The sequence below is a fragment of the Marinobacter flavimaris genome (assembly GCF_002933295.1).
Taxonomy (GTDB): Bacteria; Pseudomonadota; Gammaproteobacteria; order Pseudomonadales; family Oleiphilaceae; genus Marinobacter; species Marinobacter flavimaris.
In genome coordinates, this window is record NZ_PSSW01000002.1 from 394,668 (window position 1) to 452,338 (window position 57,671).

Annotated in this window: 41 protein-coding genes and 1 tRNA gene (1 of these 42 only partly in view); 28 read left to right on the forward strand and 14 right to left on the reverse strand. The window is 55.3% G+C overall.

Annotated elements, in window-relative coordinates:
* From rpmI to MDHKLMBL_RS05495, 6 genes are all read left to right on the forward strand, one after another.
* Position 1 carries a 1-nt sliver of a 50S ribosomal protein L35 gene (rpmI, locus tag MDHKLMBL_RS05470; RefSeq protein WP_007151842.1) on the forward strand. The gene continues 191 nt to the left of window position 1, outside the view, so just 1 of its 192 coding nucleotides falls inside the window; its start codon lies beyond the left edge, outside the window; the stop codon is cut by the window's left edge — 1 of its three bases falls inside, at position 1.
* A gap of 50 nt (positions 2-51) precedes the next feature.
* Positions 52-405 carry a 50S ribosomal protein L20 gene (rplT, locus tag MDHKLMBL_RS05475; RefSeq protein WP_008170485.1) on the forward strand — a complete coding sequence of 118 codons (354 nt, stop codon included), beginning with the start codon at positions 52-54 and terminating at the stop codon, positions 403-405.
* A 152-nt stretch (positions 406-557) separates the two neighbouring features.
* Complete coding sequence (gene pheS / locus MDHKLMBL_RS05480; RefSeq protein ID WP_014576543.1) at positions 558-1,556, forward strand: phenylalanine--tRNA ligase subunit alpha; 999 nt, start codon at positions 558-560, stop codon at positions 1,554-1,556.
* Positions 1,557-1,616: 60 nt separating this feature from the next.
* The gene (pheT, locus tag MDHKLMBL_RS05485; protein ID WP_104270292.1) at positions 1,617-3,989 is read left to right on the forward strand and encodes a phenylalanine--tRNA ligase subunit beta; all 2,373 of its coding nucleotides are present in this window, start codon (positions 1,617-1,619) and stop codon (positions 3,987-3,989) included.
* Positions 3,990-3,992: 3 nt separating this feature from the next.
* The gene (gene ihfA, locus MDHKLMBL_RS05490; protein WP_007151838.1) at positions 3,993-4,295 is read left to right on the forward strand and encodes an integration host factor subunit alpha; all 303 of its coding nucleotides are present in this window, start codon (positions 3,993-3,995) and stop codon (positions 4,293-4,295) included.
* Positions 4,276-4,641, forward strand: a complete 366-nt coding sequence (locus MDHKLMBL_RS05495) for a MerR family transcriptional regulator (protein WP_008170477.1) — start codon at positions 4,276-4,278, stop codon at positions 4,639-4,641. The genes ihfA and MDHKLMBL_RS05495 overlap by 20 nt, the downstream gene beginning before the upstream one ends.
* Positions 4,642-4,707: 66 nt before the next feature.
* On the opposite strand, the gene MDHKLMBL_RS05500 is transcribed toward MDHKLMBL_RS05495, so the two are convergent.
* Positions 4,708-4,896: a YgaP family membrane protein gene (locus MDHKLMBL_RS05500; protein ID WP_053114790.1), complete on the reverse strand. Its 189-nt coding sequence runs from the start codon at positions 4,894-4,896 to the stop codon at positions 4,708-4,710.
* 115 nt (positions 4,897-5,011) lie between these two features.
* On the opposite strand from MDHKLMBL_RS05500, the gene MDHKLMBL_RS05505 reads away from it, so the two are divergent.
* The 4 genes from MDHKLMBL_RS05505 to MDHKLMBL_RS05520 all read left to right on the forward strand — a co-directional run bounded on the left by MDHKLMBL_RS05505 (position 5,012) and on the right by MDHKLMBL_RS05520 (position 11,637).
* The gene (locus MDHKLMBL_RS05505; RefSeq protein WP_104270293.1) at positions 5,012-5,635 is read left to right on the forward strand and encodes a Crp/Fnr family transcriptional regulator; all 624 of its coding nucleotides are present in this window, start codon (positions 5,012-5,014) and stop codon (positions 5,633-5,635) included.
* 146 nt (positions 5,636-5,781) lie between these two features.
* Entirely contained in the window at positions 5,782-6,804 is a 1,023-nt protein-coding gene (locus MDHKLMBL_RS05510) for an ABC transporter substrate-binding protein (protein ID WP_104270294.1), read from the forward strand.
* Positions 6,801-9,578 carry a hybrid sensor histidine kinase/response regulator gene (locus MDHKLMBL_RS05515; protein ID WP_104270295.1) on the forward strand — a complete coding sequence of 926 codons (2,778 nt, stop codon included), beginning with the start codon at positions 6,801-6,803 and terminating at the stop codon, positions 9,576-9,578. Before MDHKLMBL_RS05510 ends, MDHKLMBL_RS05515 begins: the two co-directional genes overlap by 4 nt.
* A gap of 160 nt (positions 9,579-9,738) precedes the next feature.
* Complete coding sequence (locus MDHKLMBL_RS05520) at positions 9,739-11,637, forward strand: TonB-dependent receptor plug domain-containing protein (RefSeq protein ID WP_274540921.1); 1,899 nt, start codon at positions 9,739-9,741, stop codon at positions 11,635-11,637.
* A gap of 15 nt (positions 11,638-11,652) precedes the next feature.
* Here MDHKLMBL_RS05520 and MDHKLMBL_RS05525 read toward each other — a convergent pair whose 3' ends face one another.
* Positions 11,653-12,309 (reverse strand): response regulator, encoded by a 657-nt coding sequence (locus MDHKLMBL_RS05525; RefSeq protein WP_104270297.1) that lies wholly within the window; start codon positions 12,307-12,309, stop codon positions 11,653-11,655.
* A gap of 134 nt (positions 12,310-12,443) precedes the next feature.
* Here MDHKLMBL_RS05525 and MDHKLMBL_RS05530 point away from each other — a divergent pair, with 134 nt between their 5' ends.
* From MDHKLMBL_RS05530 to rrtA, 5 genes are read left to right on the forward strand one after another with little or no spacing between them, the layout of a single operon-like run.
* On the forward strand, positions 12,444-13,409 hold the full coding sequence (locus MDHKLMBL_RS05530; RefSeq protein ID WP_104270298.1) for a peptidylprolyl isomerase: 966 nt from the start codon (positions 12,444-12,446) through the stop codon (positions 13,407-13,409).
* The gene (locus MDHKLMBL_RS05535; RefSeq protein WP_104270299.1) at positions 13,406-15,235 is read left to right on the forward strand and encodes a hypothetical protein; all 1,830 of its coding nucleotides are present in this window, start codon (positions 13,406-13,408) and stop codon (positions 15,233-15,235) included. Before MDHKLMBL_RS05530 ends, MDHKLMBL_RS05535 begins: the two co-directional genes overlap by 4 nt.
* A gap of 11 nt (positions 15,236-15,246) precedes the next feature.
* Positions 15,247-22,944, forward strand: coding sequence for a hypothetical protein (locus MDHKLMBL_RS05540; RefSeq protein ID WP_104270300.1), 7,698 nt, complete (start codon positions 15,247-15,249; stop codon positions 22,942-22,944).
* Positions 22,945-22,954: 10 nt separating this feature from the next.
* A complete protein-coding gene (locus tag MDHKLMBL_RS05545; protein WP_146083404.1) occupies positions 22,955-25,174 on the forward strand; it encodes a choice-of-anchor U domain-containing protein in 2,220 nt (739 codons plus the stop codon).
* Positions 25,175-25,220: 46 nt separating this feature from the next.
* Positions 25,221-25,817, forward strand: coding sequence for a rhombosortase (gene rrtA, locus MDHKLMBL_RS05550; protein ID WP_104270302.1), 597 nt, complete (start codon positions 25,221-25,223; stop codon positions 25,815-25,817).
* On the opposite strand, the gene MDHKLMBL_RS05555 is transcribed toward rrtA, so the two are convergent.
* Positions 25,796-25,872: transfer RNA gene (locus MDHKLMBL_RS05555), tRNA-Pro, on the reverse strand. The genes rrtA and MDHKLMBL_RS05555 overlap by 22 nt on opposite strands.
* A gap of 114 nt (positions 25,873-25,986) precedes the next feature.
* Positions 25,987-27,630 carry an FMN-binding glutamate synthase family protein gene (locus MDHKLMBL_RS05560; RefSeq protein ID WP_104270303.1) on the reverse strand — a complete coding sequence of 548 codons (1,644 nt, stop codon included), beginning with the start codon at positions 27,628-27,630 and terminating at the stop codon, positions 25,987-25,989.
* 260 nt (positions 27,631-27,890) lie between these two features.
* On the opposite strand from MDHKLMBL_RS05560, the gene MDHKLMBL_RS05565 reads away from it, so the two are divergent.
* On the forward strand, positions 27,891-29,483 hold the full coding sequence (locus MDHKLMBL_RS05565; RefSeq protein WP_014576596.1) for a BCCT family transporter: 1,593 nt from the start codon (positions 27,891-27,893) through the stop codon (positions 29,481-29,483).
* A 60-nt stretch (positions 29,484-29,543) separates the two neighbouring features.
* Here MDHKLMBL_RS05565 and MDHKLMBL_RS05570 read toward each other — a convergent pair whose 3' ends face one another.
* From MDHKLMBL_RS05570 to MDHKLMBL_RS05585, 4 genes are all read right to left on the reverse strand, one after another.
* Positions 29,544-30,491, reverse strand: a complete 948-nt coding sequence (locus tag MDHKLMBL_RS05570; protein WP_041645124.1) for an alpha-L-glutamate ligase-like protein — start codon at positions 30,489-30,491, stop codon at positions 29,544-29,546.
* A 1-nt stretch (position 30,492) separates the two neighbouring features.
* On the reverse strand, positions 30,493-32,010 hold the full coding sequence (locus MDHKLMBL_RS05575) for an inactive transglutaminase family protein (protein ID WP_104270304.1): 1,518 nt from the start codon (positions 32,008-32,010) through the stop codon (positions 30,493-30,495).
* On the reverse strand, positions 32,007-32,705 hold the full coding sequence (locus tag MDHKLMBL_RS05580; protein ID WP_014576599.1) for an ATP-dependent zinc protease family protein: 699 nt from the start codon (positions 32,703-32,705) through the stop codon (positions 32,007-32,009). The genes MDHKLMBL_RS05575 and MDHKLMBL_RS05580 overlap by 4 nt, the downstream gene beginning before the upstream one ends.
* A gap of 245 nt (positions 32,706-32,950) precedes the next feature.
* Positions 32,951-33,340, reverse strand: coding sequence for a hypothetical protein (locus MDHKLMBL_RS05585; RefSeq protein WP_014576600.1), 390 nt, complete (start codon positions 33,338-33,340; stop codon positions 32,951-32,953).
* Positions 33,341-33,626: 286 nt separating this feature from the next.
* On the opposite strand from MDHKLMBL_RS05585, the gene MDHKLMBL_RS05590 reads away from it, so the two are divergent.
* Together MDHKLMBL_RS05590 and MDHKLMBL_RS05595 are read left to right on the forward strand one after the other, a co-directional pair.
* Positions 33,627-35,102, forward strand: a complete 1,476-nt coding sequence (locus tag MDHKLMBL_RS05590) for a DNA recombination protein RmuC (protein WP_104270305.1) — start codon at positions 33,627-33,629, stop codon at positions 35,100-35,102.
* Positions 35,103-35,107: 5 nt separating this feature from the next.
* Positions 35,108-35,962, forward strand: coding sequence for a hypothetical protein (locus MDHKLMBL_RS05595; protein ID WP_053114818.1), 855 nt, complete (start codon positions 35,108-35,110; stop codon positions 35,960-35,962).
* Position 35,963: 1 nt separating this feature from the next.
* Here MDHKLMBL_RS05595 and MDHKLMBL_RS05600 read toward each other — a convergent pair whose 3' ends face one another.
* Entirely contained in the window at positions 35,964-36,983 is a 1,020-nt protein-coding gene (locus MDHKLMBL_RS05600) for an AraC family transcriptional regulator (protein WP_092031574.1), read from the reverse strand.
* Between the two features lie 195 nt (positions 36,984-37,178).
* Between MDHKLMBL_RS05600 and MDHKLMBL_RS05605 the strand changes: the two genes are divergently transcribed.
* Both MDHKLMBL_RS05605 and MDHKLMBL_RS05610 read left to right on the forward strand, forming a co-directional pair.
* The gene (locus tag MDHKLMBL_RS05605; RefSeq protein ID WP_167450391.1) at positions 37,179-38,300 is read left to right on the forward strand and encodes a CaiB/BaiF CoA transferase family protein; all 1,122 of its coding nucleotides are present in this window, start codon (positions 37,179-37,181) and stop codon (positions 38,298-38,300) included.
* Positions 38,301-38,417: 117 nt separating this feature from the next.
* Positions 38,418-41,090 carry a penicillin acylase family protein gene (locus MDHKLMBL_RS05610; RefSeq protein ID WP_041645127.1) on the forward strand — a complete coding sequence of 891 codons (2,673 nt, stop codon included), beginning with the start codon at positions 38,418-38,420 and terminating at the stop codon, positions 41,088-41,090.
* Positions 41,091-41,441: 351 nt separating this feature from the next.
* On the opposite strand, the gene MDHKLMBL_RS05615 is transcribed toward MDHKLMBL_RS05610, so the two are convergent.
* The gene (locus MDHKLMBL_RS05615; protein WP_104270307.1) at positions 41,442-44,306 is read right to left on the reverse strand and encodes an MECDP-synthase; all 2,865 of its coding nucleotides are present in this window, start codon (positions 44,304-44,306) and stop codon (positions 41,442-41,444) included.
* A 306-nt stretch (positions 44,307-44,612) separates the two neighbouring features.
* Complete coding sequence (locus MDHKLMBL_RS05620; protein WP_104270308.1) at positions 44,613-45,386, reverse strand: enoyl-CoA hydratase; 774 nt, start codon at positions 45,384-45,386, stop codon at positions 44,613-44,615.
* Between the two features lie 183 nt (positions 45,387-45,569).
* Between MDHKLMBL_RS05620 and MDHKLMBL_RS05625 the strand changes: the two genes are divergently transcribed.
* Positions 45,570-47,084: a fumarate hydratase gene (locus MDHKLMBL_RS05625; protein WP_014576609.1), complete on the forward strand. Its 1,515-nt coding sequence runs from the start codon at positions 45,570-45,572 to the stop codon at positions 47,082-47,084.
* A 79-nt stretch (positions 47,085-47,163) separates the two neighbouring features.
* Here MDHKLMBL_RS05625 and MDHKLMBL_RS05630 read toward each other — a convergent pair whose 3' ends face one another.
* Positions 47,164-48,618 (reverse strand): protein adenylyltransferase SelO, encoded by a 1,455-nt coding sequence (locus MDHKLMBL_RS05630; protein ID WP_104270309.1) that lies wholly within the window; start codon positions 48,616-48,618, stop codon positions 47,164-47,166.
* A gap of 75 nt (positions 48,619-48,693) precedes the next feature.
* On the opposite strand from MDHKLMBL_RS05630, the gene MDHKLMBL_RS05635 reads away from it, so the two are divergent.
* The 5 genes from MDHKLMBL_RS05635 (at position 48,694) to MDHKLMBL_RS05655 (ending at position 54,506) form a co-directional block, all read left to right on the forward strand.
* On the forward strand, positions 48,694-49,632 hold the full coding sequence (locus MDHKLMBL_RS05635; protein WP_241956180.1) for a hypothetical protein: 939 nt from the start codon (positions 48,694-48,696) through the stop codon (positions 49,630-49,632).
* Positions 49,633-49,644: 12 nt separating this feature from the next.
* Positions 49,645-50,460 (forward strand): HAD-IIB family hydrolase, encoded by an 816-nt coding sequence (locus tag MDHKLMBL_RS05640; protein ID WP_104270311.1) that lies wholly within the window; start codon positions 49,645-49,647, stop codon positions 50,458-50,460.
* A 36-nt stretch (positions 50,461-50,496) separates the two neighbouring features.
* Positions 50,497-51,720, forward strand: coding sequence for a glycosyltransferase family protein (locus tag MDHKLMBL_RS05645; protein ID WP_104270312.1), 1,224 nt, complete (start codon positions 50,497-50,499; stop codon positions 51,718-51,720).
* Positions 51,717-53,456, forward strand: a complete 1,740-nt coding sequence (locus MDHKLMBL_RS05650) for a sugar phosphorylase (protein WP_014576614.1) — start codon at positions 51,717-51,719, stop codon at positions 53,454-53,456. The genes MDHKLMBL_RS05645 and MDHKLMBL_RS05650 overlap by 4 nt, the downstream gene beginning before the upstream one ends.
* Positions 53,457-53,540: 84 nt before the next feature.
* A complete protein-coding gene (locus MDHKLMBL_RS05655; protein WP_404935313.1) occupies positions 53,541-54,506 on the forward strand; it encodes an NAD(P)H-quinone oxidoreductase in 966 nt (321 codons plus the stop codon).
* A gap of 34 nt (positions 54,507-54,540) precedes the next feature.
* On the opposite strand, the gene MDHKLMBL_RS05660 is transcribed toward MDHKLMBL_RS05655, so the two are convergent.
* Positions 54,541-55,566 (reverse strand): NADP-dependent oxidoreductase, encoded by a 1,026-nt coding sequence (locus MDHKLMBL_RS05660; RefSeq protein WP_104270313.1) that lies wholly within the window; start codon positions 55,564-55,566, stop codon positions 54,541-54,543.
* 169 nt (positions 55,567-55,735) lie between these two features.
* Between MDHKLMBL_RS05660 and MDHKLMBL_RS05665 the strand changes: the two genes are divergently transcribed.
* Both MDHKLMBL_RS05665 and MDHKLMBL_RS05670 read left to right on the forward strand, forming a co-directional pair.
* The gene (locus tag MDHKLMBL_RS05665) at positions 55,736-56,149 is read left to right on the forward strand and encodes a TA system antitoxin ParD family protein (RefSeq protein ID WP_104270314.1); all 414 of its coding nucleotides are present in this window, start codon (positions 55,736-55,738) and stop codon (positions 56,147-56,149) included.
* Complete coding sequence (locus MDHKLMBL_RS05670; RefSeq protein ID WP_014576618.1) at positions 56,127-56,711, forward strand: ATPase; 585 nt, start codon at positions 56,127-56,129, stop codon at positions 56,709-56,711. The genes MDHKLMBL_RS05665 and MDHKLMBL_RS05670 overlap by 23 nt, the downstream gene beginning before the upstream one ends.
* Before the next feature lie 7 nt (positions 56,712-56,718).
* On the opposite strand, the gene MDHKLMBL_RS05675 is transcribed toward MDHKLMBL_RS05670, so the two are convergent.
* Entirely contained in the window at positions 56,719-57,615 is an 897-nt protein-coding gene (locus tag MDHKLMBL_RS05675; protein WP_104270315.1) for a DUF1853 family protein, read from the reverse strand.
* Positions 57,616-57,671: the final 56 nt, after the last annotated feature.

Genomic DNA, 57,671 nt, shown 5'->3' on the forward strand with positions numbered 1-57,671 from the left:
ATCCAGCCGCGAGTATCATTCCTTAGAAAGTACAGGTAGAAGGATTAAAGTATGGCTCGTGTAAAACGTGGTGTGGTCGCACGCCGTCGTCACAAAAAGATTCTCAATCAGGCCAAAGGTTACTACGGCGCTCGTAGCCGGGTATTCCGTGTAGCCAAGCAAGCGGTTATCAAGGCCGGTCAGTACGCCTACCGTGACCGTCGTAACCGCAAGCGTGCTTTCCGCGCTCTGTGGATTGCCCGTATCAATGCTGGTGCCCGCGCTAACGGTCTGTCTTACAGCCGTCTGATCGCTGGTCTGAAAAAGGCTAACGTTGAAATCGATCGTAAGGTTCTGGCCGATCTGGCCATGAACGAGCAGCAGGCGTTTGCCGCTGTTGTTGAGAAGGCCAAAGCGTCCCTGTGATCGCTTAGCTCTTTCATCGATTGCTGATCGATATGGGCGTCTCATGATTTCATGACGGCGCCTCCTGATAGGGGAAGGGCACGCTCTTCCCCTATTTTTGTTTTTGAAGTTACGTTTTTAAGCACTTCCATTTCTGGTTTGGAGCAGGGTCAATGGAAAACCTGGAGCAACTGGTTCAGGACGGTTTGTCGGCTGTTGAAAGCGCTGACAGCCTGCAGGCACTCGATCAAATTCGTGTTGAATATCTTGGCAAGAAGGGTGTTATTACCCAGCAGGCGAAAACACTGGGCAAGCTTTCTGCTGAGGAGCGCCCTGCCGCCGGCCAGAAGATCAACGAAGCCAAAGGGCAGGTAGAGCAGGCCATCAATGCCCGCCGAAACGATCTGGAACGTGCCGCCATCGAACAGAAGCTTGCCAGCGAATCCATTGATGTGACCCTTCCGGGCCGAGGCCAGGACCTGGGCGGTTTGCACCCGGTCACCCGCACCCTGCAGCGAATCGAACATTTCTTTGCGCGCGCCGGCTACACCGTGGAGCAGGGGCCCGAGATCGAAGATGACTATCACAACTTCGAGGCCCTGAATATTCCAGGCCACCATCCCGCCCGCGCGATGCACGACACGTTTTATTTCAACCCGGGCACACTGTTGAGGACCCACACCTCACCCGTACAGATTCGTACCATGGAAGCTGGCAAGCCGCCATTCCGAATGATCTGCCCTGGACGCGTGTACCGCTGTGATTCGGATATGACTCACACCCCCATGTTCCATCAGGTGGAAGGGCTTCTGGTCGAGAAAAACGTCAGCTTTGCGGACCTTAAAAGCACGGTTGAGGAATTCCTGCGGGTGTTTTTCGAGCGGGATCTTCAGGTCCGTTTCCGGCCATCGTATTTCCCTTTCACCGAGCCCTCCGCGGAAGTGGACATCGAATGGGGACGGGAAGCCGATGGCAGCATCAAGTGGCTCGAGGTTATGGGTTGCGGAATGGTGCACCCAAAAGTATTTGAATACTGCGGAATCGATGCCGAGGAATACCGTGGCTTTGCATTCGGTCTTGGTGTAGAGCGCCTGGCCATGCTTCGTTATGGCGTTAACGATCTGCGCATGTTCTTTGAGAACGACCTGCGCTTCCTGCGACAGTTCCGTTAACAGGCAAGATCAAGGCATCCAACCAAACAGGCATAACCGCATCAGGACAAGGCAATAACCATGAAATTCAGTGAACAGTGGCTGCGCGAGTGGGTTAATCCGCAAATCGATACCCAGGAATTGATGGATCAGATCACCATGGCGGGGCTGGAAGTGGACGGTTTCGAACCGGTGGCCGGTCAATTCAGTGGCGTGATCGTTGGCGAAGTCCAGTCGGTGCAGCCCCATCCGGACGCAGACAAGCTCCGGGTATGCCAGGTAAGTGATGGTTCCTCAGAGGTTCAGGTGGTCTGCGGTGCCCCGAATGTTCGCGAGGGTATGAAAGTACCTTTTGCCGTGGTTGGCGCTGTCCTGCCGGGCGATTTCAAGATCAAAAAGGCCAAGCTTCGCGGTCAGCCCTCCGAAGGAATGCTTTGCTCCGAGTCCGAGCTCGGGCTTTCTGAGAACCACGATGGCCTGATGGAGCTTCCTGCGGACGCTCCGGTGGGTAAGGACGTGGCGGATTATCTGAAGCTGAACGACGTCACTATTGATGTAGACCTGACTCCGAATCGTGCCGACTGTCTGTCTATCAAAGGCATCGCCCGGGAAGTGGGTGTTCTGAACAGCATGTTGTTCAACAGTCCCGCAATTGAGCCGGTGGATTCTGTGCACTCTGAAGTCCCTGATATCCGGGTGGAAGCGCCGGCAGGGTGCCCGAGGTATCTCGGCCGTATTCTCCGAAACGTGAACCTGCAGGCGGAATCGCCATTGTGGATGCAGGAAAAACTACGTCGCTCCGGTATCCGTTCCATTGATGCCGCCGTGGACGTTACCAACTACGTCATGCTGGAACTTGGCCAGCCGATGCACGCCTTTGACCGTGATGAAATCCACGGCGGGATCGTCGTTCGCATGGCGCGCATTGGTGAAAAGCTTGTTCTGCTGGATGGCCAGGAAGTTGAGCTCACCCAGGGCACGCTGGTGATTGCGGATCACGAAAAGCCGATCGCTATTGCCGGTGTCATGGGCGGCGAGCATTCCGGTGTCAGCCCGAAAACCCGGGATCTGGTACTGGAGTCTGCCTACTTTGATCCGATTACCCTCGCGGGCAAGGCCCGTCACTACGGCCTGCACACTGACGCTTCGCACCGGTTCGAACGAGGTGTTGACTATAAACTGGCACGCGACGCCATGGAGCGGGCCACAAGCTTGCTGATGGATATCGTGGGCGGTGAGCCTGGCGAGATTGTCGAGGTTGCCAGCGATGAAGACATGCCCAGGGATCGGGTTGTCGACCTGCGTGCCGGCCGGCTAAACGATGTTCTGGGTATGGAAATCGACCGGACAACGGTTGAGGAAATCCTGACCCGACTTGGTCTGCGGGTCGAGAAGCTCCTGAAAAACGGTTGGCGGGTCAGTGTGCCCAGCTTCCGCCCGGACATCTCCATTGAAGAAGACCTGATTGAGGAAGTGGGGCGGATCTATGGCTACAACAATCTGCCCGTCACCGAGCCCAACGGGTCACTCGGTCTTCGCCCGGAGGAGGAAGCGGTTCGGCCAGTCTCGGCCATTCGAAACTTCTTTGTGGATCACGGCTACCAGGAAGCGGTGACCTACAGCTTTGTTGATCCGAAAGTCCAGCAGTTGGTTGATCCCGACCGTCAGGGCATTGCCCTGGCTAATCCGATTTCCTCGGATCTGTCGGTGATGCGCACCAGCCTCTGGAGTGGGCTGCTGAAGACCGTCGCCTACAACCAGAATCGTCAGCAGCCGCGTATCCGGCTGTTCGAAACCGGCCTGCGGTTCCTTCAGGAAGGCGAGCGGATTGATCAGCAACCGATGCTTGCCGGCGTCGTGGTAGGCAATCAGTTTCCTGAAAATTGGGCGAACGGTCGCAGAACCGCGGATTTCTTTGATGTAAAAGGGGATTTGGAAAGTCTGTTCCGTTTGCTGGGTATCGAGATACGTTTTGTTGGCAGTCAGCATCCTGCGCTGCATCCGGGACAGACCGCAGAGCTCATGCGTGACGGCGAGCATGTGGGCTGGCTGGGGACTCTGCATCCACAAGTTCAGAAAAATCTTGAACTTAATGGCACGATCCTTATGTTTGAGCTATTCTTGAATTCAATCGTTACCGGATATGTGCCTAATTTCAAAGAAATTTCGAAATTCCCGGAAGTTCGTCGGGATTTGGCTATTATTATCGGGAGCGAGGTAGCGTTCGCCGATGTGGAGCGTGTAGCGAGAAAGCATGCCGGTGAGCAGCTGACAGCGTTGCGTGCGTTCGATGTCTATGAAGGTGAGAGCTTGGGCGAAGGTAACCGGAGCCTGGCTTTGAGCCTGTTCTGGCAGCACCCCGAACGTACATTGAACGAGGATGAAGTGCATTCGCTCTTCAACGGTGTGATCGACGCATTGAAAGAAGAGCTGGGGGCAACACTGAGGAGTTGAGAAATGGCGGCTTTGACGAAAGCGGAAATGGCAGAGCGGTTGTACGAGGAATTGGGCCTTAACAAGCGCGAAGCCAAGGAAATGGTAGAAGCTTTTTTCGACGAGATCAGAGGCGCTCTCAGCCACAACGAGCAGGTGAAGCTTTCGGGTTTCGGTAACTTCGACCTGCGGGACAAGAAGCAGCGGCCGGGACGGAACCCGAAGACCGGCGAAGAGATTCCAATCAGTGCACGGCGAGTTGTTACGTTTCGCCCGGGACAAAAACTAAAGCAAAAAGTAGAAGCGTATGCTGGAACCCAGTCATAACAACGAACTTCCCACGATTCCCGGGAAGCGTTACTTCACCATCGGTGAGGTGGCGGAGCTGTGCGCGGTAAAGGCGCACGTGCTGCGGTATTGGGAGCAGGAATTTCCGCAGCTTTCGCCCGTAAAGCGTCGGGGTAACCGGCGCTATTATCAGCGCGCAGACGTTATCACGATCCGCCAGATTCGCAGTCTGCTTTATGATCAGGGCTATACCATCGGTGGTGCCAAGCAGAAGCTGAGCAGTCACGAGGTAAAGGACGATACTTCCCAGTATAAGCAGCTGATTCGCCAGATGATTACGGAGCTTGAGGAAGTACTTGAGGTGCTGAACGCGCCGGTCAAATAGGTCTTCCGAAAGTCATAAGAAAAACCGGGGCAGCGACGTTGCCCCGGTTTTTTTATGCCTGCAGGTTTATTGCTTCTTGCAGGTCTTGATGCCCAGAATTGAATAGGCGGGGCAGTTGCCCACTGCGGCAGTGGCCAGAGGAACGATGCCAATCCAGCCCCAGGCGGTTTGTGGGCCCACAAATACGAGCGCCAGAAGTACAATGCCAACAATGGCCCGGATGATACGGTCCGCAGATCCCATATTGATGCTCATGATCCATTCTCCTTGGTTGATTTGAGGCAGTAAGGCCACTCTAACGCCTGCTCCCGGGCTGTTCAGTGATAAAGTCACACAAGGAAAAGTACTGGATAAGCTAGTCTCGTTAACTATGGAAAAACTGACGTTGCAACACAGCATTCTTGAAACATTGCCGGAATCCCTTCGGCGGGACGCTCTGAACGGACTGCAGGCGATTCAATTTGAGCATGGAAAGGTGCTCTTTAGAGCGGGAGATCCGTGTCAGGGCCTTCCACTGGTGCTCCATGGCAGTGTAAAGGTTCAGATGACAGGGCTGTCGGGGAATAGCATCGTCCTGTACAGGATGGGCGCGGATGACATTTGCACGCTCTCGATCGGGTGCCTGATGACCGGTGACGGCTTTCGCGCAGAGGCCGTGGTTGAGGAGGATGCCAAAGTGTTGATGGTGCCCAGGGGGTTGTTCGATCGGCTCATGGACCAGTCCGCCGATTTCCGGCTGGGCATAATGGAGTCTTACGGTCGCCGTTTGAATGACTTGATGTTATTGGTAGAAGAAGTCGCCTTCAGACGCATGGACGACCGCCTCTCCCAGTGGTTGGAAGCCAGAGCTGCTGAGGGCAGTATACGAATTACGCACCAGGAGCTGGCTGTCGAGCTCGGTACGGCCAGGGAAGTCGTTAGCAGACTGCTCAAGGAGCTCGAACGTCAGGGGAAACTCCGACTTTCCCGTGGTCGTATTTCGTTTGTTCAATAGACGTTGTGGCTGCCGTTTGTTCTTTATGGTCCGTTTGGGTGATTGTGCCCGCGGGTCTTCGCCAGTAAAAATCGAGAAAACGGAGCATCGATACTGAATGGATTGATCTACCGGAAAATAATCTGGGACGCCTGGATGCGCTTGAGATGACTGCTCGATCCTTGGAAAGCATAGATGGCAGTCAGCCAAAAGCTTGCCTAAGCCTGGCAATGTTCCGGCGCATCGCATTCGCTCTCCTCGCATTCGTCTCTGGAATCGTTATCGCCGAGCCAGAAGCCGGCGGCGAGCCTTACCCCGTCCTGCTTTTGGTTCCGGGAAGTGGGGCAGTTTACTCAGATTTCGCCGATGGCTTTTCTGTCTGCTTCGGAACCAAAGGGGCGCCCGGTTCGTCCTATAGGATAAAGACAATAAAGCAGGTCCAGAAGAGACCAGAGCTATTGGCAGGACACAGGGTTGTAGCGGTTGGAACGAAATCGTCCGAACTCATGCAAGTTTATGGGAATAGCCGCCCATTTGTAAGCGCGCTGGTTCCCGAAAGCTTCGCTCGCCAGTTGCTTGAAAGTGGGGAGAAGGGCTCCGGTGTTACGTCTTTCTTTTTTCTTGATCAACCTTTAAACAGACGACTGTCTTTAATCAGAACCCTGTTACCAGCGGCTGAGAAGCTGAGTGCTGTTCTCGGGCAGGAAAGTGCTCACTTAAAGGAAGCCATTATGCGGGAGGCGAGCCGTCTCGGTTTTACGGTGGAATCGTTTGTTGTGAAATCTGGCGAAGAGCTTCCGAAGCTTGCCGCAGGGCTGTTCGACTCCAGCGACGGCCTGTTTCTTGTCTATGATCCAATTTTGACGTCTCCAACTGTGATCAGGTTTTTGCTCTACTCTGCTTACCAGAACCAGATACCGGTATTCGGCTATTCAGACGGCTATGTAAAAGCAGGCGCATTGGCTGCGGTGTACTCTACCTCGGAGGCGCTTGGTTGCCAGCTGGGTGAGTACTTGGCAGAGCATCCCGAGCATCCCCGGTTTCCAGGAGGGGCATCGAACCGACAGCCGCCGAACATCTTTTATGCCGATTATTATCGGTATGCGGTAAACCCCTCAGTTGCCAACTCACTTGGGATCAGAATTGATCATATCCCGCCAAACCATCTGGCTGACGCGGAAGAACAATGAAAATTCCTCTTCCAGTATTGTCCAGCATTCGTGCGCAGATCATTCTGGGCGGCCTACTACCCTTGATTATGGTCGCGTCCATTTTCAGCGTTGTGGTGGGTGGTTTTGGCATTCAGGACAAAGAACAGTCCATTGATAGCCAGGCTCGTCTCATCGTAGAAAATCTGTCTCAGGTGACCGAATACTACCTTTTTTCCGGTGATCAGGAGATGCTGGCCAAATTGCTTGATTCGGCCGTGGAGTCGCGATGGGTGGACTCCGTGGCGGTTGTGGATGCGGAACGAAGGGTGCTTGCCCACAAAGGAAAACAGATACCTCAGAAGGCTGTGTTGGGCTTGATCAACGCCTGGGAAAAGGCCGGAAGTGTAGCGTCCGTTTTGGATGGTGAAGTACTGCAATCTGAAGGCCGCGGGTTCGAGGGCAACGTGAAGTTCCTGGTTCGCCCAATTGGCAGTAAAGAGTTCGATATCTCTGGCGATTTGTACAGGCAGGGTAATCTGCCTGCGCCTGAAGCTCTGGGATGGATCGTCTTACTTATAGATAACGAAGAGCTGGATTTGGCGACCGGGCAAGTTGTGACCCGGAGTATGTGGGTCATACTTCTCGGGGTGGTTTTCAGTCTTTTGGTGTCTCTTTACCTGTCAAACCGGTTTTCGAGACCAATAAATGCAGTCACCGATACCATTGATCGTTTGGCGCATGGCGATTTGTCTGCGCGGGTGCGCCCCACTGGTAAGGGGGAAATCGTTCGCCTGGCATCCAACGTGAACAGCATGGCTGAGACCATAGAGTTGTCCCATCAGCGGCTTCACGAGCGAATTGCGTATGCGACATCGTCGCTGCAGAAAAAGGTAAGTGAGCTGGAGCAAAGAAATAAAGAGCTCGATGCCGCTCGCACTAAGGCCAGTGAAGCAGAGAAAGTCAAAGCTGATTTTCTGGCTAACATGAGTCATGAAATAAGAACGCCAGTCAACGCAATCTATGGATTCAGTCAGCGTATTCTCAGACCAGGGTCAGCATCTGAAACAAAAGAATACGTTGAAATGATGTCCCGGGCTGCAAAGCTTCTGATACATCTGATCGACGGTATTCTAGGCTTTTCCAAGGCGGAATCGGGCTCTATAAGGTTGAGCGAGTCTGTCTTTGATATTCGCCTGTCTCTTGAAAACATCGCGACTATTTTTAGCACGGAGGCCCAGGAAAAGGGGCTCGAACTGGTCGCTTTGATAGATAGTGATGTGCCGGAGTTCATTCGGGGGGATGAACTGCGAATAGAACAGGTGCTTGCCAATCTCTTGGCGAATGCTATCAAGTTCACACATGAGGGCCATGTGCTCTTGCGTGCCTCCGTGGATAATTCCGATAGGTCGCTCAAAATCAGTGTCTCCGATACAGGGATCGGAATACCGTCTGATGAGATAGGCAACCTGTTTAAAGCTTTTGAGCAGAATGATTCTACCTATACTCGAAATTTTGGCGGAGTGGGGCTCGGGTTGTCGATTTGCCAGCGTATCACTGCGCTTATGGGTGGATCGGTAGAGGTAGTAAGTGAGCCGGGAAAAGGCTCAGATTTCTCATTCAGACTACCGATTAATACCCAGCTCCAAGTCGAACGACCTGTCGATGAGCCCGTGCTGAAATTGAACGTTCTGATTTTCGAGCCGCACCCTATGGCTCGTCATAGTCTGCGTAACATGCTCGTTATGCAGGGTATCACGGTGTATACCGCCCTTAGCGCCAAGAATGCCTGCCAGGTTCTTTCGAGCCACATGCCCGGCACCAAACGCATTGATGTCGTTATTGTTGGTTTATCGCCCCGCAGCGATATGGATAGCGTCAATCTGGAAAATATTCAGGAAGTACGACGTCGTTTCTCGGGGCCGGTTCTTTTGATGGCAACAAGCCGACACTCAGAAGTTGATTTATTAACCAGCGTTGATGGCAGAGTTGGGGTTTTGGTTAAGCCCGCGCGAACCGAGAGCGTTATGGCACGACTTGCAGAGTTGTCTGATACATCGGCAAAACCGTCTCCAGCTTCGATGCCCAGTGACTCCCCTAATACATTTCTCCAGTCCAGAACTGTTCTTGTGGCAGAGGATAACGAGTTCAATCGCCGGCTGATCGAATCCTGGTTGCTTGATTGGGGAGCAAATGTAGTACTGGCCAGGGATGGCCACGAGGCCGTTGAGCGTGCGGTTGAGCACAAGGTCGATTTGGTTCTGCTCGATTTGCACATGCCAAACGTCGACGGCTTGTCAGCTTTGAAGCAACTTCGGAATCTGGAGGATGCCTGCCTCAGCGCAGTCCCGGTGATTATCATCACTGCAGATGTTTTCGGTGCCAAGGACTGTCTGAGGGAATCGGGGCCAGGAATTCAGCTTGTGCACAAACCCATTAATTCCGATTTGCTGGCAAACACCATTGCCAAAATGCTAGGGATGGTGGAGCCCGTCGTTGTAAACGAACAGGACCCCACATCGCCCGCAGCGCTCCCGGAAAGACTTCGGCCGAAGCTGGAAAAGGAGCTACGCCAATTGGGCGATGCCCTCAGTTCGGCATTGACGAGGGGTGCTCCAGCCGAGATTCGAGACCTGCTGCATCAAATTCATGGAGTAGCCGGGTACTTCCAGCTGAAGGCTCTCGTACGGGCAGTGGATTCTTCTCGAAAAGCCCTTCGTCACGAACGTACACCAAAGTTCAGAAAAGAGGTGGAGCAGCTCCTGGCTCTGCTTGCTGATCCTTACGCGCAGACCCGCGAGGAATTGGATGAATAAACGCGTGTGCTCCGGTGGGGGCTTCTCAACCCGAAACCGGGTTTCGGCGGTATTGATTCTGATTGCCGGCTTGACAGTTAGCGGATCCCCGAAGGCAGAACCCGCTGACGAAACTCATTTTTTCACGGACATACCCGTGGGTGTCACTGTTTCGAGAATGATGCAGCCGGCTAGCCAGTCGGGTGCATCAATGACTGTTATAGATCAGGATATGATCCGTGCATCCGGTGCCACGGAAATCGCCGATTTGCTGCGGCTGGTTCCCGGTTTTCAGGTGTCGGGCGCTACGATCAGTTCTCCCTATCTTGTGGCTTATCACGGTCAGTCGGATATTCTTCAACGTGGCCTTGAGGTGATGATCGACGGTGCCTCGGTTTACAGTTCCTATCTGACCGTGGACTGGCAGACCCTCGGTGTTGCCATTGAGGACATCGAACGAATCGAGGTTATCAGGGGTGGTGGCGCGCCAACCTACGGCTACAACGCGTTCACCTCGACGATTAACATCATCACGCGCAAGCCCATAGGCACTCCGGGTGTTTTTTTCAGTGGATACGTTGGATCGCGCGACAGTCGCGGAGCAATGATGCGATACGGGGCCGGCGATGGACCGTTGCATTACCGGCTTACCGGCAGATATGAAGAGACGGAGGGCAATCGCGGAAGGTCAGATGGCAAGGCCCTGGGTTTCCTTAACCTTCGAAGTCAGATCGCCTTGAGCGATAGCGACGAGCTGGATGTTGCCCTCTCGGCAAGCGATGGCGACCTTGATAACAACGCGGATGTTCCGGTGCTGCTACCGAATACATCTCGCGATATGAGGGCCGACAGGCAGCGGCTGCGTTGGACTCGTACGCTTGGCAGGGATCGCGATTTTTATGTGCAGTTTTACCGGCGTTATTCCGAGCAAGATGATCGAACAAGTCTTGGCCTGCTTTCCGATTTGCTGGGAGTCACGCCCGCAGATATTCCCTTGTTGTTCGACGGGCGCCAGGATCAGGAGGTTCAGACAGGCGTTTACACGTTTCAGGAAAAACGTCACGACATTGAGGTGCAGTATCGCGACTACCACCCGGGAGCTGTCAAATGGGTTCTCGGCGCCGGTGGGCGGCAGGAAAGTATGCGTAGCTTCGACACGTTTGGGGATGACGCATGGCGAACGGATAACAGTTATCGGGCATTTGCCCAGGCAAGCATTCCACTGACAGAGCAATGGATCGTCAATGCTGGCGGTGTGTTGGAACGAGGCGATCTCTATGAAACGGGAGCGTCCTATCGACTGGCCTTGAACTATATGCCGTTCTGGAACCACACCTTCAGGCTTGGCTTCAGCCACTCAGAGCGAAAGCCGACGCTTTTTGAGGAACACTACCGAAGCGCCTTGTACTTTGACGACGGCACTGTGTTGAGACAAATCACTTTTTCCAGAGGTGGGCTGGAGCCGGAGGAGCTGGACGTTATTGATCTGGGCTACATAGGGCAGCTTTTCAACAATGGCCTGTTCGTCGATGCACGTATTTTTTATGAGCGCCTGGACAACCAGTATCGAACTGAAACGGATCGGACCTCTTCTTATCCTGGCTACCTGAATGATGGTGTTGAAATCTGGTATGACGGGAGGGTCGGGGTGGACACCTGGGGGCTTGAGGGGCAGCTGAAGACTGAGCCATGGCGCGGCGGTCAATTGAGTTTCCAGTTTGCTTTCCTTCGAAGTGAGGACCGTTACGATGTGATTGATACCGGCCTGATCAGCAGGGAGAATCACGTCCCGGATGCAACACTGAGTCTGCTTTTTGCACAGAAGCTGAACCATGGGATAGAGGCCAGCCTGGGGTATTATTTCCTGGATGACATGTCCTGGAATGGAGATGCAGACCTGGGGGTTTCACCTGTCATTGCCCAAACACATCGTCTGGACCTTCGACTTGCCAAGAGAGTGGCGCAGGATTGGCTACTCGAGGGTGTCGTTCAGAATCTGACAAATCGCTATGAGCGAGATGTTAGAGGCGAAAGCGCTCAGGATCCCAGGTTTCTGTTCAGGGTTTCAGCGCAGTTCTGAGCTTGATCGCTGCGGTCACATCGACGTTCCGGACGTCAACTCCTGCGCCTTCATGACTGCCTGGGTTCGGTTAGAGACACTGAACTGGTCGTAAAGCTTCGCGAGGTGATTCTTAATGGTGTTTGCCGAGATGTGAAGCGTATTCGCCATTTCCTTGTTTGATTTCCCCTGGGCCAGCAGCTCCAGAATCTGACGCTGGCGGGGTGTGATGCCGGTCAGTTCAGTGTCTTCATCTTCGACGAGAGGCGGAATAAAGACTCCTCCAGCCAAAACCATTTGAAGGGCGTCTTCCAGCACCGTTGTTCCCAGCGACTTGTATACAAAGCCCGACGCTCCAGATTCGATGGTTTTAAGAACAAGGTTTCGGTCGGCCGAGGCGGAGAGGATAAGAATCGGCGTTTCAGGCAGGAGCTGGCACAGTTTTGAAACCATTGGCAGACCGTTTACGCCCGGTAACGAGAGATCGATAACCGCGAGATCAAGATCGCGGTGGTCTTCGGCAATACTGATCGCCTCGTCGCCGGTTTCAGCTTCCAGAACCGTCGGGTTATCGAGCAATTTCTTCAACAGAATGGAGATTCCGTCCCGTATCAGCTCATGATCATCTGAAACCAAAATCCGCACTTTTGATGCCCGCCCTTTCGTTTCTGTCCATCCCGGACGCTCTTTCATTATAGCCAACCGGATAGATGCAAAAACTACCCAAACGGACTATTACCGCCCTGTAATCCTTTTACTAAGGTCAGTAGATCAGAAAACTGGTGGACCGGGCTCTGACGTGCCCGCCATCCCATGGAAGGCGAGCCATGCCAAAAGAACGCATTCTTATCTATTCCTCACTGCTCACCATTGCTCTGGCTGGAGCAGGGTTTTACGCCTTCAAGCAGTTCTCCGATTCCCGCCTTTCAGAGGATGAGGTGGCCCGTATCGGAAACTCTGTCATCACTGCTGACCAGTTGAAGGCTTACATGGGACAACGCAGCTCGGCCTCGAACGCTCTGGACATCAAAAAGCAGTTGCTCCAGGAAATGATTGAGAGGGAAGCATTGATTGCAACCGCCATTGACGAGGGTTACGAACAGGATCCGGCGGTTGTGCGGGCGCTGGAAAATGCGCTTATTGCCCGGTTTCGCGAGCGGCAACTGAACCCGGCCATTGAAAGGATCAGGGTTAGCGAGGATCAGGTCAGTCGTTATTACCAGGACAACATTGCGCGCTACACCACGCCCGCCCAGAAGCGGGCTGCCATCATCAAGTTTGAGCTTGCTGACAATGCACTTGCGGCTGAGTCGAAGCGGGTGGGTGAGCTGGCCCACCGAGTTCAGAAGCTGGCGTTGAGTCAACCGGAGGCTGTTCGGGGCTTTGGTTCCCTCGCCGCACAATATTCCGGCGACCAGGGATCCCGATATGTGGGGGGCGATATCGGGTGGCACGCCGAGCAAAGCCAGAGCCTTGATCCGGCTCTCGCCGCTGCGCTGTCAGGTATCACAAAACCGGGAGAGATCTCCGCGCCGATCAATGGCAGGGACGGGCTGTACCTCCTCAAGCTGATGGACATCCGGGGCGAACGGATAACGCCTCTGGAATCGGTCGCGAGCAACATTCGGATCCAGTTGTTGCAGCGGATGCGAATGGAGCATGAGGCCGACTGGCTCAAGGCTACAGTCGCAAGTGTGAAGCCCGCCGTTGTCAACGAATCCGTGTTATCACAGATGGTGGTAGTACGTGACGAAGAAGTGGCCGCCGTCAGGCCACCGGAGCTTCCCCAATGAACAATCCTGAGCCTGCAACCAACAAGAATCCCGGTCCCGGGGGCATCCAAATGACCATCAAGAAGCTTTTTCATCCGTTGGCTTTAACCCTGATCATCGCCTGCTCTTCATTGCCGGGCCTTGCCCTGGCCGAGGTTGTTTGCAGCGGAGGGCTTAATTGCACTCAGACGATCCGTCTGACGCCTGGCTGGAATGCAATCCATGTAAAAGTCGCTCCCGTCAATGATGCGACCGAGCAGGTGTTTGCGGACTTTGTGGATGGCAGCGGGGCTCAGATAAGCAGCGTCTGGACCTGGCTTGCACAGCGTGCAAAGGTCGATTTCATTCAGGACCCTGATGCCGAAAGCATGCTGAGTGCACCGGGTTGGCTGCGTTATTTTCCACCCGCAGCGCCGCAGGCATTCCTGAGCAATCTGTTTTCGGTGCAGGCGAATCGGGCGTATCTGGTGAAGCTGGAGGGCAGCTCTGAGGCCACGCTTTCCATAACAGGGCGCCCGGCAGTGCCCAGGATTAACTGGCAGCCGGGAGAGTTCAGCCTCACCGGTTTCCACGTGGATCCGGCAAATCCCCCGGTTTTTTCCGATTTCCTAGCCGGATCGCCTGCTCACGCCGGGCAATCGATCTACCGTCTGGTGGGCGATCAATGGCAACAGGTAAATCCTTCCAACACCGTGATTGATTCGGATACCGCTTACTGGGTTTTCAGCGACAGAGGCAGCAATTTTGTCGGGCCAATGGACATCGATCTGCCACAGGTTGATCGAATGGAATTCGGCACGGTTCTAGAGCAGTTAACCCTAAAGCTCGAAAACAGTCTGGACGTTGCCCATACCGCGACATTGCAACTTCTGGGTGGAGCCCCGGGGATGTTCTACGCCAACCCGGATCCGGTGTCGGAGCAGTCCTGGCTACCGCTCGGTAACGGCCTGGCGATTCCGGTCGGCGCTGAGGGAGAGAGCAGGGTGCCGCTCGGTGTTCGACGGGCAGACTTCGAGCCTGATGATTTTGGACAAACGCTTGAGATCAAAAGCACCTCCGGTGCTCGCTGGCTAATCCCGGTGACAGCCTCGGCGCCGCAGCTTAACTCCTTGTGGGTGGGAACCGTAACGATCAACCAGGTCTCCCAGGTTCATAACTATCTACGTACCTGCACCACAGAACCAACAACACTCGAACCAATCGATGCGGACGGTGACGGAACTGTCGATGTTGAAGCGGAGGCCGTCATCATTGGCAGCAATCCGGGGTCGGGCAGTGATTTGTGCACAGATGCCGAGGGCTTCCCTGTATCCCAGTCCAGCGAGCTGGGTGCCGTCGCCGCCAACTTCTCCTTCCGGGTCATTATGCACCGCGAAAGCGGTCAGGTGCGTTTGCTCAAGGACGTCATCCAGATGCGTGCGGATAATGGTCGCTACGTGCTTCTGACGGACGACAGCCTGGTTCCCAACTTTCGGGGAGCGGTATTGAGGGATGGCGAACTTGTGGGCAGGAGAATGAGCACCATGGCCTATGATTTTGCCGGCGATACCCTCGCCATGGCTGGCGGCCTCGATGGCGTGCTGACTGCAGACATCGTGCTGGCAGTCGACGCGCCGACCAACCCGTTCCGACATTACTACCATGCCGACCACGGTGGCGATGGTTACGAGGTGACCCGCCGTATGGAATTTACCTTTGGCTCTGTTGGTGAAGGTCTGGGCGCAAACTACGACGTGAAGCAGGGCACCTACCGGGAAGTGATCTCCGGGCTTCATAAAGAGCAGATTGTCGCGGCCGGAAGCTTCACGCTTCGCCACGCTGCGCAAATTGATACGTTGAATCAGTGAGGACTTCGGTCATGGAAAACAAACACCATTACTACGTGTTCCGACGTTCTTTGATGCTTTCCCTGATTGCTGTAATGCTGGGATGCCTTTTCGCGAGTCCGGTATTTGCCAATTGGCCGGCACAGTTCGGGGGAAGTGGGCAGCAACGCCTGTATGACATTGCAGTTGATTCCAGAGGAAACAGCGTCACGCTGGGTTCTTTCAATGGCACGATCGAGTTTGTTAATTCAGAGGGAAATCTCGAAACATTTATTGGTGATTCACCGGAAAATCTGTATGTCGCAAAGTATTCCAGCCAAGGCGATTTGGTTTGGGCCAAAGTTGTTAACAGTGCTGCGATCATTTTCCCGGAAAGCCTGGAAATCGATGCCTCTGATAGCGTTTACATCTCCGGAGGGCTTAATTCCGCTGGCTCGGCAACGATCGCCGGAGTGGATATTGCCGCGAACAAGTCATTCATAGCAAAACTCAATTCATCCGGCGGCTGGAACTGGGCAAGGAGCTACGATCAGGTTGGCGTAAAGTTGACCGTTCCCAAAGGTGGCAACGGAATCTATGTGGCGTCTCAAGAACGCCAGAGCCAGGACATTCTCAAGCTATCGCGTTTATCGAGGAGCAGCGGTGATGAGGTATGGAGCCTCGCAGTCGACAGCGTGACAGGCACCGCCGGTGCCAGTCAATTCATCTCGGCCAACAAGATTATAGCAGAACCCCGTGGTGATGGATCCAGTGATCTATACATTGACTTCAGTATATTCGGTATTACCTCTGTGTGCGGGAACGCGACCTCGGCAAGCAATCTAGTCGCCCGAGTTCAGGAGGTTATACAAAACGGCAATCCCAACGACCCTCAGAGCACCACTACCTATTCGCTGGACTGCCGATGGGTTTGGGATGGACCGGGCTCACTGCAAACACAAACGGACATCACTGTTACTGATACGGACGTCTATCATGCGTCCAAACGCGTCCGTCGGATCAGTGCAGCTACAGGAGTGACGGTATCAGAGCAGGGATTTGAAACCGGAAGCTTCGCGGACATCTATTATGGCTCATACGGAGATCAGGGTGTTTCGATTGAGTCTGACGACTCGGGTAATGTCTATTACTCGGGAATTTATACTGGAACCCCCAGTCTTATCGGATACGGCCCGTTGGCTGAAGCGATACAACCTTCAATATTCGTGGCCAAACTGGGGCCGGATGAAACCTGGCGGTGGGTCAACTCGATATCACGACCGATCGGTCATTATGATGTTACAACCGATAGCCTCAATTCCAGGGTAGCTCTGAGTGATAATGGCGTTACCCTGTCAGTTGCTTCCGCGCTAACAGGTTCTGCGGTTTTCGCATCAGAGGAACTGGTATCTTCGGGTTTTCCTACTGAAGCACCGACTAGTCCCGTCTCGGGTCCAGAAGATGTTTTTCTCGGTCTGTTGGATGCAGCAGGCGGTAACTGGTTAATACCTGTTGATCAAATCATTGGCCAAGGAATTACCCCTCCAGACAACGCACTGGTTGAAGCGCCAACAGTTCTCATCAACGGTGAAGTTGCCACCGACGCCGGAGATTACACCTTTTGGAGTGCAGCCGATTCCACGCTGTATATCATCGGCGAACCTCCGGGTTTGCTAACGCTGCAATGGCGGACTTCAACTGAATTGGACCCCGATAACCCTGATAAAAACACCACCAGGATTATCGTCGAGCCTGTTTTGCCGCCTGTTGATCTTATCCAGACCCATATCGCCGATACAAAGGCCGTTTTGGAGCCTGTGCATCAACCAAACAATCCGAATTTACCCATGCGATTCGCTCGCGTTGCCTATCCACCGAGCAGCCTTGGCCTGGTCTCGGACGGTAACTTTAGCCGCTCAGAGCCAGTCGGCAGTCAGTCTGATTATGTCGTCTTGCATTACGTGGCTACCAATACACCTGACGAAGAGGTAGACATCCAGACTCAATCACCGGTATTTCAGGTGGTGTATACGAAGCCTTGGGACGATTCGGGTTCTCTCCAGACCAGTAGTGATTGCCGGATTGGATCGGCTTTGACAAGCAACTTACATGAAGATTCAACGCGAAACGGCCATATTGTTTTCGAGACCGCTCGTTACGATGCCGGGCTTCATAGCCGAACAACAGGCATTGGGCCAATCTTCCCAGTCAATAGAAGCAGCGCTATCGACAACGCGATGGCGGTAGTCTGGTACCGTGAAAATGCATTGGGTCAAAGCTGGGCTGATGCTCCGGTTCGATATGCCTGCCAATGGCCACAGGTCGGGACTGCTCAGGGGGATGCCAAGAGTCTTGTAATTGCGGACCAGCAGGGTTCAGGCGCGCTACCGCCAAACTATACCAATGCTTCGATCTACAACCAGACTGTCCCAGAGCTTCCCGGCTTTAATGCCAACGAAGAACACGCGTTGTTACTCGAAAATACGGTGTTTGCCCTGCGCAATGACCTGAACCAAGTCATTGCCGATAACAATACGTTGTACGCCTCTGAACCCTATACGATTTTGAAGTACCTTGATTCGAGCACAAGTCGTTGGGCATTTCAGGTTTACCGCATTGAAGCGCGAACGGCCGATGCCCCTTTTGGCCCAGCAGCCGCAAATCCAATCTACGCAAATAATGGGCTTTACACATTGACGGCCGGGAATCTCCTCCAGTTGCCGAAACCCATACTGGCGTTTGGTGTTTGCGAAGAGAACTCCATTACGGATGTTAATCAGGCCGGTTGGGAAGACCACAAGGGCAGCTTCTGGGCTCGCGCCGAAGGACAAGTGACGGCTCAGTACTACTACAGTCTACAGAACGAGTTTTACTATGACCTGAACAACGACGGAGAACCTGATCAAGAGTCCGCTAGTTGTGTACCGTGGCTGGATCGTCTAGCCAATACTCCGGAAAGCACTGCAGCAGGAACACCAGTGAATGTTCGGTACGAGTTTAAATGGCCGGACACAGTTCCAGTCATGGCGCCCGGCGAGACGGTGTTCTCTTCAAAAGAAGCATCATGCTCCTCTCCGTCGCCGGAAAGATGTTTCCTCCCTCAGATCAATGGCCAAGCAGCGGCGCAGATCATCTATGATGAAACGCTGGAAACCGTTAATGCGGCGCCTTCGGGTTCGCTCGTGAAGCTGATGGATCCGATTAGCGATCGTTCGGTTCCGTTGGAGGCGTTAAGTGGTCAACTTGCGACCCTTTCGCAAGGTGGAATCACCTATTTCAGTGATCTTCCCTTCGTAATTCGAACCCGTCTCAGCTACGACCCGATCAACAGAACCCTGAGCTTCAGGGGTTGGTTCGATGACAGCCAGATCGGTGATCCTCAGTTGCTCCCCAATATAATGACGACTCGGGAGCGTGATCGAATTCTGTCCCTACCGGGTGCAGATCAGGCGTTTTCTGATGCCGTTAACCAGCTTTATCACCTCTCTCGAAATCCGAACGGGCTCAATCTGGACGGCGATCCGCAGGATGCTCCAGATGAAGCGTATCTGGTCGGCGTCCAGCCGCAATACCTGGGGCAAGGCATTGACGAGGACGGAGACGGAATCGCAGACAATTTCGCTGACGCCGATAACAACAAACGGGATGATCGCCTCGATGATCCTGCTTTTGTGCTTCCGCCAACCCAGTTCGTCGTAAAGGTGGAAGACAATACAGTGGCGGAACCCCAGGCTTTGCTGGGCACCCCTATGGCATTGACCGCAGGGCGCCCGACTGGCGCAGGCTACGTGACAGTCGCGTTTAATAATGATCCCAGCCTTGGCTCATTGCCCGTCAGTCTGCAGGTCTTGCGGATGGATAATAGCAATGGCGTATACCAGGGCAATATCTGGGTTGTGCCTTCCGATAACATTTTTGAGGAGGCACTTACGCTGCGGCACAGCGGCGATTTTGCCGGAGATCCGGATCTGGTTGATTTCGAATGGTACTACCAGCCTGATACCAACGGACAACCTGATTCACCGCCGGTACCTGGCGATCCTGTTTCACCCTGGAAAATCCATCCGGACTCGGGCCCAGGTGCGTTGGATATAACCATTGAAGGCCCAGGCCTCCTGACGCTGAGTGACAACTGGTTTATCACACGTTACACAAACCTCGGCGGTACCGAATACGGTAACGATATGATCCCAAGCGCTTGGGCAGGAGATCCAAGTTACGACCCTTCCGCGCCGTCTTCTGACTCAACGGTTCTGGCAAAAGGCATGCTCGCCACAGGATGGATAAAACGGGTTATTGCCGGATTGAATCCATTTGATCAGCGCGTCAGTGATTTCCGTGAGGCGGAGGTGAACACGCTGACAAGCATGATCGCGCAGGCTGGCGAGCCCTATGCCGGCCCAATCCCCTTTAACCCAGACCCGGAAGTAGTGAATGGTGTAGGAATCATTGAGGCATATCAGACGGTGTTGGAGCGTGGTAAGGACCTCAGTATTAACGCCGGGTTTGACGATATCGCCGCGAATACCCAGTTGCTGAACGTGGCGACCAGAATTGCCGATCTGTACATGCTGCTTGGCAACGAAGCTTATGCAGATGCGCAGGATCCGACAATTGGTCTTGAGGCAGACAGCGAGCTGGGCAGCGTCGCTTCCTCGCTCTTTGCATTCAAGAACCAACTCCAATCGCCGTTGGAAGAGGAACTTGTTCTGTTACGGGGGCGTGATGATAGTCGAGCGGGTGTCTCCGGCTACCCGGTCCATAACCGCCTGTTCTGGAACTTTACCCAAGGCAATGGCGAAGTCGCCTACGTGCAGAATTACCGGATAACCGATCAGAACAAGGACGGATTCATTACGGAGACCGATGCCCGGACTCTCTACCCGCAAGGACATGGGGATGCATGGGGGCATTACCTCAGTTCCGTTAAGAGCCGGTACATTCTGTTGCAAGAACCGAACTTCACCTGGAAACCCAGAGCCGAGTCTGTCCTGGTGGCAGGTGTGCCAATTGAGGTCGACTACCTGGACGAACGGAAGTTTGCCCAGGCTGCTGCCGCCAAAGCAAAAGCAGGCTCGGAGATTATTAATCTCACCTATCGCGAGAAATATGTGGAGGCACCGTCTGGGCAATGGCAAGGCTATAAGGACACTGCAGATAAAAATGATCGGGCCTGGGGTCTGGATGGTTGGGGTCGTCGTGCCGGGCAGGGTGCGTATTTTGACTGGCTGACCGCCAACGCCATTCTCCCGGCGGTGGACGAGCTCAACCAGGGGATCGAAAAGGTTGACCGCACAACCGTCGTGGAGCTTTCCCAGATTGTAGATCAATATGGGGCAGTCCAGGCACAGCTCGACCAGGCCGACGCCGGGTTGAATCCTTTGGGTTTGGCCAAGGGCGTTGTGCCTTTCGATATTGATCCGAACTTTCTTGAGGTCGGCTCGGGTATTCAGGGAGAAAGCCATTTTGACCAGATAGCGCAACGGGCACAGATAGCTCTGGATAACGCCGTAGAGGTCTTCAACTTTGCTAACCAGCAAACGCAGTCTGTTCGCTCGGTGCAAGACGACGCGGATGAGCTGAATAATTCCGTGATTCAGCAAGAGAGAGACTACCGGAACCGTCTGATTGAAATATTCGGTTATCCCTACGCTGGTGATATTGGTGGCGGCAAAACCTATCCGTCGGGCTACGCAGGGCCGGATCTCTACCATTATATGTACGTCAGTACCGAATTAACCGGGGAGTTGCCGCCCCCGGACGGCTCTTTCACAGGCTTCTATTCCGGGATTACCTTTGGAGGGAGCGAAGGATTTGTGTTTCCGGGTGATGGGCTCACTGGCGCTTATGAAAACGTTGGGGACACATTGCAGGTCGATTATCCCGTCGCCCAAGGCGCCGACTGGCAGTTTGTTGCTCCGGCAAGCTGGGGCAAGCGTCGGGCTCCCGGCCGCGTTCAAAACGCGATATCGGAAGTTTTGCAGGCTCAAGCGCAACTCCAAAGAGCGGCTAAAGAGCATGAACTCCTGCTGCTTGAAGTGACGGATGCCGCTGACCTTGTTAAAGCCGAATACCAATTGAATTTGGATGAAATAGAGATTTTGCAGAAAAAGGCGAACCAGATTTATAGCCTTGACGCTGCACTTGTCGTAGCGAAAGCAGCTAACCTGACCGCTAATCTCGCAGCACAGGCAATCAGCGATGGTGCCGATGCCGCAGGAACGGCCATTCCCACAACGGTCGGTTTCTCAAACGATGTTTTCAGTGCGGTTCGAGGAACAGTTAAAGGTATCGAAGTAGCTGCTACTAATACATTTAATGTCTTGGCATCTGGTGCTGAACTGACTGAATTTACTTTGGATATCGGTAAAGAAGCCGTTGAATTACAGACGGATATAGCCCTTTCCGCCGACACAACCAATGTTGCACTTGTCGATAGAATAAAAGAGTTGGAACAACTCTGGCGCGAAGAGGCACTGCTGCGATTAGAGCTGTTTACCCAGGCCGAGGTGGTAAACCAGAGCCTTGGCAGCTATTACGAAGTCCTCGCCGAGGGTCAGCGCCTGCTGGAAGAGCGCCGCTCGTTCCGGGTATTTACCGCTGGTGATGTTCAGGCCAACCGTTACAGTGACCTCACGTTCCGGATCTTCCGCAATGATGCCCTGCAGAAATACCGTGCCCAGTTTGATCTGGCTGCGCGCTATGTCTATCTGGCAGCAACCGCCTACGATTACGAAACCAATCTGCTCGGTGATGATGCCGGTTCAGGCCGCAAGTTCCTGGCGGGTATCGTGAGGCAGCGCGGGCTGGGGCAGGTCATCGATGGTGTGCCTATTGCCGGCACACCCGGCCTTGCAGATGTTCTGGCACGACTGACCCAGAATTTCGATGTCTACCGTGGCCAATTGGGCTTCAACAACCCGCAGGTGGAAACCAACCGGTTCTCGCTACGCTACGAGTTATTCCGCAAGCGTCTTGACCCCGACGATCCGAACAGTGAACTTGTCAGGTTGCAGACCAATCAGGAATGGCGTCAAAAGCTTGAAGAGAGCCGGGTTGATAACCTTTGGGATATTCCCGAGTTCCGTCGCTATGCCAGGCCCTTTGCCCCGGAAAGTGCGGGGCCCCAGCCAGGCCTGGTGATTCGCTTCCCGACAACCGTGAATTTTGGGCTCAACTTCTTTGGTCGGGAACTGGGGGCAGGCGACAGCGCCTATGATCCAACGAATTTCGCGACCAAGGTACGGGCCGTAGGCACCTGGTTCGAAGGCTACAACGAAACCGGCTTGTCTAATACGCCTCGCGTCTACCTGCTTCCCGTGGGCATGGATATTATGCGCTCGCCCACTGGCGACACGCTTGCGACCCGGGAATGGCGGGTGGTGGACCAACGGTTGCCTGAACCCTTCCCGATAGGCGCATCGGATCTGACCAATCCCGAGTGGATTCCAATCAATGACTCCCTCAGTGGCACTTATGCGGATATCCGCCGGTCCTCAAGCTACCGCGCCTATCACGACAGTGGCGAATATGATCCCGCCCAGACTGCCAGTGATACGCGCCTGGTGGGACGGTCGGTCTGGAATACGGACTGGATGTTGGTGATTCCGGGAGGCACCCTCAATTACCTGCCTGATGAAGGCCTGGATCGTCTGATTCATGGACAGCTCACACCGGAAGGCACACGTGATGGCAACGGCATCTCAGACATCAAGTTGCACTTCCAGACTTACGGCTACTCAGGGAACTAAGGTGATCAGCATGAAAAATACAAGTGTTTTCAGAGCTGTATCGTCAGGTCTTGTGCCAATGATGTTGGTCGCCCACTCTGCGATGGCAGCGATCCCCGAGCCTGACAATCTTCTCTATGGAACCGTGACCGTCGATGGCACTCCAGTGACGGCGGCTGACAAGAATGTGTCCCTGCTTCTTGAGTACCAGGGCCAGATCATTGATCGCTACGTCATGGGCGAGGATCCCGCTGCACAGGATCGCTATGTCCTTTCGGTGCCACTGGACGTAATTGACGAACGGCGCGACGGCTTTCTGCGCAAGGGCGATGTGCTTACGGTTCGTTATCAGATGGGTACTTCACGGTCTGCCGCAACAGAGGTTGTGGTCGATGACCGGGGCACGTCGGTGGAGTTGAACCTCGCCCTCAGAGGCGTCGATATCATCGATGGCCCCGATCCCAACAGTCAGGACACTGATGGGGATGGTATTTCAGACGTAGCGGAAGTCGCCGCCGGACTGAACCCTTTTGATCCATCCGACGCACTTCTTGATGCAGACGGCGACGGCGTTAACAACCTGGACGAGTACCTGGCGGGTCGGGATCTCAACGCAGATGATGAACCACCTCTTCTGATTCCGCCCAACGATATTGAGGTTCCAGCTACCGGTCTCTTCACCCGGGTCGATCTTGGTGAAGCGACTGCCTTTGATGCGCTGGATGGGGCCATCACAGCGACTAACGATGCCAGACCACAAATGCCTCCTGGTGCTCATTTTGTGGAATGGAAAGCCAGTGACAAATCCGGAAACGTGGCGACGGAAACCCAGCTCGTGATTGTCAAACCTATCGTCAACTTCCATACCGATGCGGTGGTGGCTGAAGGCAGCAGTGTGGAATTGGTTGCCGAGCTGAACGGACCGGCCGCGATCTATCCCGTTTCGATTCCCTACACGGTCGCTGGCACGGCAGTCGGCGGCGGAGTGGACCATACCCTTGCCAATGGAGAGATTCTGATACAGAGCGGGCTTCGGGGCAGTGTTAACTTTCAGGTGATCGATGACGCTGATGGCGGTGAGACCCAGGAAACCATCGTAGTGACCATGGGTGCCTCTGCTAACGTAGTGCTTGGCGAGAAAACCGTCTACACAGCACAAATAAGTGACCAGAACATTGCTCCTTCCGTAGAGATGGTTGCCGATCAGGGACAGGGTCAAACGAGGCTGGTAGTGACTGACGGAGGCCCAGTTACCGTGAATGCCCTAGTCAGCGATCCGGATCCCGGCGATATCCATAGCTATGACTGGTCCTTCAGTGACAGTCAGTTGCTAGAGACGGACGGTGACAGTTCTGACGGCCAGTTCGTATTTGATCCGGGTAACCTGTCGCCCGGGTTCTACACCGTTGCCGTGAGCGTCAGAGACAGCTCGCTTGCAGAGAGCCGTAATGATTTAGTGATAGCGGTGCTGAGCGAAGCCCCTTTGCTCACGTCGCTGGATTCGGATGGTGACGGTATCACTGACGATATTGAAGGCTTCGTTGACACTGACGGCGATGGCATCCCCGATTACCTTGATGACCTGGAGCCGGAAAACCTGATCCGCGCCATGGCTTCTGCGAGCGATGAATACCTGATCGAAACAGAGCCGGGCCTGACACTTTCGCTCGGCTATACCGCGCTATCGTCGAAGAAGAACAGAGCCATCGTGGATGTGGATGACGTTGCTCTGGCGTTCTCATTGCCTCCACTGGAGGAGGGCGAACGTTCGGAGCAGTTCCCGGGCGGCATTTTCGATTTTACGGTGAGTGGTCTGGCGCAACCATCCGACTCGGCTTATGTCGTCTTGCCGCAGCTTGCAGTCATTCCAAAACGTGCTGTCTACAGAAAATATTCGGCAGAGACGATGGCCTGGAATGCGTTTATCGAAAATGATAGAAATGCTGTTTACTCGGCCCCCGGGGAAGAGGGCTTCTGTCCCCCGCCTAAATCCGGCGATTACAGGCCTGGCCTGAACCAGGGTGACTGGTGCGCGATGTTATTCATCGAAGATGGTGGCCCGAACGATGCAGACGGCTTTGCCAATCAACGCATAAAGGACCCTGGTGGCATTCAGGGCGAGACTGAGAGCACTACGGCCAGTGGCGGCGGCGGTGGCGGCCGTTTCGATCCCTTCTTGTTGTTATTGGTAGCCTTGTCGGCTGGCTTGATCTATCGCAGTCGTCTTCGCCGAGTGAATAGTGGCCGGTAACAGGGTTTTCGGCGAGAACCGATACAACTGCGGGGTCCCGGCAACAATGAGCGTAATTGCGCTTGTTGTTGCCGTATTCCAGCCTGAAGCCTCTTCTTTTTTACAATACCGGAATGATTTCCATCAGAGTGGCGAGATCTGGCGATTGATATCGGCCCATTTCGTCCACCTTGACTGGCCGCATCTCTTGTTGAATCTCTCCGGACTCTGGTTACTGTGGTCGCTTGTTGGCAGGGCGCTCAATGCGGACCAGTGGTTACTATTGATCGTTCTATTGTCCGTTTCAATCACGGTGGGTTTGAAGGTAGTTGCGAAAGAGGTTGATTGGTACGTCGGACTATCTGGTTTGCTCTATGGAATGCTGTCTCTCGGGTTAGTGGTCAAGATCGGTGAGTTCAAATCACCACTGACGCTTGTGCTTGCCCTGGTTTTGCTCAAGGCTGCACTGGACAGTCTCTACGGACCATTGACCTTGATGGCCATGACAGATCAAAGGGTTGTTGCAGACGCCCACATCTTCGGAGTGTTTGCCGGCTGCTGCTTCGGTTTGCTGTGTCGATTCTGCATAGTCCGCAAAAACAAAAAGCCCGGACCTTTCGGCCCGGGCTTTTTGTCGGAATCTGGTCGGGACGGTAGGATTTGAACCTACGACCCCTTGCACCCCATGCAAGTGCGCTACCAAGCTGCGCTACGCCCCGATTCGCTCTTTGCCACATCGAAACTTGAGAGTATTCTCAGTGGCTTAGCGGGAGCGAAGTCTACACGAGCCCATGGAAAAAATAAACATCCGACGGCGATTTTGATCGCAATTTTTAGCGTAGCTTGGTCTCCCGAAGTTTGAGGATGAATTCCGGTGGTTCGAAGGTGTCCGCCCGGGCTGATTCCCAGTACTTATCGAACACAGTCAGGTCTGTTTTTCCCTCCAACAGGGCCCCCGGCTCAAGGAACGGGAAAAGGTCCATGTAAGAGTGAACTTCGGTTTTAGACACCCGCCGGACAACGTGTTCCGGACCAAGCTCGGATGGATGCTTGAGCCCGGAAGCCTCAAGCAGGTTTTGCAGCGCGTCCAGAGTATTCTTATGGTAGTTGTACACCCGCTGGCTCTTGAGCTCTACGTCGAGCTTGTTGCCGCGCCTGGAGTCCTGGGTGGCCACGCCGCTCGGACAGCGCCCTGTGTGGCAACTGAGCGCCTGTATGCAGCCCAGGGAGAACATGTAGCCACGGGCCGCGTTGCACCAGTCCGCACCAAGGGCCAGAGTTCGGGCTATGTTGAAGGCCGAGGTGATCTTGCCCGCTGCGCCAATGGCGATGTCTTCCCGCAAATGGGTGCCGACCAGTGTGTTGTGAACCAGCAGAAGTGCCTCAGTCATGGGCATGCCAAGGCGGTTGATAAACTCCAGTGGAGCGGCTCCTGTGCCGCCTTCACCTCCGTCGACGACGATGAAATCAGGTTTTCGACCGGTTTCCAGCATGGCTTTGACGATGGCGAACCACTCCCAGGGGTGGCCAATGGCAAGCTTGAAGCCGACGGGCTTGCCGCCAGACAGTTCACGCAGACGGTCAATGAACTCAAGCATCTCGATGGGGGTTGAGAACGCCGAATGACTGGCGGGAGAAACGCAATCCTCACCCACCGAAACGCCCCGGGCTTCGGCGATCTCGGGAGTCACCTTGGCACCCGGCAAAATTCCGCCGTGGCCCGGTTTCGCACCCTGAGATAGTTTGAGTTCTATCATTTTGACCTGTTCAATCGTGGCGTTCTGCCGAAACATATCTTCGTTGAACGAACCGTCTTTGTGGCGACAGCCGAAGTACCCTGAGCCGATCTCCCAGACCAGATCGCCACCTGGCTGTCGGTGGTATCGGGAGATGGAGCCTTCTCCGGTGTCATGATAGAAACCGCCCATTCTGGCACCGGTATTCAGGCTCAGGATGGCGTTGGCGGAAAGCGAGCCAAAGCTCATTGCGGAAATATTGAACACACTGGCGTTGTAGGGTTTATCACAGTTCCTGCCGATCAGAATCCGGAAGTCACTGCTGTCGAGGCGGGTGGGAGCGAGTGAATGGTTCATCCACTCGAATCCCTCGTCATACATCCCGAGTTGGGAGCCAAAAGGGCGTTTGTCGAGGACATTCTTGGCTCGCTGATAGACGATCGTGCGTTGCTCCCGAGAGAAGGGGCGCTCCTCGGTGTCTGACTGGATAAAATACTGGCGGATTTCTGGCCCGACGGATTCGAGCAGGTACCGGAAGTTGGCCATGATCGGGTAATTCCGGCTGACCGTGTGCCGTCTTTGCAGCAGGTCGTAGGTGCCAAGGGCTGCGAAGGCACCAAAGATCAGCGGAAACGCCAAACTTACGCCTGCGAACATGACCAGTCCGAAAGAGACGAAAAAGCCGATGATGCTGAGCCCGTAGGCCGAATAGCGAAGCGGAAAGGTCTTGGTTTTTTCCATGGAATCCTCTGGTTGTCTCACAAAACCGGCTCGACCGGCTTACCGGATAAAGAAGAGTTTAGTTCTACGAAGCGGAGTTCTGCCGCGATTGGTCCGGACTTTGGCTGGTCCGTTGTCGATCATGGTCTATGATAAATATCAAGGCGGCGGTAATAATTGTAGTTTTGATGTTTTGAACTCAAAACATTATGATAACGCTCTTGTAATGTTTGAACTCCGATTCTGAATAAACGACTTACCAACTCAGGAGGCGCCATAACGTGGGCGAGGTAGTTAAAGACGAATATTCGACGGACTACGTGGCCGGCCAGGACAATATCACACCGTTCGGGCTGGATCTCCACGCACCGGTATTTCCGATTACGGCGATACTGGTTTTTGCGTTCGTGATAGGAACCCTGATGTTCCCAGGGGAAGCGAAGGAGCTTCTCGATGGAACAAAGTGGGACATTATCGCGACGTTTGACTGGTTTTTCCTGATCAGTGCCAATATTTTCGTGGTTGTGTGCCTGGCGTTGATCTTCCTGCCAATGGGCAAGATCCGTATAGGCGGCCAGGATTGCAAACCTGAGTTCTCTACAATTTCGTGGTTCTGCATGCTTTTCGCGGCTGGCATGGGTATTGGTCTCATGTTCTGGGCCGTTGCCGAGCCGGTGGCTTACTACACAGGATGGTATGAGACACCACTGAACGTAGAGGCGGGTACGAATGAAGCCCGCAATCTTGCGATGGGCGCGACTATGTACCACTGGGGTCTGCACCCCTGGGGCATCTATGCAATCGTAGCGCTCTCCCTGGCATTTTTTGCGTTTAACAAAAACATGCCGCTGACCATCCGCTCTGCTTTCTTCCCTCTGCTGAGAGATAAAGTGTGGGGCTGGCCTGGCCACATTATCGATGTTCTGGCGGTTGTAGCCACCATCTTTGGTCTTGCGACCTCCCTCGGTTTTGGTGCGCAGCAGGCAGCTTCCGGCCTCAATTACCTGTTTGGCATCGGCGCTGGAATCAATGTCCAGATGGCGATCATTGTCGGGGTTACAGCACTGGCGCTGATCTCAGTGCTCAGGGGCCTCGACGGAGGGGTGAAGGTCCTGAGTAACATCAACATGGGCGTAGCCGCCGTCTTGCTGTTGTTCGTTATCTTCGCCGGTCCAACCATGACCATTCTGGAGACCCTGTGGGTTACCTCTTCCAACTATGTTGGTAACGCTGTGCAGCTCAGTAACCCGTTTGGTCGTGAAGATGAAGCCTGGTTCCAGGGCTGGACTGTGTTCTACTGGGCCTGGTGGATTTCCTGGTCACCGTTCGTAGGTATGTTTATTGCCCGTGTTTCCAAGGGACGTACTGTTCGTGAATTTGTGACTGCAGTGCTGATTGTTCCGACCGTTATCACGGTTGTCTGGATGAGTGCTTTCGGTGGCGCTGCTATCGAACAGATCCAGCAGGGTGTTGGTGAGCTGGCAGAGAACGGCTTGACTGAAGTGTCTCTTGCGACCTTCCAGATGTTTGCAAATCTGCCGCTGACCGGGATCCTGTCGTTCGTGGGCATTATTCTGGTGCTGGTGTTCTTCGTAACATCTTCGGATTCCGGCTCGCTGGTTATCGACAGCATCACAGCCGGCGGCAAGACCGACGCTCCGACCGCTCAGCGTGTGTTCTGGGTAGTTGCTGAGGGTGCCATTGCTGCGGCCTTGATCTTTGGTGGCGGTGAAGATGCACTTGGCGCGATTCAGGCGACAGCAATCAGTGCTGGCCTGCCCTTTACGGTGGTTCTGTTGATCATGACGTGGGGGCTTCTGAAAGGCCTCAGTCACGAGCGGCAACTCCTGATTGCCAGGGGCGAGCTCACCTAAGAGCGCTGTGAAAATAAAAAACCGGGGCTTTGGCCCCGGTTTTTTTATGTCTGGAAGCACTCAGAAACTGGCGAACGTGTCCATGGCGAAACGGGAACGCTCCAGTGGTGTGAAGTGTGGGCGTTTCAGCGCTTCGATGGCTCGCAGGCGGGGCAGCAGCCCCCGACCGTTTGCCATCTGAATGGCGAGTCCGGGGCGTGCGTTCAGCTCCAGTAGTAACGGCCCTTCGTTGGCGTCGACCACCAGATCAACCCCCATGTAGCCGAGTCCGGTCGCCTCGTAGCAACGAGAGGCCATTTCCAGCATCTCGTCCCAGGCTTCAATCTGGATGTTTTCCAGAGCAAGACCGGTATCCGGGTGAAGTGTAATGGGACGGTTGAACTGAACTGCGTTCAGACTTCGACCAGACCCGATATCAAGACCGACGCCTACGGCTCCCTGATGAAGATTGGCTTTACCGTCCGATGCGGTTGTAGCCAATCTCAGCATGGCCATCACCGGGTAACCCTGGAACACCACAATACGGATGTCGGGCACACCCTGATGCGAATACTTTGCCAGTGAAGGAGCGGATTCCACCAGGTTCTCGACAATCGCAACGTCCGGAGTGCCTGCAAGAGAGTAGAGGCCGGCCAGAATATTGGTCAGGTGACGCTCAAGGAATGAAGAATCGACACGGGAACCGGAAGCCTTTATGTAATCATCACCATCGCGCCCGGTAATCACCGTAATGCCTTTGCCGCCAGACCCCTTCGCCGGTTTTATCGCAAAGCCCTCAAGGTCTTCAGCCATCTCCCGGAAGTGGGATATTTCATGCTGTTGGCGGACAATCTGAAGCAGCTTGGGCGTTTTTACCCCGTATTCGGCAACCACCAGCTTGGTCTTCAGCTTGTTGTCCACCAGAGGGTACGACGAGCGCTCATTGTACCGGGAAATGTAGTCGACATTTCTCCGGTTCATATTGAGCATCCCGAGCCTCTTGAGAGATCGCGGTGAAATCCAGTCCATATCAGTCGTACGCCTTCATTGGCGTGAACCGTCGCAGCTCGCTGAGCTTGTAGCCGGTGTATTGGCCCATCAACAGGATCAGCCCAAGGATCACGAGGTGCAGCTCCGGGAAGTTGAAGGTCAGATGGCCAGCCAGAGGCGCGCTCATCAGCAGATAGGCGCAGATGGCCACGAACAGGCTGCCGGCACCCTGAACCATGACCTCGTGGGCGCCTTCTTCCTCCCAGAGGATGGACATGCGCTCAATCGTCCAGGCAATAATAACCATCGGGAAGAAAGTGACCGTCATGCCAGTGTTGAATCCCATCTGGTAACCGATAATGCTCAAGCCCGCGGTGATGAAAATAACCAGAATGATCAGGGCGGATATTCGAGATACCAGCAACAGGTTGAGACTGGACAGATAACCGCGCATGAGCAGACCTATGGCGACAACCGACAGGAAAGCAATCAGCCCGGGCACCAGAGTTGTCTGGACGAAGGCGACGGCGATGAGCACGGGCATGAAAGTGCCAGAGGTACGGATGCCGATGACGATCCGCATGAAGGCCACCATGAGTGCACCGAGTGGCAGCAACAGCAGCATCCGGAACATGCTTTGTTCTTCAATGGGCAGCTCATAGAAGCTCAGGAAACCGAGGCCGTTGGAGGCGGATTCCATGGTCGCCAGTTGCAGGGCCGGAACAGTTTGCCGGAGCATGGAGAAGCTCACTTCGGAGTTTTCCCCGCCCACGACATCCAGCAAAGAAGCAGAGCCCTGGCGCCAGAGCAACAGATCGTCAGGTACGCCCTGTTCAGCGGTTTTCGGGTTGAAGGTGAGCCACTGTTTGCCATTGTAGATTTGCAGGTAGGGCATCAGCTGTTGCCGCCTGCGCGCATCCTCAAGCCTGAGGCCGTCGGCTATCCTGGCAGCGATACCGCTATGGTTGAGCATATCGACCAGAAGGTCCAGGTAGTTCTCTTCCGAGACCAGCAGGGTGGTGTTCTGGGTGCGGGTGTCGGGCTGCATCAGCCGGATAAGCTCTCGGGTCATGCTTTCTGGAGTACTCGAACGGGCCCTGGCCTGGTCCAGTATTTCCTGAACGGCCGTGGCTTCGGGTTCCTCCCAAAAGGTCCTCGGTGTTTTCGGTTCGCGCACGGGAATTTCCGGTTGGGCGTTAGCGTCCGGAATAAACTGGGCTTTGAAATACAGTGTCTGCGGTCCGGAGACTTCCCGCTTGCTCCATTCCGCCCGGCGGCTTCCCGAGCTGTCGATGATAGAGAAGCCGTAGCCAGGTGATGCAGCCTGCTCGGTGAGGATACGGAATCCCGGAGGTTGCTCGGGTATGTTGAGGCTGGCAAGCACTGATCCGTCGCCGGCGTCAAAATCGATTCGGGCCTCGACCATCCAGACAGGACGCTGCTCGCCTGTCAGCCAGGGGATGCCAAGCTCAATGTGTCTCCAGACAGCAAGCGAAATGCCCGCTGCGATGAGGAGAAAAACGGCAATATAAAACGGCAGGCGCGAGCGGGTGGTCACGATTCGTTCCCGTTGCTTTTGCGGATGGATTCAGGCAATTCGGTGGCGTACTCCTTGCCGACATCGACCAGCATTACGTCACGCAGAATATTGCGGCCGATCAGGACTTCGTAGGTCAGGTTTGTTCTGTCGGCAAGTGTGAACTCGGCTACCTGCCGATGGTCGCCAATAAAGAACTGGAGTTCGACAACAACACGGCGCTCAGCCTCGTCCGCGCTGGCCTGGATAACCCGGACACGACGGGAGATTTCTTTCTCCAGGGTCACGAACTTGTCGGCGCCGGGAACGGGTACATCAAACCGCACCCAGTTGCTGCCATCCCGCTCAAACCGGGTGATGTTGCGTGCGTCGATGGAGGAAGTTTCGGCGCCGCTGTCGATTCGAGCTTTGTAGATCAAGCCGGGGCCCGCGAGGTAGAAATTCTCTACCTCACCGACAATGACTTTCCCCTTGAGGCGATCAGCGCGGCCTTTTGAGTTGTCTGTTGCGGGGCACTGCTTCTGGACCTGAACGGGCGGACATTCGGGCTTTTCTACCTGGGTGGCGATCGCGTCCAGTATGGTTTGAGTCGATGAGCGGGTCTGGGCAACGGCTTGCTCGTGTCGAGTCGCTGCATTCTCTTCCATGGTAACGAGAGTCGCACGCTGGCTCTTGACGGATCCCTGAAGCTCATTGAGGTCTGTTTTGGGGACCATGAAATAACGGTCTGCCGAACATCCCGTCAGTGTGAGGATGCCTGCGAGTGCGATGAAGGAAGGTTTAGGCAGTCCAGCCCTAAAACATTTCAAACCCATGAATAACCCCTGAGCTGGCAGCCTGTCATACGCGAGTGGGAACGGTGATGACGGTCTGTGCATGTGAAACCGGATAAAAACGGAATGGAAGTATACAACATCCAACCTGTGTGGTTGATTTACAGATGGTTAAGGGGCAGTAGTGTTTACCGTGACAGGAAATGTCCTTCACCGAGCACGGTTTCAGCACGCAGGTATTCCTGAATCACGGGGGAGCAATTGAGGTAGAAAAGCAGCAGTTCGCGCTGCACATCCTGATCCTGAATTCGGGCGGCAAAACTGATCAGCTCCCGGATGTTCTCGTCGCTTTCGGCACTGCTGGAAGGCATCCCGAAACTCTTTCCGTACCGGGTTTTAAGCAGGCTGGTGAGGCGCTCGAGGTGAAACTCGCCAGTGTGGGTAATGTGCGGCAGGATTCTGAATGCTTCCTTGTTGCCGGATGCGCCTGTACCGAACAATCCGGATTGGCTGTCCTGACTGGAGCCGTCATCGTGGAGAAACTCCGCCCCCAGCTTTCGCCACAATTCTTTCAGCATGATCTGTTATCCATTTCTGATCCCGTCCGTGCCCGTCATACGGTTACCAAAGGGTAATAACCACTTGGCGGGTGAACATTTTACCCTTTTAGACGATATTACGTTGGGCGTCCAGAGCTAGATGCCCGGGCTTCGAATTATTGCCAAACAGTCGTGGTCCTTACTGGCAGCACCAGTCAACTTGACGGCGCGCCGGGCAAAAGGTTCCCTGCGTGGGTTAGACTGTGTTCAAGCAGAATCGTACCGATCATTCATCTGAAAAGAGTTTTAACAGGAGTATTGCCAGGTGCCTGAAGCCATCATGGAACAGATGTTGTCCCGTCCTGATCTGATGGCGGCGCTGATGGTTGTTTTGATTCTTCTGGTCGTTCTGAAAGGGCTTTGGGGCAGGAATGGTCGACTTGAGCAGGACGTCGAACATTGGAGGCAGCATGCCGCAAGCCTCGAGAACCGACTGGCCGGGCTTGAGTCGGAGCTGGAGAGCCGGAAAGAGCGCTTTGCGCAGGTGGAAAGCGAACATCAGACCCTGAGGGCAAAGGCGGAAGAGCTGTCCGAAGCGCTGGGTGAGGCCCGCATGTCGCTCCGGGAGCAGGAAGTGACAATTGATAAGGAGCGCCGTTCAGCCAATGAGAAGCTGGAGCTGCTTGAGCGTAACCGTGACGCCCTGAAGCAGGAGTTTGAAAACCTTGCCAACAAGATTTTCGAGCAGAAGAGCGAGCGTTTCAGCCAGCAGACACGAACCAGCCTGGATACCCTGCTTAATCCGTTCAGGGATCAGCTGCAGGACTTTCGAAAGCGCGTCGAGGACGTGTATACCAATGAAACCCGGGACCGTCAGGCCCTGCGCAGTGAGATCAAATCACTACAGGACCTGAACCGACAGATCACTGAAGAAGCCGCCAATCTGACCCGCGCATTGAAGGGTGACAAGAAAATCCAGGGCAACTGGGGTGAGCTGATTCTCGAGCGTGTACTGGAAAAGTCCGGCCTTCGTAAGGGCGTTGAATACGACACCCAGGGCAGTTATCGGGACAGCGATAATCAGCTGTATCGGCCGGATGTCATCGTGCATCTGCCAGACAACCGTAACCTGATCATTGATTCCAAGGTGTCGTTGGTGGCTTATCAGCAGTGGGTCACGGAAGACGAGGATTCCTTGGTCAGGGAAGAGGCTTTGAAACAGCATGTTGAGGCCGTTCGAAATCACATCCGTACGTTGAGTGAAAAGGACTACAGCCAACTGCATGGCCTTCATTCGCCGGATTTCGTGCTTTTGTTCATGCCAATCGAGCCTGCCTTTGTGGCGGCGTTTCAACAGGACGAGAACCTTTTCGCAGAAGCCTTTGAGCGAAAGATTATTGTGGTAACTCCAACAACCTTGTTGGCAACATTGAGAACAATCGAAAACATCTGGCGTTATGAGCGTCAGAGCCAGAATGCCCGACGAATCGCCGAGCGGGCAGGCGCGGTTTATGACAAACTCAGGGTGTTCGTGGAAGCGATGGAACGCCTCGGCACCCAGTTGCATACCGCCCAGGGAACCTACGACTCGGCAATGAACACCCTGACCCGCGGGCGGGGTAACCTGATCTCGCAGGCCAATCGCTTTGTTGAGCTGGGTGTTCGGGTCAAGAAAGAATTGCCCAAGGGGATCATGGATCAGGCGGAAGTGGACGATTCCGACGAATTCCTTCATTCCGGGGACGACGACCGGCCTGATTCTGAGGAGCAGGCGATTGGTGCAGATAACGAGCAGGAGTAGATGCCATGGCAGTATTATTTGGAACAGGTCGCTGTTTTGTCCTCGGGGCCGCCCTGGCTTCCGTGCTCCTGGCGGGGCCGGCGCTGGCGCTGGCGCCCGAACATGAAACCCGCAGGTTGATGCTGGCCACGGAAGAGGCCGTTGTTGCAGAGAACTGGGGTGAGGCTGCGGAATACCTCAACCGGTTGCAGCAACTGGAGGGGGAAAAGCCGGAAGACTACTATTTTTATCGGGGCCGGGTGATGCTCCAGTCCTCCCATTTGAACGAGGCCCAGTCGGCCCTTGAGACCTATGTAAGCCAGGCGGGTGCGGAGGGAGCCCACTATCAGGAATCCCTTCAGCTGATCACCTCTATCGAGAAGACCAGGCGACAGAACGCTGTCGCACCACAGGCTGCTGGCGAGAGCGAGCCGGTTGCGGTTATTGAACCAGCGGGTGAGGGTCGGGTTGAGTCACTGCGCAAACTCTATCTGGCGGATTCAGACCGTGAAGCCTTGACCCTTCATATCAATAGCCTTCTTGAGCTCGCAGGCTGGCGCCGTGATCAGGCAGTGGTGCGGCTGGACCGGCCGGCAGATGTGGAATATCGCCTGGGAACCCAGGGAGACGAGATTCAGGTGCAGGAAATCAGGCGAGCCGAAGATGGCCGTATACTGAGGAGCACCGAGCCGATGTCGGTGTTTGGCATTAACCCCCAGGTTGAGTGGCGTTGTGAAGCCGCTGTTTCGACCTGCTGGGTTTACGATCCAAGGGATGGCTCCCGCCTGCTTCAACTGGCCGCGAACCGTGAGCGAGTTCAGGAGATTGCTGAGACGCTGGGGCAGTTGATCCGGACACTTCAGCTACCGTCCGGATCCTGATTCAATCAGGGAGGTTGCCTCGTTCGCCCTCCCGGTATGCGCCGGGCGTCACCCCTGTCCACTTCTTGAAAGCCCTGTGGAAGGTTGAGGGCTCGGTGAAGCCAACCTTGGCCGCGATGTCGTTGATGGGCAGGTCCTGCCGGCTCAAGTAGTAAATCGCCATATCCCGCCGTAGCAGGTCCTTGATTTCCTGAAACGAGGTATTTTCCTGCTTCAGCCGGCGACGCAGCGTTTGCGGGCTGGTATGTAGCTCTGCGGCAATCCATTCGAAATCCGGTAACGGCTTTGAGAAATCTCTCCCGATCAGCGCACGAATCCGCCCCGTAAAGGTGTTGCTCTCGTCAGGCCGGGACAGCAGGTCTGCGGGCGACGTCTTCAGGAATTGCCGCATCTCCGGCCTGTCGCGGATAACTGGCGCAGACAGGAAGCGTTTGTCGAAGGTGAGGGCAATCCTGTCGGATTCGAACGCCAGGGGGCAGTGGAAAATGTGCCGGTATTCGTCGCCGTGGGTCGGCCGGGGGTAATCGAACTCCGCCTTTTCCAGTTCTATCGGTTGCCCGATGAGCCAGCTTCCCAAGCGATGCCAGATTACGAGGATGCTTTCCCTCAAGAAGAAACTGGGATCGTTTATTTCGCCTTCCATCCGGGCCACCAGTCGGGCATTGTCCTCGCCGATTTCGAGCTCCATCGATACCATGGGCTCGAAGAGCCGGGAAAACTGGAAGGCTTGCCGGTACACCGATTCCAGGTTGGGGCAGTCAATCACCAGCGCACACATGGTTGCGAAGGTGCCTGTCCGGGCCCGCCGGGGCCCAAGCCCCATAAACTCGTCCCCCATCCGGTTCCAGAGTACCTGCATAAGATGGCTGAACTGGTCGCTGCTGACCCGGGCCATCTCGATACGTAGGAGATCGGGCGAGATTCCTGCCTCCCGGAGCATTTCCCGGGTATCAAAACCAAGTCTTTCAGCACCCCCCAGGGCAGCCTGAACAAAGTGCTTCGAAACCGTCAGATCGGACATCACGCTCGCCATTCCATAAAAACGAAACCCATCATAAAACCCCGGCAGAACAATGCAACCGAAGCCGTCCGGACAGGCTGGTAGAAACGGCCAATCGGAATGACGGAACCGGCAGTTGGCCCCGTTGGCAAAACCGGGCAGCATGAAGGAAACGAATGCTATTCGGACAACTCTCACAATAAAAAGGAGATCATCATGGCGGGTCCTCTGACTTCGCTGAAAGTTCTGGACTTCAGTACCTTGCTGCCCGGTCCCTACGCCACCATGCTGCTGGCCGATATGGGGGCAGATGTATTACGTGTGGAAGCGCCGGACCGGGTGGATCTGACACGGGTGATGCCGCCCCATGATGCGGGAGTGAGCACGGCTCATGGTTTTCTGAATCGAGGCAAGAAGTCGCTCGGTCTCAACCTCAAAGAGCCGGGGAGCCGGGAAAAAGTCCTGGAGCTGGTCAAAGACCACGACATTGTTGTCGAGCAGTTCCGCCCGGGAGTGATGGACCGGCTCGGCATTGGCTACGAGGCCCTCAAGGCAGTAAATCCTCGTCTCATCTATTGCTCCATTACCGGTTACGGCCAGACCGGCCCCTACAAGGACCGCGCGGGCCATGACATCAATTATCTCTCCCTGGCGGGCGTCAGCAGCCACTGCGGCCGAGCCGACAGCGGCCCGCCACCCATGGGTATACAGATTGCGGATGTGGCTGGTGGTTCTCACCATGCCGTGATGGGCATCCTGGCTGCGGTAATTCACCGGCAACAAACCGGAGAAGGGCAGTTTGTTGATATCAGCATGACCGATGCCGCGTTCGCGCTGAACGCCATGGCCGGGGCGGCCTGCCTCGCCGGAGGCCAGGAACAGAAGCCGGAACGCGCGTTGCTGAACGGCGGCTCCTTTTACGACTACTACCAGACGCGCGACGGTCGCTGGCTTTCAGTTGGCAGTCTCGAGCCGCAGTTCGCTTCCCGCTTGTTCCACACCCTGGGGATCTCTGAGGTAACCAGCCTCGCCATGAGCCAGAATCCTGAGCATCAGCAACACCTGAAAGCGGTTCTGAAAGAAAAGATTGTAGAGAAACCCCTGGCGGAGTGGCAGGAGATTTTTGCCGACGAGGATGCCTGCGTGGAGCCGGTTCTGACCATTTCGGAGGCCGCCGAGCACCCACAGCTGAAGGCCAGGGACATGGTGATTGGTGTTGATAGAGGGGATGGCACTCAACAACCGCAGATCGGATTCCCGATCAAGTTCGAGAAAACGCCATCGGAAACGTCCCGGATCGGGAAAATGCTCGGAGCTGATAACGATCGGTTTCTTTAGAAGAAAATAACGTGAATAAGTGTTCAGTTTTGTCTGGCTGAAAAGGAGGGCTCTGCTAGTTTTATAAATGTCACCGGAAACGGTGGAACCGTAGTGAACAAATACAAGGAATACACTATGAAGCTCAGGAAAACCCCGAGTGGCAAACATGCCCTCAGTCTCACTGTCGCCCTGCTTGGCAGTACTTTGCTGGCAGGTTGTTTTGATAGCGATAACGACTCTTCCGGCCCCTCACAGGCTGAGGTGGATCCTAACCTTTTTCCGTCTGATGGTCAGCTAGAGGCGACCATCCGTCGAACTACGGGCGGCGTGCCTCATATCGTCGCTGACGACCTGAAATCTGCGGCTTTCGGACATGGCTATGCGCAGGCGCAGGACAATGTTTGTATGCTGGCTGAGGCGGTTGTGAAGGCCCGAAGCGAGAGAGCGAAGTACTTTGGGCCTGGACCGGATGCGGGATTTGGTGTCGGTATCAATATAGTCAATGACTTTAGTTACAAGGCTCAGCAGATATACGCCGGCGCAGAGGCCGAGTTCCCCACGCTGAGCCCTGAGAGTCGAGCGCTGATTGAAGGCTTTACAGAGGGGTACAACCGGTACGTCAACGAAACCGATGCCTCTCAGTTCCCTGTAGAATGTGCGGATCAGGATTGGGTTAAACCGATAACGCCGGTGGATTTGCTGGCTCATTATCGCATTGTTGGTCAGTACGCCAGCGGTGCGCTGTTTGCCACAGGGGCGGTTTTCCTCGCAGTTCCTCCGGGAGAGACTCCGGCACCGACACCGGTAAGTTCGGTGACCAATGTTGATGAGGTTAATCAGCTTCTCAAGAACGTTGTGGCAACTGCAGAGGCTGGCGCGAAATCACAGACCAATTTCGCGGATATGGGCCTTGCCAGTAACGCGTGGGGTATTGGTAGCGAGTTGACCGAGCAGGGCCGTGGCGCTCTCTTGGCAAACCCGCACTTTCCATACACAGGCCATCGCCGGCTTTATGAAGTCCAGATGACTGTTCCAGGTTACCTGAACGTCCACGGCGCTGGGCTGCTTGGTACGGCGATTCCTCTGATCAATTTTAATGAGAATCTTGCCTGGTCTCACACAGTTACAACCAGCCGTCGTTTTACCTGGTATGAGCTGGTACTCAAGGACGACGGAGAGTTTCTCACTTATGTGAAAGACGGAGTGGAAAAGCCGATCACCTCTGAGACCTATCAGATTGAGGTCGATATGGGGATGGCTCAACCTGTGGTTCTGGAGAGAACGTTCTACTTCTCCGAGTACGGCCCGATGATCGCCGCGAACGCTGTCAGTAATCAGCTGCCATCCTGGGGTGACAACGGTGCGTTGAATACCTCCTCAATGGTGGCTCACACCTATCGTGATGCCAATGCCAACACTGGTGGTCTTCTGGACACCTGGTTGGGTATGAGTCGAGCCAGTAATCTTGAGGAGTTCCAGGGTGTCTTCCAGAACTGTGGTTCCACCCTCTGGACCAATACCACCTATGCGGATGATCAGGGCAATGCGTTCTACATCGACAGCAGCTCGGTACCGAACCTTTCCGAGAAAGCCATTGCGCTCGTGAATTTCAGAAGGGCAGGCAGTGCAGCATACGCTGGCCTCTTTGACCAGGGCGTTACGTTGCTCGACGGCAGACTCTCCCAGGAGGACTGGGTGGAGACCGCTTGTGGTCCTTTGGTGCCTTATGACCAGAAGCCAAAACTGGTTAGATCGGATTGGGTACAGAACTCCAACAGCAGCTACTGGTCAACCAATCCGGACGAGTTCCTGACAGGCTTCTCACCTCTGTTTGGTGATGAAAAAGCCCCTATCAATGCTCGGACGCGTCTGGGCATCAAGATGCTTCAGAATCTGATGGATCCTGGCTTTCCGGATGCGCCGCTTCCAGCCGGACAGGACGGAAAGTTCAGTGCAGAAGAGTTGATCGGCGTAATCTGGAACAACCGGGCCTGGTATGCAGAACAGTTCCTGCCGGAGCTTTTGCAGCGTTGTGATGCGATTGGTAGTACGGCAGTTAATGGCGTCGATCTGTCTTCCTGGTGCCAATCTCTGAGCACTTGGGATGGCCTGTACAATCGGGACAGCGTGGGCGCTCATATTTTCCGGGTGTTCATGGCGAATTATCGTAATGATCTGGATTCAGATCTGACAACGCCGTTTAGCCCGGCTGACCCTGTAGGCACACCGGCGGATCCTTCCGACGAGAATGCAGGTACAGCGAGCGACACGATGCTTCTGGCGCTTGCTGATGGTGTGAGTGCTTTGCAGTCTCAAGGAATTTTGCCGACTGATGCATTGGGCGACCTGCAATATTACCGCGCTTCCGGTGGTGTGGTTCCCGGTTCCGGTGGGACTCCCGTTTTCCAGACCCAGCCAATTCCCTGGCACGGCGGTGACGGCAGCATTGACGGGGCTTTCAATGCGATCGGTGTGGTGACAGATCCGTTCCTGGAGGATACCCGGTTCCCGCGGATTGCACCTTCAACCATCGATAACACAGCAGGGCTATCAGACGGCTCTGATGGCATCGACGGTTGGCTGATGGCCAGGGGTACTAGCTGGCACTTCGGGTTGGAATTTACGGACAATGGCCCGGAGGCTTATGGCCTCGTGAGTTATTCCCAGTCTACGGATGCCATGTCACCATTCTTCAGTGATCAGAGCGAGCAGTATTCCAACAAGGACTACCGCCAGTTGTTCTTTACTGAGGAAGATATTCAGGCAAACCTGTTGCCGCAGGGTGAGACTGTTATTTCTTCAGATTAAGACTTAAACCAGAATGAAAACGCCGCGCTCTGACGAGTGCGGCGTTTTTTGTTGCTCTTAGTCATGCCGTTGAGTTCAATTAAGAGCGCGATCTAACCACTTGTAAAGCGAGCAAGTCCCTGCTTTCTAGCCACCTTTCCTCCGCTACACGCCTGTTCCTCTGGCTATCTGGGCGCCGTCAAACATCTTCAGAATTTATGGTTGTCCCAACAATGTGTGCGGCTGCATTGCTGCAAGAGCTCTGGGGGGGTGGAGGCTCTTCGATGTGTTGATGGTTCGTCTCTGACCCATGTGGGGGCTCGCCAAAAAAAAGCCCCGGCGATGCCGGGGCTTGTAGGCAGAAGCTAGTCCTTACGGAGCAGCCTGTTCGTCCTGATCGAGTGCGTTCGCCAGAGTAGGACTGGTTCCGAGAGCATCAATGTTGCTCGGTGTTGCCGGCACGGACAGACCGCTTAAGGCCCGGGCGGTCTGGGTCACCATCACGCTGAAGGCGGCGCTGGTGTCTGCCGCACCTCCGCACGCTTCATTCGGAACGATTGGTGCGACAAAGGTTCCGTGATTGGCAGTTGTGCAAGGGTTGCTGCCATCGAAGAACACAGCCACTGGGGTGGGTGATCCTGAGGTGTCGCCCGCCTGCAGCAGGTTCAGGTCATTACCATCAGCGAGGTTGCTGCCTCCAGCGCCCAGATCAAGGAGTGCCATCAGAGGCTCAGTGCCTGTCAGCGGTGCAGAGAACGCCGGGCTGAGCGGATTGACGTTGGCTTCGTTGGGAACCGTGGTGTCGCCAACAACTTCTGTGACCAGAAGGTTGCTGGTAGAAGCACCAAGACCTTTCGCAAAGTTCACCGGATCGCCGGCATCTGAGATTGACTGGAAGACGTAGAAGAAGCTCTCGAAATCAGAGGTTCCCTGGGTGACACCGGCGTTAGCCAGCCCACCAAGAACTTGGCCGGAGAAGGCCGGAGAGTTCTCGATCAGGCGAGTAACTTGGCCGCTGGTGTTGTGCAACACGACCGAGTTAAGCGTCGGGAATGTGAAGTTCGAAAGAGGAACTCCGGCCTGCGCATACGTGCCGTTGAGAGTGGCGTTCAAGGTCGCGTCGTTTGCCAGAGAGGCAAAGACAGTTCCGGAGATGCCTCCAAGAGAGTGGCCAATAAAGTTCACCGGTACACCAGCCAGGTCGCCCGGTGCGAAGTCCTTATTGATATCAAAGGTCTGAATTGATGCCGCAACGTTAAGCAGATCGACAACGCCCTGACGCAGGTTGTCGCGACTGTTCATCATATTGAGCGGGTTGATAAACAGACTACCTGATGAGATATCGGCCAACGGCGCCTGAACCGGCTGTAGGGAGGCATTAGCGGTGTATCCGAAATGACGCTCACCAATGTAGTCAGCCGAAATCAGTGCGTTGAGCTGGGCAATGACTGCTGCTTGGTTTGGGTCATTGGGATCAAGAAGGTTGATAGCAGCTTCTACATCTGTGGTAAGTGCGTCCGCATCAAGAGCAGATAGTCCTGCTACAGTGCCCGTTGAAGCACCTGCGAGGCCGTGAAGTGGCTGGTCGATCGCCACGACAGTCTGACATGCGCTTTGTGCCAGAAGGATAGCGGGCAGCATGGAAACACTGCGATCTACCGTGATGCCGTGTTGGAAAATGGTTACTCCTTCGGGTTTCCCAGCTCCATTGGTTCCCGCGCATGCGGCCGGCTGAGCTGGGCTGCCATCGAGAACCGGGCTGAACACCACCACAGGGACAGTCGTGGTTGCATTCTGCTCTGGGAACGGGAAATACCCATTCACGTTCAGCGTGCCGTCAATGTCGCGAAGGAATGAGAAAACGGTCTGGCCGGGTGCCAGGTTCTCATTCAGATCCTCTTCCAGGCTTGTGCTTCCGCTCCAACTGCCAGTCACAATGCCAGCTCCGGTTTCACCCGGAAGTGACTGGAAGTACGGCAGAGCGATGGCACCTTCAGAAACCTGCACCTGCTGTGCAGCCTGCGCGATAGCATTGGTTGGGTCTGCTGCCAATGCCTGGATAGTAGCTAGATCAGTCGCCGGTTCAGCTGCGTTAAAGAAGGAGGGTCTGGGAACCGGCAAATGAAGCGTATCACCAATTTCTGCACCGATTGCTGCTTGCAGGTCACTTGGCTCTGTAAGAGGGCCGACAGTAGCTAGAGCGGTTATTGCTGCCAGCTCTTGGGCATCCAGGTCGCTTGGATCTATGTCGCCCGCTTGCAGGTCCGCAGCAAGCTGTGCAATTTCACCGAGTTTGGTGGTCAACTGAGAGAAATTGAGCGTCGGATAATTGTCTCTGACGGCTTTCAACTGAGCTGTAAAGCCGATTTTCTGACCCAACGCGTTTCCAAATGCGGCCGGCGCCATCATAGCGCGCAACACGTCGGTATCAGAATTGGTGGTAAAGGTATAGGCAAGTGCCGACTCTGGGGTGTCCTGAGGAATCGCCTGAGCGAGGAAACCGTTCGCCAGGGCGTCTGAGGCCTGCAGGATCGATTTCACGTTAGCTAGGGCTGGGTTGCCCAGTACACCATCGGCAAGATTTACGTCTTGAACAGACCGCTCAATTGGCTGTCCGTCAGCGCCAACGATGTTATTAGTTGCAATCACCAGATACTTCTGGCCCTCGGCGAGAGGCTCAAGAGGTACGATTCGAATTGCGTTATCGCTGCCGCCGTCAACGCTCACCACATCAGCGCGGAAGTTGGGAATTGCAGCAAGATCAAACGGGTTTGACTGGATAATGCCGGATGGATTGGTATTCGGCAGAGCCTCAGGAACGCCCTCTACGGCGTCTGCCACATTGACTGGCAGCAGGAATACTGTGGCGCCGGCCTGAACGGATACAGGATTCAGGGACCCGTCAAACTTCAGTGTGAACGCGCCGGAGGTAGAGAAGCCGGAAAGATCGTTTACCGCATCATCGGCCGGAGAAGTGCCGCCAGAGAGCCCTGTGAAGTCATAGTTGGCGCTCTGGGTGGCGCCCAACAACAGGATCAAGTCCGCATTGATCGGGAATTTCGGATCGGCCGCGATCGGGTTGGGATCATAGATGGGGCGCACGATTGATGTATCAATCGTTGTATCTTCAATCAGATAATCCGGATTAGCATTCGCCCCCGTCTCGCCGCTATCAAAGCAGCCTGTAAGTCCAACGGAAGACGCCACGGCAAGACTTATTAGAGTTTTCTTGAACATGGGTGGAACCTTTTCCTGTTGTTGTGTCGTTATGTTCGGCAGCTGACGGGGCCGGTCTGATCCGGTAAGCCCGTTGTCAGTGGCCTGTTCTGCTTAAACTGTTGTCTGAAATTGTAGCCAGCGCTGTAAGCCAATTTCTGTATCTCTGACTATAGCGACAGTATGGCAAGTGTTGATCAGCCAAAAGTGTGATTCTTCTGGATTGAATCCTCCCCGCACAGTTGGAGTTCGGCCTTTGAGAAAAATAGTTGCCGGATAACGGTTTGTCGAGGTCCGGCAACAGGGAAATTGAGGCGCAGTCGAGGTTTACTCGAAGCGCGAGAAATCCGGCGCACGTTTTTCCATGAAGGCCTGGAAGGCTTCGGCGGCTTCCGGGGATTTCAGACGCTCTGCAAACAGCTGTCCCTCTTCCAACATGGTTTCCCGGAGTGCTTCCAGGGTTGGCTTGTTAAGAAGCGCTTTGGTGGCTCGAATCGCCGCCGGGGCTTTTTCAGTGAGCCGCTGGCAGGCTTCAAAGGCATTGGCTTCGGTCTGCTCAGGTTCGCAAACCCGGTTGATCAGGCCAAGCCGAAGAGCTTCCTCTGCCGAGAAGGCACCACCAAGCATCAGCAGCTCCGCGGTGCGCACCCGGCCAATCCAGGAGGGAAGCAGCAGGCTGGAGCCACCTTCAGGGCAAAGGCCGAGGCTGGCAAAGGGCATCTGGAATGCCGTGTTGTTGCCGGCGAATACCAGATCGCAGTGCAGCAACATGGTGGTTCCAATGCCGACTGCCGCGCCATTGACCGACGCCACCACGGGTTTGGTTGCACTGGCCAGTAACAGAAGAAAGCGGCCTACGGGCGTTTGTTCGAAATCACCGGGCAAGCCGGCGGCAAACTCGCCCAGGTCGTTGCCTGCGGTGAAACACTCGCTGGTGCCGGTAAAGAGTACGCACCGGATTTTGGTATCATCCCTGGCTTGTTCCAGAGCATCGCCCATGGCGGTGTACATGGCGTGGGTGAGGGCGTTCTTGCGCTCTGGCCGGTTCAGTCGAACGATGAGAATCCGGGCTTTGATTTCGGTGAGGACGAGGTCAGTCACGGTGGCTCCTGCGGTGTTATTCTAGTTTGGTTAGGATGGTACCTTTTTCCTATACCGTTTTTCACGGCTTTTTATGACTGCTTCGCCATCTGTCGAATCACTCGCCAAAGCGATTTTCTGGTAAACTTTCGCATCCCGATTTTTGATGACACGACATAACGATATCAAGCTGATGAGGCGCCTATGACCACCGTAATCCGCCAGGACGATCTGATTGAAAGCGTAGCGGACGCGCTGCAGTTCATTTCCTACTACCATCCGAAAGATTTCATTGATGGTGTGTATGAGGCTTACCAAAAGGAAGAGTCCCAGGCGGCGAAGGACGCCATGGCCCAGATCCTGATCAACTCGCGCATGTGTGCGGAAGGTCATCGGCCCTTGTGTCAGGACACTGGTATTGTGACGGTATTCGTCAACATTGGTATGAACGTTCAGTGGGACTGCGAGCTACCCCTGGATGATGTGATCAACGAAGGGGTGCGTCGCGCCTACACCCATCCGGACAACGTGCTGCGCGCTTCTATTCTGGATGACCCGGACGGCAAGCGTAAGAACACCGGTGATAACACGCCGGCTATCATCCACTACAAGATGGTTCCGGGCGATACGGTTGAAGTGCACGTGGCTGCCAAAGGTGGTGGTTCAGAGGCCAAGTCCAAGTTCGCGATGCTGAATCCGTCCGATTCGGTTGTCGATTGGGTTCTTAAAATGGTCCCGCAGATGGGGGCTGGCTGGTGCCCGCCTGGCATGCTGGGTATTGGTATTGGCGGTACCGCCGAAAAGGCGATGGAAATGGCCAAGGAATCCCTGCTGGATCCGATCGATATCCACGACCTGAAAGCGCGCGGTGCGTCGAACAGAGCCGAGGAACTGCGTCTTGAGCTGTTCGACAAGGTGAATGATCTCGGTATCGGTGCCCAGGGGCTGGGTGGCCTGACCACCGTTCTGGACGTTAAGGTCAAGGATTACCCGACGCACGCTGCCAATAAGCCGGTGGCCATCATCCCGAACTGTGCTGCGACTCGCCACGCGCATTTCACCCTGGATGGTACCGGACCGTCCCTGCAGACGCCGCCGCGCCTGGAAGACTGGCCGGAAATCACCTGGGAAGTGGGCGACAACGTGCGTCGCGTGAACCTCGATACGGTGACCCCGGAAGACGTAAAGGATTGGCAGCCGGGCGAAACCGTCCTGCTCTCCGGCAAGATGCTGACTGGCCGGGATGCTGCCCACAAGAAGATGGTCGACATGATCGAGAAAGGCGAGGAACTGCCAGTCGATCTGAAGGGTCGCTTCATTTATTACGTGGGCCCTGTTGATCCGGTGCGCGAAGAGGTCGTTGGTCCTGCAGGCCCGACGACTGCGACCCGAATGGACAAGTTTACCCACACCATGCTCGAGAAGACCGGCCTTACCGGCATGATCGGTAAAGCAGAGCGCGGTCAGGTGGCCATCGACGCCATCAAGGAATTCGGTGCGGTCTACCTGATGGCCGTGGGCGGGTCCGCTTACCTGGTCTCCAAGGCCATCAAGAATGCGGAAGTGGTTGCCTTCCCGGAACTGGGAATGGAAGCCATTTACGAGTTCGAGGTCGAAGACATGCCGGTCACAGTCGCCGTTGATTCGCGCGGCTCGTCTGTGCACCAGACAGGCCCTGCGGAGTGGCACGAGAAGATCATTGCTGCCAAGGCGGTCTGATCTCGGTAGGTTGCCGAAAAAACAAAAGGGCCGGACGAGTATATCGTCCGGCCCTTTTTCGTTGGCTGGCGCAGCTACCTCAACTTGAACAGCTGATATTCAGGTGCTTGCCCCAATCCGGCGGCAATGCAGCATAAGCCTCACTTTCCGGTTGCTCGTCATAGGGGCGCTCGAGAACTTTCAATAGTGCTTTCACTTGCTCGTAATCCCCGTTTTGAGCTTCCTGGATGACCTGCTGGGCCAGGTAGTTCCTCAGCACATACTTTGGGTTTACGCGGCGCATGGCGTATTCCCGCTCATCATGAGCGCGGCTTTCGTTCAGGAGTCTCTCCTCATAACGCTCCAGCCACTGGTCTGCCACGCTGCGATCTACAAACAGATCCCGCACCGGCCCATGACCATGGCTGTGCAGATTCGAGAGCGCCCGGAAGAAGGCCGTGTAGTCGACATGGTGCTCGTGCATCATGCTGAAGGTATCCATGATCAGGCTCAGGTCCGCTTCATCCTCGATGATCAGGCCGAGCTTGTCTCGCATGTTCTGGAGGAAGCGTTCGTTGTAGGCCACTTCATAGCGGCGAAGCCCCCGGCGCACGTCGTCCTCCTCCATTACCGGGAGCAGGGCTGTGGCCAGGTAGCGGCAATTCTCGAACCCGACTTGTGGTTGACGGTTGTAGGCGTAGCGCCCGCCCTGGTCGGTATGGTTGCTTATATAGCCGGCATCGAAATCATCGAGGAATGCGAAAGGGCCATAATCAAAGGTGTCGCCGATGATGGACATGTTGTCGCTGTTCATCACGCCATGGCAGAAGCCGACTGCCTGCCAGTCCGCAATCGTTCTTGCCGTACGTTCCACCACTTCCTCGAACCAGCGGGCGTATCGATCATCATCCGGCAGGTTGATCAGATGAGGGAAGTGCAGCGAGATCACATGCTCAAGCAGAGTCTTTACGCTTTCAGGCCCTTCGTGGTGAGCGGCGAACTCGAAGTGTCCAAAGCGAATATGGCTTTGAGCCACGCGCACCAGTGCCGCCGCCGTCTCGATGGATTCCCTGCGCACCGGGTCTTTGGCGCTCACCATGAACAGTGCCCGGGTGGTAAGTATGCCAAGGCCATGCATGGCTTCGCTGCACAGGTATTCGCGAATGGTGGAGCGAAGCACGGCGCGGCCATCCCCGAAGCGGGAATAAGGAGTCATGCCGGCGCCTTTGAGGTGCCAGTCCCAGCGTCGTCCATCGGGGCCAACGGTTTCCCACAGTAGCAGTCCACGGCCGTCGCCCAGGTCGGGATTGTAGGCGCCGAACTGGTGGCCCGTGTATTTCATGGCCACAGGCTCCATGCCCTCGAGTAACTCTGATCCTGCACCCACGCCGGTCCACTCCGATTCGGAATCGGCGCGAAAGCCCATCTGTTCCGCGAGCTTGTGGTTGAAGCACACCATCTTTGCGTCTTTTAGTGGTGAGGGCTGAACCCGGGTATAAAAACTGTCCGGGAGCTCCAGGTAGCGATGCTCTATTCGAAAATCGTTGCCACTCATAAAACGCCTATACTCCCATTGGTATGAATTCTGCTGCCGTCTCTCTTAAGTCATCCATTGAACTGGAAACCCAACGTGTCTGATCGCTCGCTAGAACAAACCATCAGTGCCCTGATTCAGCAAGAAGGCCTGCCCGATGCCTACGCCGAAACGGTAGAAAAGACCATTCTGCCGCTCGCAGACCGAATCTGTGCGCTCCATGATACGGAAAAGCAACCCATTGTGGTTGGTATTCACGGAGCCCAGGGTACGGGTAAGTCTACGTTGACACTCTTTTTACGGGAAATTCTGCTGCGCCACCGCAACCGGTCTGCGGCCAATTTTTCCCTGGATGATATTTACCTTACCAGAGGTGAACGCCAGGACCTCGCCGAACGGGTGCACCCGTTGTTTATAACCCGTGGCGTGCCGGGAACACACGACGTTGCGCTCGGGCAACAGGTCTTGAACCGCTTGCGCAGTGCAGTGCCTGAAGATGCCACCCCGATTCCTGCATTCGACAAGTCGCGGGACGACCGGGTTCCCCGGGATCAGTGGCCTGTCTTCGGGGGAAGTGCGGAGGTCATTCTTCTTGAGGGGTGGTGCCTTGATGCGCGACCGGAGCAAGACAGTGCGCTTGCCCAGCCGATGAATCCTCTGGAGGAGAACGAGGACCCGGACGGAGTCTGGCGCAGCTATGTTAATGATCAGTTGAAAGGGGAATACCGGAAATTTTTTGATGAAATCGATTTTCTGATCATGTTGAAGGCTCCCTCCATGGCGTGTGTTCTTGAGTGGCGTCGACTCCAGGAACAAAAGCTGGCAAATAAAATCCGCAATGCACCAAAAAGTGGCGGGCCCCATGATGGTGCACAGGAGTTGCGCATTATGACCGACGAAGAAGTCGGCCGCTTCGTGATGCACTATGAACGGGTTACCCGTGCCTGCCTCGCAGAAATGCCTGGGCGAGCTGATGTTCTGATCAACGTGGCCGAGGACCATGCTCTCGGCTTTCCGCAGTTTCGCGAGGCCTAACGGAGACCGGCCATGGCCAGACCCCATTTGATCCTCTTCTCAGATCTCGACGGCACCCTGCTGGACCACGACGACTACCGCTGGCAGGCGGCGGGCCCCGCCCTGGCCAAGTTGAAGGCAGCCAATATTCCCCTGGTGCTTAACTCCAGCAAAACCATGCCGGAGATCCGGGCTTTGAGGGAAGAACTTGGAAATAACGATCCGTTTATTGTCGAAAACGGTGCAGCCGTGGTCATTCCGCCCCACGCCCTGGGCAATGCGGAAGAAGAAGTGGTGAATTTTGGTGCAACCCGGGAACGCGTCCTTGAGGTGCTGGCCGCGCAACGTAAGAAGGGCGCGCGATTCAGAGGCTTTGCCGACATGTCTACCGATGAACTGGCAGCGCAGACCGGCCTGGGTCCGGCAGCGGCCGGGCGGGCCAAAGAACGGCTGGGGACTGAGCCAATGATCTGGCAGGGCTCGGAGCAGGAGCTCGCGGAGTTTGAAGCGGCTCTGAGTGCCGAGGATCTCCGCCTGGTAGCAGGCGGACGTTTCCTCCATGCCATGGGTATATTTGATAAAGCCGATGGGGCCCGGTTCTTGCTAAACAAATACAAAGAGCAATACCGGGAGCAGTATGGCGATGGGCCAGTGTTGGCCATTGCCCTGGGTGATAGCCCCAACGATCAGCAGATGCTGGAATCGGCCGATATACCGGTGGTAATCCGGGGCGTAAAAAGCGAAGAGGTTCGGTTGCCTTCGGCAAAACACGCCATTCGCTCCCTCAAGCCCGGCCCCGAGGGCTGGAATGAGTGCGTGCTCAATCTCCTGTTTGAGTACGGGTACTGACCCGTTCGAGTGCGGGTATAAAAAAGGAGAGCCGCCATGGGCGACTTTTACCAGAATGGCATTATCACAACCCTTCATAATCTGGTTCGGCGTCCGGTAGAGGAACTCGAAGCGGAGCTGATGAGTTTTCGCAAGACCCGACCCATGTCCCTGGTGTTGCCCTCGCTGTACTCGGAGCTGGAAGGGCCGGCCCTGAAAAATATCGTGCATGAGCTGGGCAAGGTGCCTTATCTGGACCAGGTGGTCATTGGCCTGGACCGAGCCAACGAGGAACAATACCGCCACGCTCTGGAGTACTTCTCCGAACTACCACAGAACTTCAAGGTGCTCTGGAACGACGGGCCTCGACTCAGGAATATTGATCTGAAACTTCGGGAGCAGAACCTGGCACCAACGGAAATGGGTAAAGGGCGAAACGTCTGGTATTGCTTTGGCTATGTGTTGGCCTCGGGTGTCAGCAAATCCGTTGCCTTGCACGACTGCGACATCCTTACGTATTCCCGGGATCTTGTGGCCCGGCTGATCTACCCTGTGGCTAACCCCGGCTTCAACTACATGTTCTGCAAAGGCTACTACGCCCGTGTAGCGGACGGAACAATGAACGGAAGGGTCAGTCGCCTGTTGGTAACACCGTTGATCCGATCCCTGAAGAAGGTCTGCGGCCCCAACGATTTCCTGGATTACCTGGACAGTTACCGGTACCCACTGGCCGGGGAATTCTCGTTTCGCACGGATGTGATCAATGACCTGCGTATTCCCAGCGACTGGGGACTGGAGATCGGTGTGCTCTCGGAGATGAAGCGCAACTACGCCACCAACCGCCTGTGCCAGGTGGATATTGCCGATGTCTATGATCACAAGCATCAGGAGCTCTCACCGGAGGATGCCGGCAAGGGTCTGTCCAAAATGAGCATGGATATCGCCAAGGCTCTGTTCCGAAAATTGGCGACCAACGGTGAGATTTTCTCCAATGAGAAATTCCGGACTATCAAGGCCACGTACTTCCGTATTGCACTGGATTTTGTGGAGACCTATCAGAACGACGCCATTATCAACGGCCTGACGTTTGATCGACACAAGGAAGAGAAGGCGGTGGAGCTGTTCGCCCAGAACGTGATGCGGGCGGGCGCCTATTTCCTCGATAACCCGATGGACACACCTTTTATTCCCAGCTGGAACCGGGTCACAAGCGCGATTCCCGACATCAAGGAGCAGTTGCTGGAGGCCGTGGAGTTGGATAATGAGGAATTCCGGCCATGACCCAGGCTCTGAAAGCGAAGCTGGTTTCCATGCTGGATGTCGTCTATCCAGAGCTGGACTGTGACTTTCTGGCCGAACAGTTGCTGACCACTATGGGTCTGGAGCCCAACCAGGCCCCGCCGCCTGCGCACCAGAATAACTGGGATGAATCGGATGTGGTGCTGATTACCTATGCCGACACGGTTCAGCGGGCGGAAGAAAAACCACTGCAGACATTGCATCGGTTCCTCGCGGATTGCCTGTCAGATTCAATTTCTTCGGTGCACATTCTGCCGTTTTTCCCCTACAGCTCCGACGACGGTTTCTCGGTCATGGATTATCTGGCCGTCAACGAGTCCCACGGAAACTGGGAGGATATCGAGGGCATCGCCCGGGATTACAAGCTGATGGCGGACCTGGTGATCAACCATATGTCGGCCCGCAGCCGCTGGTTCGAGAATTTCCGCAAACGGGTAGACCCGGGCAAGGATTATTTCTTCGAGGGCAATCCAAGGGATGATCTGAGTGCCGTTGTGCGGCCCCGTACCTCGCCGCTCCTTAACCCGGTCCAGACCGACGATGGCGAGCGATATGTCTGGTGTACGTTCAGTGAGGATCAGGTTGACCTGAATTTTGCCAACCCGAAGGTGCTCATCGAGTTTGCTGCCATCATCCGGCGCTACCTGGAGCGTGGCATTATCATTTTCCGGCTCGATGCCGTCGCCTTCCTCTGGAAGGAACCGGGTACGCCCTGCATCCATCTGCAGCAAACCCATGAGCTGATCAAGATCCTGCGCCTGTTGATCGAGCACCACAGCCCGGATGCGGTGGTGATTACCGAGACCAACGTACCCAACCGCGAAAATCTCACCTATTTCGGCAACGCCAACGAAGCCCATGTAATCTATAACTTTTCCCTGCCGCCCCTGCTGATCAATACCCTGGTTACCGGTGACTGCAAGCACCTGAAAACCTGGCTGATGAGCATGCCGCCCGCGCAGATGGGCACCACCTATCTGAATTTTATTGCGTCCCACGATGGTGTGGGTATGCGGCCAACGGATGGTCTGCTCACGGAGGAAGAGAAGCAGCGGCTGATCAACACCATGGACTCGTTCGGCGGCAAGGTCTCGTACCGGCGCACGCCGGATGGCCGCGACCAGCCCTACGAAATCAACATCGCCCTGTACGATGCGCTGCAAGGCACGGCGGAGTCGGGCCGGGATCACTGGCAGTTGCAGCGCTTCGTCTGCGCCCACACCGTAATGCTGGCGCTGGAGGGGATTCCGGCCTTCTACATTCACAGTCTGCTGGCGACTGAGAACGATCTGGAGCGGGTGGAGCACACCGGTCGGCTTCGATCCATTAACCGCAGCCAGTGGCAACTGGATACTCTGGAGCAGAAGCTCGCAGATCCCCTGAGCCACCACAGCAAGGCGTTCCAGGAGCTGAAACGGCTGATTGCCATCCGGCGTAAACAGCCAGCGTTTCACCCGAACGCCACCCAGTTCACCCTGCATCTTGGCCTGCAGCTGTTTGGTTTCTGGCGCCAGAGTATGCGCCGGGATCAGTCCATCTTCTGCATTCACAACATCAGTAACGAGGTACAGCAGGTAGCGCTGAGCGACATCAATCTCATCGGCACCGATCATTGGCTGGATCTGATTTCCGGTATGACTATTGATGATCTGTCTGGCTCGATCACCCTGAAACCTTATCAGAGTGTGTGGCTGTCCAACCTGGAAGTTACCGGCTGATCCTGTCTTTGCGCCATTTGTGCAATGCTCGGAAAACTTGGGGTATCCTGTGCCCATATGAGCAAGGCCGAGACGTCATACATGATCAAAGCAATCAAGGTAACCGGGGGCAATCTAAGCTGGGAGCCCTGGGAAGGACCGGGTGAACCGCCCGCAGACCACGTCGAAATCGAGGTGGTCTGGACAGCCATCAATCGTGCGGATCTCATGCAGCGCGCTGGCGTCTATCCCCCGCCTCCGGGAGCATCCGATATTCTCGGGCTGGAGGTCAGTGGTCGCATCGCTTCGGTCGGATCCGGCGTTACCCACCTCAAATCCGGTGATGAAGTCTGCGCCCTGCTGACCGGCGGCGGTTATGCGACTCGTGTGGTGGTACCCGCGGTGCAGGTTTTGCCCGTTCCCAAAGGGGTTTCGCTGGAGACAGCTGCGGCCATTCCCGAGGTTTTTGCTACCGCCTGGTTGAATCTGTATCACGAAGCAGCCTTGAAACCGGGCGAGCGTGTGCTCCTGCATGCGGGTGCCAGCGGCCTTGGAACTGCGGTAATTCAGCTCGCAACGGCCTTTGGCAATCCGGTCTTTGCGACCGCCGGTGATAAGGCCAAACTGGAGGTTTGTCGCAATCTGGGAGCCAGTGGCGTTTGGAACCGGAACGAAGGCTCCTTCGTTGATGCTGTTACAGCGTGGGGTGGCGTGGATATGGTTCTGGATCCGGTCGGTGGCAATTATATTGCCGAAGATCAGCGGGTTCTGAACGTCGATGGCCGCATTGTGCTCATCGGACTCATGGGTGGCCGTATGGCCGAAGTGGATCTGGGCATCATGCTGATCAAACGCCAGCGCCTGATCGGTTCCACCCTCCGTTCACGCACGGTCGAGGATAAGGGGGAGGTGATGCAGGCGCTCTACCGGCACGTCTGGCCACTGCTCGCAGCCGGCCAGATTGAACCTCTGATCGATAGCACCTGGCCGATAGAAGAGGTGGAAGAGGCGATGGCCTATGTGGCTGAGAACAGGAACACCGGCAAGGTGCTCCTGAAAATCTCGGACTGAATCACACAGACCACACGCGTCTCAGGTATTGCAGTCAGTCTGCAATGTGAACCAGCTGTTTACCGAAGTTCTGGCCTTTGAGCATGCCCTTAAAGGCATCAACGGCGTTGTCCAGCCCTTCGGCAACGGTTTCGCGGTATTTCAGTTCTCCGGAAGCAACCCGTGAGGCCAGGATGTCCGTGATTTCCTGATGCTGGTCCTGCCATTCGGTCACGAGGAAAAAACGATGCTCCGGCGCCGGATCAAGCGCCCCGAGCACGTGGAAGGGAGTTTCCACGCTGGCCATATCTTTTGCATTGTAGGCAGAGACAAAACCGCAGATGGGCACCCGGGCCCCCTCATTCAACAATGGGGCAACGGCGCGCGTAACGGCTCCACCCACGTTTTCAAAGTAGATGTCGATGCCGTCGGGGCAGGCCGCTTTGAGATCCGCTTCCAGGTTCCCCGCCTTGTAGTCGACGCAGGCGTCGAAGCCCAGCTCATTGACCACGAAATCGCACTTCTCAGGCCCACCGGCAACGCCAACCACCCGGCAACCCTCTGTTTTTGCGGTTTGGCCAACCACAGTGCCGACAGGGCCGGAGGCTGCCGAGACAACCACGGTTTCGCCGGCTTTCGGTTTGCCGACGTACATAAGGCCGCAATAACCGGTGCGCCCTGGCATGCCTGCAACGCCAAGGTAGGTTTGAAGGGGCACATTGTCTCGTTGCTGAATTTTGTAGACCATCGGCGCGTCCGCCGGGAAGGTGACGTATTCCTGCCAGCCGGAGTAGCAGGTAACCAGGTCGCCGACTTTCAGGTCGTCCGAGCGGGACTCAACAACACGTGCAACACTCTCGCCGACGATAGGCTCATCGATGCCAATGGGGTCCATGTAACCCTTGGCATCGTTCATGCGTGGACGCATGTAGGGGTCCAGTGAAAGCCAGAGCACTTGAGCAACAACTTCTCCCTCGTTAGGGGAACGGACAGGACGCTCTTCCAAAACGAGATCGCCTTGTTGGATTTCGCCCTGTGGGCGTTGTTTGAGCACGACGGCTCGGTTCTTGTATTCGCTCACTTGTTCTCTCCGGTTGCATAATGAAACCAGATTAGGGTGCAGCAGAATGATGGGCGGGTCAACTGTTTAGCCTGCGTCTGGTTGTTTGCAACGTTTTGACCCAGTTGTAGCGAAACGCAACAAGTGCCATAATTTTCAGTGTGACTAGATATCTTCCCTGGAGGTAACCATGACTACCGCCGTCCGTCTCGACGATTCACTCGTTCGTCACGCCGCCGCCGAGGGCGCGGTTAATCGGCGCTCGACACCCAAGCAGATTGAGTATTGGGCCGAAATCGGGCGTGCTGTTGCCGGCGATGTGAGTGCCGAAGATCTGATTGCCATTGTGCAGGGTATACGCCAGGTTCGGGTTGAGCCGGTGGTGGCTGACTCTGTGTCCAGCGATGAGCTCTGGGCCGAGGTGGATCAGTCCAGGGAAAGCGGTGACCTGGGCCGCTCTATCGGCCGGGGGCGAACGGTTTACCAGGCCGCTGGCGAGAAACCCGGCTACCTGGAAGCGATCTATCCGGATGGTAGCCGAGAAGTCGGCCAGTTTCGCAACGGGCGTTTCGAGGCACTGAGTGACCGTGACAACGCAGCCTGAACTCTGGCTGTTAGTTGGCGGCAATGGAGCAGGGAAAACAACGTTCTATGAGCGGTTCCTGGCTCGTCGCAAAATCCCGCTGGTGAATGCCGATAACATCGCCAAAAGTGTCTGGCCGGATGCTCCTGAAAAGCACAGTTACGAAGCGGCGCTTGTTGCCGAAAGGGAGCGGTTCCGACTGCTTGAGGAGCGTCAGACTTTCTGTTTTGAAACGGTCTTTTCCCATCCTTCCAAGGTGGATTTTGTTGGGGCTGCAAAGGCGGCAGGGTTCCGGATTCGGCTGTTCTATTTTCACCTGGAGTTTGCAGAACTCAACAAGGCGCGGGTTGCCTCGCGGGTCAAGTCCGGCGGCCATAGCGTCCCCGATGCCAAGATCCAGTCCCGGATTCCGCGAACTCTTGAGAATCTCCGTCAGTGCGTTGGTCTTGTCGACGAATTGCATCTTGTGGATAACTCCAGCCTCGATCACCCCTATGTGCGTGTTGCGGTTTGGGAAGAGGGGCGTTGGCGCTCTTTACAGGAAAGACTGCCCGACTGGGCAACAGACTTGATCGATGCCTGATTATTGATTACGGCCAGCTATCCGGCACAACAAATATCCGATCGGTCTCTTGCCATATCCCGCTGCTGTCGTTTTTTTCGAGTTTAGCGAATAGCAGGGGAATGTTGTGCCGCTCAATGGTGTTCAGCGCGGTTGTCATGGCATCCGCTGCGGGTGGCTCGCTCTGGCGCCACGGCCCGATCCAGTGGGGTTTGTTCAACACCACCCAGCCGTGGATGTCCGGCGACTCGATTTGTGAGAGGTAGCACCAGTGTCCGCGGAGGTGATTGGCAGGCACTGACTCGGGCGCTATTACCCGCGTCTCTCTCGGGTAAAACAGATAGCCCGGCATGAAAATGCGGGACTTCACGGGTTCGTTGATTCCAGCTTCTGCGAGCAGTTCCCTTGCTTCGGGCAATCTGGTTCGCTGGCTTTGCAGATTCAGCATGCGGTCTGCTTTGAGGTCCAGCCGATCTTTTGCGTTAGGGCCGTACCAGAGTGTTCTTCCGGCTTGCTCCGGAACCCCCAGATAATATTTGATGGCAATTTCATGGTGTTCGATGCGATCTTCCAAACGATTGTGCACCACGAAATCCAGCTCGCCGATGGTTCGACCGTTGGACTGGATTTGCCGGTTCTGGAGCAGAATGTCCCAGCCCAGAAGATCTTCAAGTAACACCCGGTAAAGCTGTTCAAAGTAAAATCCGAGCCGCTTTGGCGGCGTCTCGCTCAGCAGCGGAGGTGCCTTTTCCGGGTTGCGATCCCACGCCCGGAGTCGCTCATCAAGATTTTTGCTGAGCGAACGGCTTGGCTCAAATGTCAGTGGGGACTGCAGCAACTGGGGCGCCCGGCATAGCCACGCAAGGTGCCTGACGGCCGGGGTGGTCAGCTCTGAAGTCGCGTAGTGGGCTGTTTTTGCATCCATATGGCCAGAATACCGTAAACTGTCCCCAAGGCACGATGATCCATGCAGTTCTGAAG

Excerpts from the sequence above, each read along its gene's own strand:
- MDHKLMBL_RS05540 (WP_104270300.1), top strand. The coding sequence starts at position 15,247 with ATGGAAAACAAACACCATTACTACGTGTTCCGACGTTCTTTGATGCTT.
- MDHKLMBL_RS05500 (WP_053114790.1), bottom strand. The coding sequence starts at position 4,896 with ATGAGCATCAATATGGGATCTGCGGACCGTATCATCCGGGCCATTGTT.
- rplT (WP_008170485.1), top strand. The coding sequence starts at position 52 with ATGGCTCGTGTAAAACGTGGTGTGGTCGCACGCCGTCGTCACAAAAAG.
- MDHKLMBL_RS05545 (WP_146083404.1), top strand. The coding sequence starts at position 22,955 with ATGAAAAATACAAGTGTTTTCAGAGCTGTATCGTCAGGTCTTGTGCCA.
- MDHKLMBL_RS05650 (WP_014576614.1), top strand. The coding sequence starts at position 51,717 with ATGACCCAGGCTCTGAAAGCGAAGCTGGTTTCCATGCTGGATGTCGTC.
- MDHKLMBL_RS05520 (WP_274540921.1), top strand. The coding sequence starts at position 9,739 with ATGCAGCCGGCTAGCCAGTCGGGTGCATCAATGACTGTTATAGATCAG.
- pheS (WP_014576543.1), top strand. The coding sequence starts at position 558 with ATGGAAAACCTGGAGCAACTGGTTCAGGACGGTTTGTCGGCTGTTGAA.
- MDHKLMBL_RS05515 (WP_104270295.1), top strand. The coding sequence starts at position 6,801 with ATGAAAATTCCTCTTCCAGTATTGTCCAGCATTCGTGCGCAGATCATT.
- MDHKLMBL_RS05600 (WP_092031574.1), bottom strand. The coding sequence starts at position 36,983 with ATGTCCGATCTGACGGTTTCGAAGCACTTTGTTCAGGCTGCCCTGGGG.
- MDHKLMBL_RS05610 (WP_041645127.1), top strand. The coding sequence starts at position 38,418 with ATGAAGCTCAGGAAAACCCCGAGTGGCAAACATGCCCTCAGTCTCACT.
- MDHKLMBL_RS05580 (WP_014576599.1), bottom strand. The coding sequence starts at position 32,705 with ATGGTCCCCAAAACAGACCTCAATGAGCTTCAGGGATCCGTCAAGAGC.
- pheT (WP_104270292.1), top strand. The coding sequence starts at position 1,617 with ATGAAATTCAGTGAACAGTGGCTGCGCGAGTGGGTTAATCCGCAAATC.
- MDHKLMBL_RS05630 (WP_104270309.1), bottom strand. The coding sequence starts at position 48,618 with ATGAGTGGCAACGATTTTCGAATAGAGCATCGCTACCTGGAGCTCCCG.
- MDHKLMBL_RS05615 (WP_104270307.1), bottom strand. The coding sequence starts at position 44,306 with ATGTTCAAGAAAACTCTAATAAGTCTTGCCGTGGCGTCTTCCGTTGGA.
- MDHKLMBL_RS05625 (WP_014576609.1), top strand. The coding sequence starts at position 45,570 with ATGACCACCGTAATCCGCCAGGACGATCTGATTGAAAGCGTAGCGGAC.
- MDHKLMBL_RS05675 (WP_104270315.1), bottom strand. The coding sequence starts at position 57,615 with ATGGATGCAAAAACAGCCCACTACGCGACTTCAGAGCTGACCACCCCG.
- MDHKLMBL_RS05535 (WP_104270299.1), top strand. The coding sequence starts at position 13,406 with ATGAACAATCCTGAGCCTGCAACCAACAAGAATCCCGGTCCCGGGGGC.
- MDHKLMBL_RS05495 (WP_008170477.1), top strand. The coding sequence starts at position 4,276 with ATGCTGGAACCCAGTCATAACAACGAACTTCCCACGATTCCCGGGAAG.
- MDHKLMBL_RS05595 (WP_053114818.1), top strand. The coding sequence starts at position 35,108 with ATGGCAGTATTATTTGGAACAGGTCGCTGTTTTGTCCTCGGGGCCGCC.
- MDHKLMBL_RS05560 (WP_104270303.1), bottom strand. The coding sequence starts at position 27,630 with ATGGAAAAAACCAAGACCTTTCCGCTTCGCTATTCGGCCTACGGGCTC.
- rrtA (WP_104270302.1), top strand. The coding sequence starts at position 25,221 with ATGAGCGTAATTGCGCTTGTTGTTGCCGTATTCCAGCCTGAAGCCTCT.
- ihfA (WP_007151838.1), top strand. The coding sequence starts at position 3,993 with ATGGCGGCTTTGACGAAAGCGGAAATGGCAGAGCGGTTGTACGAGGAA.
- MDHKLMBL_RS05530 (WP_104270298.1), top strand. The coding sequence starts at position 12,444 with ATGCCAAAAGAACGCATTCTTATCTATTCCTCACTGCTCACCATTGCT.
- MDHKLMBL_RS05570 (WP_041645124.1), bottom strand. The coding sequence starts at position 30,491 with ATGGACTGGATTTCACCGCGATCTCTCAAGAGGCTCGGGATGCTCAAT.
- MDHKLMBL_RS05585 (WP_014576600.1), bottom strand. The coding sequence starts at position 33,340 with ATGCTGAAAGAATTGTGGCGAAAGCTGGGGGCGGAGTTTCTCCACGAT.
- MDHKLMBL_RS05605 (WP_167450391.1), top strand. The coding sequence starts at position 37,179 with ATGGCGGGTCCTCTGACTTCGCTGAAAGTTCTGGACTTCAGTACCTTG.
- MDHKLMBL_RS05645 (WP_104270312.1), top strand. The coding sequence starts at position 50,497 with ATGGGCGACTTTTACCAGAATGGCATTATCACAACCCTTCATAATCTG.
- MDHKLMBL_RS05505 (WP_104270293.1), top strand. The coding sequence starts at position 5,012 with ATGGAAAAACTGACGTTGCAACACAGCATTCTTGAAACATTGCCGGAA.
- MDHKLMBL_RS05510 (WP_104270294.1), top strand. The coding sequence starts at position 5,782 with ATGACTGCTCGATCCTTGGAAAGCATAGATGGCAGTCAGCCAAAAGCT.
- MDHKLMBL_RS05665 (WP_104270314.1), top strand. The coding sequence starts at position 55,736 with ATGACTACCGCCGTCCGTCTCGACGATTCACTCGTTCGTCACGCCGCC.
- MDHKLMBL_RS05525 (WP_104270297.1), bottom strand. The coding sequence starts at position 12,309 with ATGAAAGAGCGTCCGGGATGGACAGAAACGAAAGGGCGGGCATCAAAA.
- MDHKLMBL_RS05640 (WP_104270311.1), top strand. The coding sequence starts at position 49,645 with ATGGCCAGACCCCATTTGATCCTCTTCTCAGATCTCGACGGCACCCTG.